This is a genomic window from Gynuella sp., from assembly GCF_050297175.1.
GTDB lineage: Bacteria > Pseudomonadota > Gammaproteobacteria > Pseudomonadales > Natronospirillaceae > Gynuella.
On sequence record NZ_JBNKSF010000046.1, the window covers coordinates 1 to 57,671 of the forward strand.

Below are 57,671 nucleotides of genomic sequence, written 5' to 3' on the forward strand. Positions count from 1 at the left end.
GGTTCTGGTTCTGGTTCTGGTTCTGGTTCTGGTTCTGGTTCTGGTTCTGGTTCTGGTTCTGGTTCTGGTTCTGGTTCTGGTTCTGGTTCTGGTTCTGGTTCTGGTTCTGGTTGAGATTGTGTTTTAGTAGCAACAACCGGCGCAACTGTTTCCACTTCCTCTTCAGATTCGACCTGTTTCGAAGTTGCATCAAACAACATACTGTCTAGATAAGCCGACAGTGCGATATTTGGACTGGCCTCAAGTACATCAACAGGTTTTGGCTTGGGCTCGGACTGCTTGGCACGCATGGCAACTCTTCCCACTTTTAACAGGTCCCCAGTAACACACCAGCCCGCTGCAGACAGAATTGCTGCAACCGACTTTCTGGTAAAACGCGCACCATTGATAGTAATTGCAGGGCTGCCACCAGACAATGCACGCCTGCCAGTTGTTGACTGACAATCACCAACTGCTGATCAATGGGAACGGCACTTAAAAACAATGACGGTGATTCGGATACCGCTTCACTCTGTACGGCAGAAGGCAACAACAAAGACAGATAATCACTCACTACTTGCTCTGTCATGGAAATCATCTTATCACCCTCCGTTTTTCAGCGTTTCCAACAAGCTGCGATATTTCTGTGCTGCTCTCGAATTCGGGTCGATGGCATTAATCGCCAAGCCTTCTTTACTTGCATCCCGAAGTTTAGTGTCTACCGGAATCATCGAATTCCATACCCTATCATCATAGTCCTGTTTCAGCATTCTGAGACATTTTAATGACGCCTGAGTACGTCGATCAAACATGGTAGGAATAATCAGATACTGAAAACTCTTCTGTCTGGACTTCATAACCATATCCAGAGTATGAACCATGCGCTCCAAACCTTTTAACGCCAAATATTCCGTCTGGACCGGAATCAAAAGTCGCGCACAGGCAGCCAAAGCATTGATCATAAGCACTCCCAACAACGGAGGACTATCGATCAACACATAATCAAAATCGTCCCACAATAACGCCAGAGTTTTGGATACCACCAACCCCATCCCATCTTGTTGACTGATGTTGCGCTCCAGCGTCGCTAATGCCGTACTGGCTGGCAACAACTGTAATCCCGCATGCGGAGTGTCCACGATTATCTGTTGTGGTAAATATTCCGGGATTTGTCCTTTATGACAGAACAAATCGTAACTACTGTGCTGTAACGCGTCCGGATTGTATTTGAAATATGCCGTCATAGACCCTTGGGGATCAAGATCAAACAGCAACACCCGTTTACCCTGTTCCGCGAGCAACGCACCCAGATTGACAGCTGTTGTCGTTTTACCGACACCACCTTTTTGATTTGCCACTGCCCAAACGTGCACAATTACTCTCCTTCCCCAGAGGTTACAGACTCAGTTCGCGTAAACAGGCTGGATGCTTGTACGACCACCCGCCGGTTTATCGTCCGCCCTTGGGGCTTGTCGTTATCCGCAATCGGTTGATACTCACCATAAGCCAGGACAGACAATCGTCTTGGGTCAATACCTGCCTGCTGAAGATATTCAACGACAGCAACAGCTCTTGCGGCAGACAATTCCCAATTTGACCGAAACTTTCCGTCGGTCACTTTCTGATTATCAGTATGTCCTTCCACTTGTATCGGCACATCCTGATTTTTCATGAGCTTTGCAAGCTCATAGAGTATAGCTTCGGAAGCTGGTGTCAGTACTGCAGTACCTGACTTAAAACTGAGATCCGAATCAAAGGTCCAGGATATCCAGTTTTCTGATCCGGAAACTGAAAACAAACGGTCCTGAATCTTCTGTTCAAACTGAGTCTCCATTGACTGTTTTATTTCCAACAAACTACTCGGCACTGGATATTGCTGATTGTCATTGCGCAACTCAATATCTGGCAATGGAGGTATGTTTTCAGGTGTCGTCAACAACGAATCCCCTTTGGGAACAAGCTCCATATCAATAGGTTGGCGACTGCTTGGTGAGACGTCAAAGATCTTCACCAGCGTATTGGTATAGTTTTCAAACTTAGCTTTGTCCACCTCAGAAATAGCAAACAAAAATGCAAAATAAGCAAACAGCAACGTCATAAAATCCGCATAAGACACCAACCACCGATTTACCCTCTGATTATTGGTGCGACTAAAATGACGGTAAGCCATTATAAAAAGCCCCGCAGACGCGTTTCGAGGTTACTGGGGTTTTCACCATCAGCAAGGCCCGAGCAGCCCTCCTGGACCATCGAGTAATAGCGATCCACATCACGACCATGATTTTTGAGTCTCTGGGCAATTGGTAGAAAAATAAGATTAGCGCTACCGACACCATAAACAGTAGCAACGAATGCGGTGGCAATTCCGTTCCCCAGTGACTCTGGAGACTCAATATTCGACATGACCTGAATGAGTCCGAGAACCGCTCCTATAATTCCAAAAGTTGGGGCATAACCACCAATGCTTTCAAAGAATTCAGATGCCTCATAGATTTTCTCCTGCTGGCGTTCCTGGAATATGGAAAGATGATTCCGGATTTCCAAAGCCGTGCGGCCATCTGTTGCCAGTTGAACCCCTTCCCGTACAATTGGGTCCGAAATGTCCACCAATTCCTTATCCAGTGCCAGAAAACCATGACTTCGGGAAAGCTGAGACCAGTGGTGAAATTGCTCTATAGTCGTGTTAAATGAGGGTTCACTCGACAATGCCCGGGAAAGGGCTTTTACTGAGTACCAGGCTCTTTCTGGATGAATCTGTGCCATTGCAGACAAAAGCGATCCACCCAAAACGATGGAAAATGCCTGTAAATTAAGTAGAGAGCTGACGTGCGTGGCATCCAGCATATAGATAAAAAAAACGGCGGCAATTGCCAGCACCATCGACAAAATAGAAGACATGTTGTATTCCTTGCCACAGCACAGTGGTTAATCTCTATCGGCAAAATGAAAGACAGTGCCAACAATACCCCTATTTTACAGTAGGTATCGCCTCAACCGCTTTTGGTCATTGCCACCATTTTACCGGCAATCTGGTCCAACGGAACAATATCGTCCGCAAGATCTGCCTTAACCACTGCAGATGGCATGCCATCTATGACACAGGTCTTTCCTTCCTGTGCCCAGATATGGGCGCCACGAGCTTTTAACAGGCGGGCACCTTCCTTACCATCACTGCCCATTCCTGTCATGACAATAGCCAACACGTTATTGGAATAATATTTCGCCGCACTGCCAAAGGTAACATCAATACAAGGCTTATAGTTTAAGCGATCATCACCTGCGAAAACTTTCACCCTATTTTTGGCTGAAAGCATCATTTGCTTGCCTCCAGGTGCCAGCAAAACAGTCCCTGGCGCAAAACTGTCACCATCTTCAGCTTCTTTCACTGACAACGGACAAATTCCGTTAAGTCGTTCTGCATAGGCGCCAGTAAATGCCGCTGGCATATGCTGTATTACCAATATGGGAGCACTAAAATTTGCTGGGATTTGAGTCAGTACTTTCTGAAGCGCAACCGGCCCTCCAGTACTGGTACCGATCATTACCAGCTCAGGAGCACGAATTTTGACTCCGGTTTTTGCTGCTGGCAACGGTCTCGCTGGGGCAGGCGCAGCCGATGTGGTTGTTTTACGCCTGTGGGATTTAACAATATGAAGCAGCTTTTCAATCAGCTGCTGACGCAACAAACTCTGCTCATGAGCAACATTTTCATAACCCTTGGGCAGGAAGTCCACTGCTCCGGCGTCCAAAGCATCTAATGTGATGCGGGCACCAGCATGCGTCATTGAGGAAAACATCAGGATGGGCGTTGGCTGCTTTGCCATAATCTCGCGGACAGCAGTAATACCGTCCATTAATGGCATTTCGTAGTCCATGGTGACAATATCAGGCTTAAGCTTGAGAGTTTTCTCTATCGCTTCTTTTCCATGGCTTGCCTCACCAACGACAGTGAGTTCTGGGTGAGCATCGATGATGCTTTTTATCTGGTGCCTGAAGAAGCTTGAATCATCAACAATCAATACCTTATAGGTCATTATGTATCCAAAAAAATATTGTTAATATTATTGGTTGCAACCTGCCGCCCGAACTCTCATCAAGCGTAATGTTTTAACATACTGGGAACATCCAGGATAAGTGCAATTCTGCCGTCACCGGTAATAGTGGCACCAGCCATCCCTGGAGTCCCATGCAGCATTTTGCCCAAAGGCTTAATAACCACTTCCTCTTGACCAACCAACTGATCAACAACAAATCCGACTTTTTGCGTTCCTACGGAGACCACCACCACATGCGCACTACCGGACTGACCATGCTGTGATCCGTTGATCAACCACGAACCCAAATGGTAAAGCGGCAAAGGTTTGCCACGCACCACAACCACTTCCTTGCCGTCAACCACATTTGTTTTGCTGATGTCCAAATGAAATATTTCATTCACATTCACTAACGGCAATGCAAAGGCCTGATCTTTTAACATCACCATTAACGTTGGCATGATCGCAAGCGTCAGAGGCACTTTGATCATGATTCGGGTACCGCGACCAATTTCACTATCAATATCAATAGTACCATTCAGCTGGGTAATTTTGGTTTTCACCACATCCATGCCTACACCCCGGCCAGACACATCAGATATCTGCTCTTTGGTGGAAAATCCAGGGGCAAAAATAAGGTTGTAACACTCTTTATCACTCAAACGATCAGCCGTATCCTGGTCCATCACACCTCTTTTCACTGCCAGGCTCTTGAGTATATTAGGATCCATTCCTGCACCATCATCTTCGATAGTCAACAGAATATGATCCCCTTCCTGCTGGGCTGCCAGCACAATACGTCCGGTTCTGGATTTATTTTTCTGTTCGCGTACATCCGGCGACTCAACACCATGATCAACAGAATTTCTAACCAAATGCACTAGTGGGTCAGCCAATGCTTCAACCAGGTTCTTATCGAGGTCAGTTTCTTCACCCACTAGTTCAAGATTAACCTCTTTCTTCAAATTACGGGCAAGATCACGGACTACTCTGGGGAAACGACCAAAAACTTTCTTGATCGGCTGCATGCGAGTCTTCATGACTGACGTTTGCAAATCAGCCGTCACAACATCGAGATTGGCAACAGCTTTCTGCAATCCCTCATCATTATGCTGATCACTCAGACGCATCAGGCGATTACGCACCAACACCAGCTCACCGACCATGTTCATAATGTCGTCCAGCCGTTTGGTATCTACCCGAACGGTCGTTTCCTGAGCAGCTGCATTTTTCTCTGGCATAGTCGCTATGGTTTTGACTGCAGCTTTGGTCGGTGCAGAAACAGATTTAGACTCCGCAGCTTTGACATCTTCAGGTTTTACGGCTGGTGTTTTAACTACCGGATTTTTTTCAGCGGGCTCGTCTATGGGTTTTGGCTCAGGTTTGGCCGTAGCTTTATGTTCTGGCGAAGCGGGCTTAGTATTGGTGGGGGCACTTTTCTGGGCAGGCTCTGAGGCTTCATCTATTGCCCCGGTAAATTTTCCTTTGCCATGCAACTGATCCAGCAGCGCTTCAAATTCTTCGTCACTGATCTCATCAGAATCAGATTCAACTTCCGCTTTGACAGGTTCTTCAGATTTTGACGCCGGTTCTGGCTCAGAAGTTTCCACAGCCATGAACTTACCCTGGCCATGGATTTGATCCAGCAATGCTTCAAACTCGTCATCGCTGATTTCGTCCCCATCTTCCGCACCAGCCTCAAGATTTGGCTCTTTGGGAGCTGAATCCGATGCCTCAGGGGGTTTCTGATCCGCAGACTCTTGTGGCTGTATAGCATCCAACAGGTCTTCAAACTCTTGATCTGTTATATCCTCTCCTGGCTCTCCTTTCGCTGTATCACCACTGCCTTCATCAACGACTACAGCCTCCGGAACCTCTGATTCTGATTGTGTTTCTTCAACCGCCACCGACTCATCGCGACCATTCGCCAGGTTATGTAATTCTTCCAACAATTCCGTATCTGCCGGCTCAGGCATGACACCACTGCTGACACACGAGAACATCTCATTGACAGAATCCAATGCGCGTAACACCGTATCCATCAACTCGGAAGTAACCCTGCGCTCTCCTCGACGAAGAACATCAAACACATTCTCAGCCGCATGACAACAATCAACCAAAGGCCCCAACTGCAGAAATCCAGCTCCGCCTTTAACTGTGTGAAAACCGCGAAAAATAGCGTTCAGCAGGTCTGAATCTTCCGGGCTACGCTCCAGCTCAACCAACTGCTCACCAAGAAGCTCTAGAATCTCCCCTGCTTCAACCAGGAAATCTTGTAAGATTTCTTCATCAGCTTCGAAACCCATCTTTAACTCCTAGAAACCCAAACTTGAAAGGAGGTCATCAACATCGTCTTGACTCGTAACTACATCATCGGCCGCATCCGCACTTATTTGAGGTCCGTGTCCTTTAAATTGATCGACCTCCTGCTTTTTGCTTTCCTCTGGTGAGTGAACGATGCCTGTGATGGTCTCCACCTGACTGGCCATAAAAATCAAGTCTACAAGACTGCCCTCCACTTCCTTGACCAAATTTGTGACCCGATGAATAACCTGCCCAGTCAGGTCCTGAAAATCCTGCGCCAGTAAAATACTCGACAGATTGCCATATAGATTTTCTGACTCATTGGCAGAACGCTCCAAAAAAGCGTCCATCTCCCAATACAGATCCCGAAATTGATCGCCCGACATTTCCCGATCAATCAACTTCTTCCAGTGCTCGCGCAGTCTTTTCGCATCCTTACCCAGCTTATCTGCTACAGGCATGGATTCTTCCACCAAATCCATCGTCTTATTTGCAGCCTTTTCAGTCATATCAACGACATATGACAATCGATCACGAGCATCGCTCATATCAGACATAGACTGCTTTTCAGATACGGTTTCGGCTTCGATATTGAAATTATTAATCGCATTATGCAATGCACGGGTGAGCCGCCCCACTTCCTGGTACAAACTCTGATCTCTAGCCTCTTGCAGAGACTTGATCACTGCCAGCGCTTCGGGCACCTGCCCTTCAGTCAAATACCGTTGTAGCTCCTGAGTTTTGGATTTCAGCAGCTCTTCGAACTCTTGTTTCAAGCCATCATTGTTTAGCTGTTCCATGGGGGCCTCTCGGATCAGCTGTTATCAACGCGATCAAATATTTTTTCTATCTTTTCTTTGAGTGCTGCAGCTGTAAATGGTTTGACCACGTACCCATTAACACCAGCCTGTGCAGCGGCCACAATCTGATCCCTTTTGGCCTCGGCAGTAACCATTAACACCGGCAATTTTTTTAACCGATCATCTGCCCTGACTTTTTGCAACAACTCTATACCGGTCATTCCCGGCATATTCCAATCTGTTACAAGAAAATCGAAGTCACCACTCTGCAGCATTGGCCAGGCAGTATTGCCATCATCAGCCTCATGCGTATTAGTGAACCCCAAATCCCGTAAAAGATTTTTAACAATCCTCCTCATGGTTGAAAAATCATCCACAACAAGGATTTTCATATTTTTGTCCAAGGCGACCTCCCACTTTTATCTGACGCCTGAAATACATTGGATTACATATATTCATAATAGACGGCCAATTTCGTTCAGCCAGTTTTGTATGAAGTTTTTTTACTTCGGAATAGATGTCACCAAAGGCGACTTTATTCCGAGGTCGGGATTTTAAGAGAAAGTATTGATATTTCGAGGTTTTTTTATTAAATCTTAATCAGAAAATGATTTATATCGACTCAATTGACGATAGCAAGACCATCAGCAAACAGGCCGAACCAATGACTATAAGCTACCCTTATCGCATTTGCCAAATTTGAAAAAGTTTACACGACCCGGATATGCCAGGGCTCAAAGCGCACGCCAAAATTATTATCGATAGTATAACGTATACGAATATAACCCAGAGATATGAGCTCTTTGAACACATCACTGTCAGCAAAATCTGAAGTAAAGTTCTTTAGCCCCCAATTGCGCTGCCCAACATCAAAATCACCAATGGCATGATAGGAATAACCTGGAGGAGCCAATGAACGTGAGGCTCTGGAAAGATTATAGTTTGCATTGACCACTTTGGACGTATAGAGATGATACTGCTTCGCCACACTACGGATTCCTGACGTCAGAATCAGGTCATCACCAACGATAGAACACAATTTATTGAAGAGTTTTTCCGAATCCCCCTTGTATAAGTAGTGTCCTGATCCAGGTACTTTTACAACATTGTCTGACTTGATAGACGCAGTTTGGCTGGCAGTAACCTTTTCGCCGAAAAAGCCCAAATCTTGAGCGTTGCGAAAGAACAGCTCATCAAGTAAGTTTTTCTCGGCTTTGGTAAATGACTCCACAGATACATAGCGGTCGCCAACTTTCAACATTTCATCAAAAGACAGGATATTGAAGTTACCATAACCAACTGTCTTCTGAACCCGGCCAATTCGGGTATGAAGGCTGTCAAAGATCTTTCGCTGATTTTCATCAAGCCAGACATCGTCATTCAGATCTTCGTTAAAATGCAACACCCGCTCACGCATTTTGGCTTCTTCTTCAGCCTCAGCGATGATATCTGACCCCCGAATTTCCGTTTCCGACACATGACTATCAACCGGTACGTTAGGGATACTAACAGTCTCTTCTAACGGCGCGGCTTCTGCATCAACCATGGCCACTGGCTCTTCTACCACCGCCATTGCAGCTTTAGTCTCGATGCTCGCCCTCCCTGCAGCCAATGGGTCCGGAAGCTTGACAACGGTCATGTTCGGGTACCGATTACGATGCAACAGGTGCCATCCTACTGCAGTGCCACCGGCACACATGCCTGCTGCGGTCAGCACCTGATATAGAAACTTACGTCTGGAAATATCTTGAGTCACTCGGTTACTTCAACCTTGTCGAAATGCTTAATTTATAGCGACCGAACTACTTGTCAGTAAAGTTTAGTCGAGTTTTTATCCATACTGACAAACATAGCATCAATTTTTTAACATGCCAAAAAAGCTACCTGCAAACAGCATCTTTATCCTTCTGATTCAACCACACTATGCTATATCCATCCAGCTCCACCTCATGCTTACCAACAGCAGAATGCCACGGAATAACACCCTGCAACAAGTCTTCATAAGTATCCGCGGGCATACCACTCAATATAACCCGTCTGGATCTCAAATCAATGGAAGAAACATGCAGTAGTTTTTCAGTAACGGGCGGTATCTGAAGCGCAACCAGATCTTTACTAAAATTAACAACCACGCTGTTTATATGGTTTTTATCGGGTGAACAGTGACTAAAGGCAAGCAAAAATTTTTCAGCATCTACCGATGCCGATAGCACCCTGGTCCCCATCAGTTGCTTCCACAGGAAACCTAACCAATAATCAGGGTTAGGCTGATATCCACCTTTGACTGGAGACAACAATGCGTAGTCTCCTCCAACCAGACTCTGCCGAACAATAACCTGTTGCCCAGCTTCGGCCATCAATCCCATATGTGCAACCCACCAAAGAGATGATACCCACCTGTCTGATAATTGTTTTTCACCGCCACATTGAGCAGGCCCAGTTTCCCCAAGCCAAACACGAAGAGGTTGTATACTATTTTCCGACCATCGCCGGATCATTTGTGCCTGAGCTTTTATCTCCTGGTAAAAAGCAGGACTGAGAAACTGCCGATCAGTTGCAGTTACCGACCGTAATGGACAGCGTGTGGACTGACTGGGATAAAAGTGCCAGGTAAAAATATCTAATCCACTAGGCCTTTCAAACAGTATACGAGAAGATCCGATGACACTACTGAATGGCTCTTTGAGCTTAGGCCAAAAAGCATTGGCCGGTCCAGCCAATTGAGTATTAGGAAAATAGCGGTGAATCAACTCTCGGGCTCGATAGGTATCCTGAACATACTGGCCATAAGTAATCTGTTGCTTCAAACCAAAAATCAGCCAAAATGCCCCAACTTCATTACCCAGCTCAAAAACAGCTGGAGTGACTTGAAAATCTCGCATCCATTTAAGCAGAGGCTCCACTGCCTCTGGCTGCCATAGCCCATTCACCCTCACTCCTGGCCCGGCACTCAGTGTAAACATTAGATCCAGACCCGTCTGATGCAGAAAGCTCGCCAGATCAGCAACTGTTGCCGAATCGATTTCGCTGGTATTGTAGTGATTCCTGTCCTGATCCCCATAAGCCACACGATCAGACTCAGTACCGCCGATCCGAATATAAGCAGGCGTCAACACTCGTGCCCATTTCTGCAGCTCGGGGTCTATCAGCGACACCCTGGGAGTTTGTTGCCCCCACCATTCCCCTCCAGACAATAACGCCATGTCGATTGCGAAAGACAGAAACCTTTGATCGACCTCTGCTACGGGCTGATAATGAACTTGCAATCTCGCTATCGAATGAGAATCCGACCGTAGAAACAACATTCCTGCCCATGACAGTAGAATAATCAGAGACAACCAACGCCGATGCTTTCGAGGAATACTTTTATAGTGAATCAAAACCGCAAAAGTGCCTATTCATAGTCAACCAGCCCGACATTATGGACGACCCAAAGCGGCATTGGCATGGCGTCACAAAAATTTAATCTGACTGGAATTAGGCCTGCCCACCCAATTTGGACAATCAAATACAAAACAGAAAAACCCGAGAACCCCGTCACCATACCAGTTAACAGGGTTATTTGCTCAAATAACCCTCGGTTTCATACTTTAGAATGATATTATTTTCATGAAATTTATGAATATTATCCCTGCCTGATTCCCGTTGAAGACACTCCTACGAGATCATCAGATATACGAAAAAGGCCCAGGCTCCTTAATGCCTTGGTGCAACAGCTATTGGTTGTTCCATTTTTCATCAGGCAGCAAAAAAGATGATCTGAAACGTGATCGATTCTCAATACTGATAGAACAGACTGGCATTAGTTAAGTTAGTGATATTTTCCAATTAGCAGAAAAGGCCTGCATTTCGGCAAGATAGTTACTATGATCAGCAGTTTTTTATGAGTGATATTCCGTTATTTCAGTACTGTAGAAAACCAAGCAAGACAGATATCTATGAACGGGGCTTAATTTCACTTAAATCAGCCTGAAACTCAAACCCAAGCATTGAGAATAGCGCCTATAAAACACGACATACAAAACATGAATTTGCGACACCACAAAAGCTCTTTGACCTTAAATGTCGTTTTTGTCCTGAAGGATTCATTTTTGTCAACGTGCTAAAATTATTCACGAGAAAGAAGTAAATTACGAATTACCGGTTAAAATAAAACTTGTTTGGTAACAACAAGACATTTTTGATACATTGAAAATAAAAGGGAAAAGTTCAAGAAAGGAGCAAAAAAAGCGACACAGTGGAAACTAATTTCCGTCTTTTAGCTTTTTATCTGTTTTATATGATTTTTTTCTGTCATGTTTTTCAAAAAAAATGACAATTAACCGGCTCTTTGTTCGAATTAGTTTATAGCAATTGCGGACGTTTATGACATCTATCACAATTTGGTTAGTCAACTTAGAAAATTACTAATGCGTCGATTAATAAACAGCAACATAGAAGCATACATTCAGGTAGTCTGCGCTCGCTACTCAAGCAGCTTCGACATCACACTGCGGAGCGAACATCTCTCGACTCAATTTAAGCAAAAGCTGGCCAGGATATTTAATTTGAAACATTGTTATCCGGACATCATCAGTGATGGCGTCAACCTGCTGGACAACCAATATCAATTGTTCTTGAGCCGTTTGATTGACGTTATGAATAAAGACAGATATCACCAGTCGTGGCTAACGTCTTCTGCAATTGAAACTTTGCATGGTGTGAAACTGAAGAAAATCTACTTTAGTAGCGAATACGTTAACTTTGCCATTAAGGATGCGTCAAAATTCCTTAATTCGGTATTACCTCCTACCGCTCAACGAGGCATGTGCGGGCTGGAGAAAGTACTCAGAGAAAGGACAAAACGGTAGCAGTTAACACTCTGACAAGCTCGACACCTGATGTATATTTTTTGATCGGCTGATATGGATCAGGCGAGCAAAGTGTTACTCTGCTATAGTTTTATTATTATTAAAGCAAGGAGGAGTTCACTATGTTGCCAAAAATCAAAACCATTCTATATGCATCAGACCTCGGCAATCATACCCGCCCGGCCATTCGCACAGCCGCAGCGATTGCTGTCAGCCATCAAGCCAAAATTATCTACCTGCATGTCCTGGAACCCATTACCAATACGGCTCGTTCTCTGGTCAGTTCTTATATTTCCGAAAAAGAAATCAACGAACGACTCCAGCAGAACAAGGAGGAGATGACAGAGTATATGCAAAAGAGAATTGCCAAATTCCATGATGAAGAACTGTCTGAAGAAGAAAACCAGCTAGAAACCATGGTCATGGTCAAGATTGGCACAATTGAAGAAGAAATCCTGAAGGTAGCCGAAGAACAAGGCGCAGACATGATTGTCATGGGTAGTCGGACCCACTCAGGGGTCGGACAATTTATGATGGGCTCAAGTGCCAACAAAATAGTACACACCAGCAGCATTCCAGTCCTGGTAGTGCCTATCAGAGATTGATTCCCCTCTGTGCGGAATGAGCGCCCTACCGATGGGTGCTCAACAAATCACTTACTTTCTTTACGGTTAACCCTGTCCAGTAAACCCATCATAAATGCTGAAATCACAAATGTAAGATGAATCAGAACATACCACATGATCTTGTCATTATCCTGCATGTGCTCCAACTCCATAAATACTTTCAATAGGTGGATAGAGGAAATAGCAACAATCGACGTGGCGACTTTATTTTTGAGAGTACCGACATCCAGCTTTCCCAACCAACCCAGTTTTTCCTTGTCCTCAGCAATATCGAGCTGAGACACAAAATTCTCATAACCGCTAAACATCACCATTACCAGCAGCCCCCCTACCAGGGCGAGATCAATCAGCGATAAAGCCTTCAGAATAATATCAACCTCACCAGCCGAAAATAACGCCGGCAAGATATGAAATAACTCCTGGAAAAACTTCACAGTGACAGCAGCCATCATCACACTCAGGCCAAGGTACACGGGAGCCAACAGCCAGCGCGCTGAATAAAGCAAGTTCTCAAAAAATTTTTCAAGCATGTTTTGGGGTCCTGGAGATTTTCATCGACATATTTTTAAGGTCCTTGAGACTTAGTTCAACTCTGATCGCAATGAACCAATGATTAACCATGATAGACTTCATGATTCTTTTTCTTTAACCAATTCAGTAGCTTAGGCGTTTGTATTAATGAGTCATCAGTGGCACATTGAAGCATCAAGCTGCTCAAGCAGCAACCGAAACCGGATAGGTAGAAGCTTGGAATAACCATACTGATCATACGTTTAACAGCCCTATCCAGCTGTAGCCACTGGACTTATTGCCAGACCACAGCTTTGATCAATGACAGCAATAATGACGTTTACAAATGCATATAAGTTGAAAATTCGATAGATGGGACTCTAAATGCTGTACAGATTGCTGAAAATTCTGATTTTGTTGGTTGTTGCGTGCAGCGCCCAGAGCAAGATCATTTTTCAGATTACTGGGGACAACAAAGCCGCCGAAGAGAATATTAGAGCGCTCCTGCCCCCAAGTTTTGGTGATGACAGAACCAGTCTTGAAAGATATTTTCGCAGTATCCGGGTACAGGCCCAACAGGCCCTCAATGCTCTGGGCTACTATCGTTACACTATTGACCATGAGGTTGTCGAAAACCAGGGGGGATTAAACCTTGTCATCGCGATTCAACTCGGTGATCCGATGCTGCTACACACCATCTCCGTATCGATCAAAGGCGACCTGAATAACGATAAAAACTTCGAGTTTCCGAAAAACCTGATCCCTGAACCAAACAGTCAATTGAATCATGCTGAATATGACAACCTGAAAAACCTATTACGCAGCCTGGCCATCAATAAAGGTTATTTGGATGCAAAGCTCAGTCGACATGAGCTACAGATCGATCTGGCCCGCAACGAAGCGAACATTTACCTGGTACTCAATAGCGGCAAACAATATTTCCTGGGTGAAACCCGTTTTGGCCCCACCAAATTGAGAGAATCCTTTCTGAAGCGATTCATCCGCTACAAGGAAGGGGCACCCTACTCTCCAGCCAAACTGCAAAAACTGAATCTGGATCTTCAGCAATCGGGCTACTTCCGTGCTGTCCGGGTAACTGCAGACCCGGCAGAAGCCGTAGACTATGTCATTCCCGTTGATGTCGAATTCGTGGATCGCAAACGTAACCGGATCGATCTGGGGGGTGGTTACTCAACAGACCTGGGTCTGAATGCCGAGATCAACTGGCAAAATATTCGTTTAGACGGAATGGGTAATCAGATTGGCGGCAGTTACGCAGTATCCGAGGTAAACCAGGCCGTTACTCTTAACCTGAAGCAACCGGGTAAACGCCCACAAACCGATTACTTCAGTATCAACCTTGGCTGGGAACAACAGTATATTGAAGACACAACCAGTTCGAGAGCCAATGTGGGGGGCGAGCTGGCCACTTATCTCGGGCGAGGCTGGTTGCAGACATTTTCCCTCGAACGCACTTATGAGGAATACACCGTCGGTTCAGAAGGTTTTCAACTGGCTGAGCTGACCATACCTGGCATCAAGTGGCAGCGTCGCGTCACTGACGGAAAGCTGGATCCGGCAGAGGGTTTTAATACCAGTCTTGAGGTGAAATATACTTCTAAATCCTTTCTCAGCACGACAGATCTAAGCCAGTTCCTGATCGAAAGCCGCGCCATCGTGACCCCCTTCCCAAAAAACCGGTTAACGGCCAGAGTTCAGCTGGGATCTTTGGTTGCAGAGTCATTTGAGAAGGTTCCTCCTTCTCTGCGTTTTTACGCCGGTGGAGACCAAAGTGTACGAGGCTATGACTATCGTTCAATCGCGCCTCAAAATGAAGACGGCGATATCCTGGGTGGTAGCCAGCTGTTTACGGGTAGTTTTGAGTATGCGTACGAATTTATTGATAAATGGCGTGCAGCTGCATTTGTGGATTACGGTTCGGCGTTTATGAAATGGGACGACATGAACTCAAAAGTCGGTGTTGGAGCAGGTATCCGCTGGAGCTCTCCAATTGGTCAGGTCAGGTTGGACTATGCCATGGGTATTTCTAATGATCCTTTCTCTTATCGTGTACACATTTCTATGGGGCCGGATCTATGAGTCGCTGGTTCAGAACGATCCTGACCATCGTTGGGTTGTTGGTCATACTCGTCTCCATTCCGGTCGCCATTATCGGTACTGAATCAGGCTGCCGATGGATAGTCTCAGTGACCAACAGATTGTTGCCCGCACTCACCATTGAAGGCTTTAAGGGCTCCCTGTTTAGCGGTATTCAGGCAGACAAGGTCACTTGGAAAGACAGCGCGGTTGAAGTCACCGTGACTGATTTTTCCACAGAATTGTATCTCCGCTGCTTTTGGCGCAATGAAATCTGTCTGGGCCAATCCCGCGTAAACCTTATCGATGTAGCCGTTATCAAAAAAGACACCAACAGCAACCATAAAACCAGCATGCCCGATGTCAGCCTTCCCATCAGATTACGGGTCGATGCCCTCAATGCCGCACATTTACGCTATCGCAGTATCGACGAGCAATACCAACCCCTTGAAGACTGGATCAATATTGGGGAGTCTATGGCCATCCTTCAGGGAATGTGGGATCACGATAAAATAGTCGCCGATCAGATCGACTGGCAGCTAGGTGGGGTTTTTGTCCAAGCATCTGGAGAGCTCGACACCATCAACTCATGGCCCGCAAAACTAACGGTCTCTGGTGGAATTACACCTTTAAGTAAGGAATTTGCGGTTCAGGGTTCTATCGACGGAGACTTTGATGAAGCCCATTATGACCTGACGTTCAATGGCTATGGCAGTGGCCATGCTGAAGGCAATATTCAGATATTGGGACACAACCTGCCAATCGATGCATTCCTGAATGTCACCAGCCCACCTGCTCAACTCAGTCCGTATACTGATATGTTTGATCAGTTACAAGCATCTCTCAGCGGAACCAGTGAGGGCTATCGGATATCGCTGAAGGGCTTGTATGGTCACTCGCAGAAAACAGTGTCCGGCTCAGCGGTACTGGATTTTTCCCGTTTACAACAAATAGAGCTCACCATCTCCCAGCTGGCCTCCCTCAGCGATGGCAGTATCGACTGGAGTGATGTAACAACCCTGTCTGGAAAACTTGAATTAATCGAGTTTGAAACCCCAGGCAACTGGCCCCTCCAGTTCACTGCTCAGGGCCAGGCTCAGGTCATCGCCAAGCTGGCCGACAACTATGACATATCGATGGCTGGAGATTTCAAATCTCTCCACTATGATCAATATACTGTCTCTGACAGCCACGCAGAACTGAACTGGTCGAACATATCCAATCACTACAGCCTGAAAGCCCAGGGTGATATAGAAGTCCCCGATCAACCCAAAACCTCTGTAAATGTTCAAGTAAACAGCCAGGACAAAACGCTCTGGAACATCGAACAACTGCAGCTGCGTTCGAAGGTCGGCCAGCAGAATGCCAAGGGGACGATTTCCTACTCCATCTCCGATCCGGCACCTGTAAACTGGAATATCGACGGAAATATTACCAATACAGATGTCAGCTTTTGGTTTCCTGACTGGCCCACCCTCTTAAGTGGGCATCTGATCAGTTCTGGATCATGGGTCGATGGCAAACTACTTGCGTTCTCTCTGGATACATCGATGACTGGCGAGCTATTGCATGACCCGGTTCAACTGGACATTCGTGCGCAAAAACAGACTGGCGCGCCTCTTGATATTGCAGATATAAAAGCCAGCTGGCGCAACAGTACACTGAATGCCCGGGGAAAAATCGACCATCATGGAGCCAAAGTCCAGTTTCAATCAGCTGACCTTTCGGGCCTTTATAGCGAATTGGGTAACAATGCAGTCAATATCAGTGGCATCCTTAATTTTGCCAGTCTGGAAGCTGCCCAAAACTTCGACATCACCCAGCTACAATCGAGCCTGCAGATCAATGCTGACCAGCCACGTCATTTTAATTTGCTGAATAAGATCAACATGCAGCAGATGTCAGCCAAAGCGAAAGTATCGTTAACGCCACCTTTTAACTATCAGGCCTCTTTGCACGCAAATAACTGGGATATTAACGATATTCCTCTGGGCGCCCTGAACATAACCAGCAGTGGCAATCAACATACACAAACGTTCCAGTCAACAGTTACTGATAACAAAGGTGTTGGCATGGAACTCGCCAGCCAACTATTCGACACTGGACATTGGCAAGGCATACTGAAAACACTTGATATCGTTAATGGCAAAAATCATTGGAAACTCAGTCAAACGACCCAAATCAACTATCAAAATAACCAGTTGAACGTCAGCCAGACATGTGTAACCAATAAACCCAGCAAACTGTGTCTGAATATTTCCACTACCGATACCCAGTTAGAGAGCTCTGGCACAATGGAGGCCCTGGACAGCAGTAAAGTACTGCAACTGTTGAATATCCGAAATATTCATCATGGTCTTGTAAGTGGTCGCTGGAATGTAGAATGGCCATTTGATGGTGTCAGTCCCAAAGTACAACTGGAAACCGACCAGGCTTCCGGATACCTCGATATCGATGGTAAAAACTATCAATACCAGAACGTAAGGCTGGACTTGAATCTGATCGATCAACAACTGGATGGCTCAATCAGTTATGACGATATTCAAGGCAATCATTTGGTTGGTCAAATCACTGGCAATGTGGAATCACTGGATCATGCTGAACTGCAAACCCACTTAAACGTCAACGATCAGACCTGGATGGATGCACCAAAACTAGTGATCACCCGGGACGATACAGGCATCGCAATCGCCGCTGATGTAAAACTGGCAAATGTCCCGCTAGAGTATTTTAATCTGATACCAGGCAATCTCAGTAATCAAATGCAATTTGATATTACTTACTTGAATAAAGTTGCCTGCCACAGAATTCCAGTAAATTGCCTGTCCGGAACCGTCAATATTCGTCAACAGCGTCTCAAACTATCAGACACAGACATTCCCACTACTGGAAAGATTTTATTTGATGGCAACCAAGCCGCATTGAATTTGACTGTTGGGCGCTTTTCCTACCAAGACTATCAACTTGATGGTAATGCAGACATCACTGTTGATAACGATCAGTGGACTTTGAATCAGTCACATGTGGGGGTGAACGGACAATCCAGTCATATCCAGGGGACTGGTCTACTTACAGACGATTTTCAAACTCATTTGAAAATTACCAGCGAAGAGCTACAGCCAGGTATTTATAACCAGCAACTGAGCGGAACCCTACAGACTCAGGCACAGCTTGAACTGAACTACAAGCAGGACCTGAACTGGCAAACAAGTGGTTCGGTAGAGGGAATGGTTCGCCAGCGTGAATTCAAAAGCCAATGGGACATTGCCGGCCACGGCAATCAGTTGACCAGCCTGACAGAAGCTTGGGTGAACTGGGGCAGAGCTCAGGTTGTTGCCAAACAAAATGACAATGGCTACAACATCAATATACAGGCTCCAAAACTGGAAGAATTTGCCTTCGGTATCACCGGTGACATCAAAGCCCAGACGACACTGAATTACCAGGATGGACTCTGGCAGCTCACTGCTGACTGGAACAGTGATTCACTCAGTTATGGGGACCTGCGCGTCAAGCAGCTCAATGGCACTGCCGGTCTAAACCAGCAAAAGAGCCAATTGCAACTCAATCTCGCTTATCAGAATCTGTCTCTGGCCAATGAACCATTTGGCGCACTCACTGCCGACTTAACAGGCAGTTTTGATTCCCACCGTCTCGTCATTAATCAGGAATCCGGCGATGGTCATGGCTTGATTATGGATGGTTCCTGGAACAGCATACAAAATCATTGGAATGGCAACATCCGCTGGGCCAAGTTCAAATTCTTTGAGCATGACTGGCAAACAACTAATGCGGTTCAGATTGACTATTCACCCGGAAAATTATCCGTCTCTCCCCATTGCTGGACTTACGCACAAGCCAATGCCTGTCTGAGTGAATTTCAACGCACCGCGACCGCAACAGATCTTCAGGCTACACTGGAAAATTTTGATGTGGGTAATATCACTGAAAAACTCGGCCAGGGATGGGTTATGAAAGGCCTGCTGGCCGGAGAAATTAGCGTCCACTCCAAACCGGATGATATCAGCGGCAAACTCGCCCTGAACCTTGAACAGGGTACCTTGATTTTGCAGAGTCGTGGCGAGGATCTGGTGTGGCCGATCAATAACCTAAGCGTCACATCCGGATTCAATCATGATTCCATTTCCAACAAGGTCAGCTTCGGTGTTCAGAATCAAGCGCTCATTGCTTCTGAAAGTGTGATTGATCTGAGCCAAAAGAACAAAACAGTCGATGGCACTTTAAACATCATGAATCTGCCCATGGAACTGGCAGTTCCTTTTTTACATCCACAAGACCAAATATCCGGGCAACTGAACCTTAATGCCCGCTTTAATGGTCCGGTAAAAGAACCGGAAGTCAAAGGCCAGTTCAAGCTAACAGATGGTGCTTTGCAAATGGTGGAATATCCGGTTCAGATAGAACATGTTGAACTGGAAGGGGAACTGAACGGTAAAACCGCCACCTGGACCGGTCACTTTAATCACCCCAAACAATCCAGTTCACAACCAGCCACGACTGAAGGCACGTTCACCTGGGATGGGCCATTGAAACTGGAAACCAAAATTAAGGCTCACCGGTGGCCATTAAAAATACAACCTTATGCAGACCTGTCTGTCAGCCCTGACATGGATGTGATCGTGACGGAAACAACCCTGGGCCTTTATGGTACGGTCAAAGTGGACAAAGGCGAGATTACCGTTAATAAATTACCAGACCAGGCCATTACCCCGTCAGATGATGTCGTGTATGTTGGGGAGGATAATAAACCCGCCACCAGCCAGGATCTCAAGGCCAACCTGCACATCCTGACAACCGACACAGTGAAATTCTCCGGCTATGGACTCAAGGGAGAGCTGACGGGCGACCTGGTATTACTGGATAACTATCAGGCCCGTGGCCAAATCGATATCGAAGAAGGTGAATTTGAATCCTTTGGCATTAAACTTGATCTGACCGAGGCTTCTTTAACCTTCACCAATACCATCTTCGAGCCCAACCTTCACGCGGTGGGTTCCAATACCGTGACTGATAAAGAAACCGGCGACAAATACAATATCGGCATTGAAGTTTCCGGAACATTGGAAAATCCATCAGCGGAGATTTTTTCCGACCCTTACCTGCCACAAGATACTGCACTCTCCTACCTGATTCTGGGTCGCCCTCTGAACTCAAGCAGCCAGGAAGAAAACCAGGTCAGCGAAGCTGCACTGGCATTAGGAATTTTTGGCACCCGAAGTTATGCCAAAGCACTGGCAGAAAATATTGGACTTGAGAGTTTTGAACTCGAAAGTGAAGGTACAGGAGAGGAAACACAAGTTGTTGCCACAGGGCAGATCAATGACCGCCTCAGTATTACCTATGGCTACAATCTATACGGCTCAGGTAGCCAGATCGGATTTCGCTATGAACTGGCCAAACGGCTATTTGTCGAAGCAGCACGGGGCTATGCGAGCGCTTTATCACTACTGTACAGCTTTGAATACGACTAATAGCCGGTTGTTCCGGCTCCTTCTGCCATCAATCCTGAATGAGCAAATCATCTGTTCTGTTTTAGTTTGCTGTTTTCGTCCAGGATTATTTTAGAAACAATGTTTCATTATTATTGAACATTTATTTTATTCTAATTAACATCACAGTAATTCATTCACTACAGATCATATGTCAGGATATCCGCTCGCTGCACAGACTCTCCGTAAAAGTGTGATACGCGGTTCATAGCTGATGGCAACAAATGACTGTTCACTAAGCCTGAGGAGGCTGACTTTATGGTGAAGAACCCATTTGACCTATCCGGTAAGGTGGCCATCGTCACCGGGAGCAATACAGGTCTTGGACAAAGTATGGCAGTAGGACTCGCCCGGGCAGGAGCAGATATTGTCGGCGTGGCCCGGCGTGAACAGCCAGAGACAGAACAACAGGTTATGGCTATCGGCAGGCATTTTCACAGTATTCTGGCGGATGTCAGCCAGATGACATCCATTGACACCATCATCAGAGGCTCAGTCGAGCGTTTCTCAAGAGTCGATATTCTGATCAACAATGCCGGAATTATTCGCCGTAATGACGCGCTTGATTTCAGCCAGCAAGACTGGGATGAAGTCATGGATATCAACATCAAGTCCTTGTTCTTCCTGAGCCAAGCCTTTGCCCGTCAGATTATCACCCAGGAAACTCAGGGAAATATTATTAACATTGCATCCATGCTGTCATTTCAAGGTGGAATCAGGGTGCCCTCTTATACTGCCTCCAAAAGCGCACTGATGGGCTTGACCAGGGCTATGGCCAACGAATGGGCTGCACATGGCATCAATGTCAATGGTATCGCTCCGGGGTATATGTCCACCAACAATACTGCCGCACTTCGCGAGGATGGCGAGCGTTATCAGGAAATTCTCAACCGCATACCCGCTGGCAGATGGGGTACGTCTGAAGATATTTCCGGACCAGCCGTTTTTCTGGCCTCTGAAGCCTCACGCTACATCAACGGTTTTATTCTTGCTGTTGATGGCGGCTGGCTGGCACGATAACCCTTTTTGGTTGTACCGGCGGCATCCACACCAGGATCAGCCGGTCTCCCTCCTCCTTTAAAATGATTCCCTCCAAATTCTGATTGATCAGAACTATCGTTCCGCTTCTTATTTTTTTATAATTTCAGAAATAATATTTTAAAAAAAATAAAACTATGACAAACGACGACACCTCTCCACAGCTCGAACCCGTATCCTCAGTCATGAAAGTTTTTGCTATTTTGACCGCTCTGTCAGAGTCAAAAAGCATAGGCGTCACGGAACTTTCGCAACAAATCATGACCTCAAAAAGCACAGTTTATCGTTTTTTACAAACGATGAAGATGCTGGGTTATGTCAGTCAGGAAGGAGAGAGCGACAAATATTCCCTCACTCTCAAATTGTTTGAACTCAGCTCTAAAACCCTGGAGCACGTTGATCTGATTGCCTGTGCCGAACCTTATATGCGACATATTGGTGAACAAACCAAAGAAGCGTTGCACCTTGGCGTTCGCGATGGAGAGAGTATCGTCTATGTGTTCAAAGTTGACTCAAAGTACAACCTGCGCATGCAGTCCCGCATCGGTGGTCGCAATCCACTTTACAGCACCGCAATTGGTAAAGTGTTACTAGCCAATCTGTCGGAACAGACCATTCGGGAAATCCTGACAACCACAGAGTTTGTGCCTTCGACTTCCCATACCCATCGTACAATCGACTCACTACTGGCTGAACTGGAACAAGTCAAACAACAGGGGTATGGTGAGGATAACGAAGAACAGGAAGAAGGGTTACGCTGCATAGCAGCTCCCGTTCATGACCGATTCGGCAATGTCATCGCAGGCATGAGTATTTCCTACCCGGTGCTGCGTCATACCGATGCGAACGAACAAAAATATATTGAGATGCTGAAAACCAGCTGTCGGGAAATATCTGAATATATGGGTTTCTATTCCTAAGCAGCCTAAAACACATAACCGTCAGATATTATTGGCGACGGTTATGGCAAGGCTTCAGTGACCGCTGGAAAAAATCAGACACTATAAGAATCTGGACTTCAGCCCGGCAATCAAAACTTCAATCACCTGATCTATAATTGCATCCCGCTTGATCGGATCATCAAGATTCACTTCAGCCGGCCATGTGTTGATATGGGCAGCGGCCCGTACTGCCCCTGCTTGAAATAGAGTGCACACACCGTGAGCAAGTGCCCAACTGACAAATGATCCTATGGCAGACTCATATTCGGACAACTCTCTGCCATTCTCCCGCAGTAACTGTTTTACCACTTCCTGAATCAATCGCTCACTTTCGACACCCGCTTCAGTCAGATGAGGCGGTATTTTTTCCGGATCCACATTCCAGGAGAACAACAACTCAAACAAATAAGGATATTCAATGGAAAAGTTCAAATAACTCTTACCCAGTCTTCGTAGTCGTGCTTCCGTGGCATCCGGCGGCATATCGCGACAATCATCAGAAAGTACCTGATGAAAAAACTCAAACGCTTTTAATTTGGTTTCCATCAACAGCGCGACCTTATCGCTGAAATGGTTGTATACAGCGGTTGGTGTCACTCCCACCGTTTTCGCCAACTGTCGCAATGACAGTTGCTCATGGGACTGCTGGTGTAAAGATTCAAAAGCAACATCCAGCAGTGTCTGCTTCAAATTTCCATGATGATACGAGTCTTTCTTTGGAGTATCCATCTTGTACAGCCTTCACTCTGTTGCTTGATTTCGATGAAATATTCTAGCAGGTTATTGATTTTCTACTGATATTACGAATACGGCCAGGATCTATCTCGACATCCACCCCCTAAACGTTTATTGCCCCGGTATCTGACCAGCTTGCCGAAATGCACGAAACCATTGTCTGGTTAAGACAAATCTGAAAAAAGTAACCTACTGCTCAAGAAAAATTTCCGCAACAGTATTAGCGGCTTTGGCTCTAGACTATACCTTTGCTTGCAGCATCATCGACAACAGCGTCAGCAGCAGACCGGATGTCACACAGATCCAGGATAGTCCAAGTATTCCCTCAATCGTGACCGGGTTCCCTACCAGAAAAAAAGATATGATAACAATATGAATCAATAAATTGGGTCCGTAATGGTGACACTTGGGATATCCACCCCTCTGCCACTTTAAATAGCTCGGACACGTTCATGAACTTCTCCTGTGTGTTAGGGAACCTCTGAAAAATGGCCTATTTTCGCGCAGGACGTTGTCAGCCCCCGTCTCACATCCTCATTGACACCCGTAAATTGCGGTGTTGCAAGTGGTGCTTCCTCGCCTGCACCAAAACTATTACTATTTTTCAGAGGCCCCTCCCTTAGCGTTTTAATATCATGGAAAATGAAAACGCATATCAAACATCAGGACATCTGAATTTCGATAATTATAAAAAGCCTGTCGCGTTGATTCTGCCAGATATGAAATAAACGAAAGACCGAAGGTCCAGTTGTTGGAATAGTTCCATTGGCCTTCCTGACGAAGCACCCAACCATTATCTCCAGTGCTCCATAGCGCCGAACTCTGGAGCTCGAACTGATCATGAAAACCGTTCCAGCGAAACCTCAACATACCACCATACTCCCACTGTCTCGCCACCAGCTCTTCCTGATAGTCAAAGATATGAGTGGCATTAAACTCAGTGATCACCGTGAGGTTTTTAATATTACGCTCCAATCGTATCCCACCAAGCCAACGATCCTTTTCAAGCCATTCTTGAGCCTCATAGGAAAGATCCGTTGCCAGTTTTCGATCAGTCTGGACCCCGGCCTCACCTTTCCATAACCACTTTCCAAATACAGCACTCCCATCCACTGACACCATAGAAAAACGATCCTGTTTGAAATGAACAGATGAGATGACCGGAAAGCCGCTTACCAAAGCATAGTCAATCCGATCAGGATAAGGCATATTGTCATAAACCTGGGCCACAGAAACTCGGGCATCTACGTTCGCCTGTTGGCGCTGATATTGAAATGCCCATTCAAAGCCTTTGTTTTCATCAATGTCTATCGTTGTCCCTGTTGAACGCAACTCGATCATTCGATCAAAATCTGCATAGGCTGCTGGCATACGATCACTACCCGCCGCCACAATCCCCACGAGAATCAAACGGTCTTCAGCCTGACTGAACTCGGCTTTGAGTGCCGGTACCGGGAGCCGGACATCCTCAAGTTCAGATTGACCCGGCCAACGTTGATCACGGGTACTTAAAACATCACTGATCTGAATACTGTCCAACTGCCCCCAGGCCAGAGTTTGATAGCCTCCTTTTATCCATACACTACCAAGTCTCGATTGCAAAAATGAATCCCGTAAACGCCAGTCCCACTCACGATCCCGGACTTCGCTGTTAGACATCTGATAAAACCAATCACCATGAGCATTATGCAGTTCAGGGCTCCAATCATGGGTCAGACGTCCACTGAGAACCACATTGGTTTCTGGATTGAAACGATAATCTGCCTGTAGTTGCAGCGAAGATTCCAAACGACTCCAACCCGCCTGCTGTCGGGAAAAATCGCTTTGCTGGTCCTCCAGACTATAGGCTGCTTTCTGTTGCCACCAGCCGGAGAGATCAAAAGGCTTCGAGACACTGTCACGTATAGGTTCAACATCTGTGGTATCGATGTCTGAAAAAAAATCATCCGCCCATAGATCAACAGAGAGGCATACACAGAGAATTATCGAGAGCGATAACCGCATGTTATAAGCCCCGCTCCATTGACTGAGTGGTAAACAATTCCTTGCTGACATTAATATTGTATTTAATGGAACCAACATTGATCACGCTGGCATGCTGTTTTTGTCCATTCCGAGTGGAAACCATCTGTAAGCGCTTTGCGGTCCAGATGCCATCAATCAACTCAAGCTCTTTGGCACTGAAATATTTGATTTTGCCCGGCTTTTCTTCCCAGAATTTACCCTGAACCTGAACATAATTGTCTTTGCGGATCCACAGCTGTGATTTCTGATAACCAGTCTGCATGGATACCTGTTTAGAGTATTCCGGTTTTGGTGTCGATAAGATGACCCAGCAGTCGGCGCCATCTACAATTTCAGAATCACTGAGAATGACATAGTCATACCACTCAATATGAGTGCCATTTATGTCCGAATAAGAAAAATCACTGCCCATGAATGCGCCAGACTGATCACTGGCAGCAATACGATTTACTTTTTTCAAAGCCGGCAGATATAACCAGCTGTCGTCTTCCCGGGACTCAGCTTCATAGTCATAATTCATATATGCGGTTCCTTTAACATCGCCAGGCTGTAAAAAGAAAATCAGTGTTTTTTCCACATCTGGTTGCTGCAACCGATACTGCTTCATATCACGAACACGCTGCCTGCCCTTGTTATCGATCAGAATCATCTGACTGATTCCTTCCGAACTCTGACCCACATCCCGTTCATCTGAAGCCTTCACAATCTCATAGGCATCCATCGCCCTGGCCGAGCTCAATAGCCCAGACAACAACAATACATAAGTACATCTCCACCAGAAACCGGTTCTTGTTTTTATAAAGTTCTTCGCTTTCTTCATCACAAGGTCCACCTATTTCGTCGGTGCCATCGGCGGTCAGAAACATTCAGGGATATTTACTGAATCAGTGTCATGCAGTCAGTTCACTATAACCAGATGGATTAATATAAACAGCGTCAATTTGTGAATCTGCAAACTATCACTTCACTCTTCACAGTCAAGTCTGGCCTTAGTTACCAGCTCAAAGAGATTGATCAGCCTATACCCCATCTTGTTGGAGCAGACCACCGATATATGATCACCACGGTACTGGAGCCCTGGGAGTTTGCTGCCAATTTTTACTTTTTCAGCGGATAAACACGACCCGCATATCCATAAAGATAACGGTATAATTACAGATCAGCTCATAAGGATCATACTGCCTGAGTCGAACAGCTGAGACGGTTAAAAAGCTGCCAGACTACTTGGCTTGTATCGCCAGCTCACTTAAAGTACCCCAACGATTCCATTAAATGTGTTGAGGGACTAAATGCCTTTCGATTTTGATAAACCCACTGACCGTAGCCAAACCAACACTGAAAAACACAATTGGTTTAAAGAACACGATGCTATCCCAATGTGGGTTGCCGACACAGAGTTTGAGTCTCCTTCACAGATAAAGCAGGCACTGATCAAACGAGCGGAGCACGGTATTTTTGGGTACACCGAAGCCAGCCCAAAGCTCATAAATGCCGTTCGGCAATGGCTGCAAGACCAGTACCAATGGTCTATAGAACCTGAGTGGCTGGTCTGGTTGCCAGGTATCGTACCGGGCCTGAATGTCGCCGTCAGAGCATTCGCCCGGAACGGAAAAGTGGCGGCACAAATCCCCAATTATCCTCCAATACTGGCCGCACCAGAGCTCGGTGGCAGTGTCAGATCGGATATCCTGAGCCGATGGGAAAACAATCGCTGGGTATTGGACATAGATAGTCTGACCAACGCTGTGAGTGCAGATGATTGTCATATGTTGATTTTGGCCAACCCTATGAATCCATGCGGCTCTGTCATGACGGAGGCTGAAATAAAGCAGTTAATTGAGATCTGCGAAACCCACAATGTATTAATTTGCTCCGATGAAATTCATTGCGATATTCTGATGGATGAGACTCTTCGTCATATACCCATCGGCAAATATGAGCCTAAATCCATTACCATGATGGCAGCCAGCAAAACCTTTAACATTGCCGGCTTAAGTTGCAGTTTTGCGATCATTCCGGATGCTGATATTCGAAAGTCTTTTAATCATGTTCGCAAAGGTATTGTGCCCGTTCCCAATTTAATGGGTTACCTTGCTACAGAAGTGGCATTTGAAACTGGTAAGCCGTGGTTGACGGAAATGAACAGATATCTGCGTGCTAACCGGGACTATGCCATAAACAGGATAAACCAATGGTCTGGCGTTTATTGCAATACCCCGGAAGCCACTTTTTTACTCTGGCTTGATTGCCGCGAAACCAGCATTACCGACCCTTTCAGTTTTTTTCTCAAGCATGGTGTGGCATTAAGTGATGGCAAGGCTTTTGGAGCCCCTGGATTTGTGCGTCTGAATTATGGTTGCCAGCGCGATATGCTGGTTGCCGCACTGGATAAAATGGAGCAGGCCTTGTGTTCGATCCGGAAAATTTAATAAAACTGGTCAGGGTTCAAATGCCATTTGGCAAGTACACAGGAAGGCTGATCGCAGACCTACCGGAAGAGTATCTTTTATGGTTTGAAAAAAAAGATTTTCCAAAAGGCCAACTGGGGGAACTTATGCGGCTATCGCTGCTGATACAGACAAGCGGACTAAAAAAAATACTTGAGCCTCTCAGAGCATCAACTGACCGTCCTCAGAAACCAAACGTACAGATTAAGTTTGATACATGACCAATCGAATTCTGGGATATCCACTGGTCGTATCAGCCAAACGCAAAACCATCGGCATTTATGTTCGTGAAGGCCACGTCACCATCCGTTCGCCAAAAGGAGTCAGTGCCCACGAAATCAGTACGTTTGTGGAAAGTAAATTGCCGTGGATAGAAAAGACGCTGCTTAAGCACCAGCACAAAGCATCTACGGTACCCACCTTGGAAGCAGGTAGCAACATTCGCATTCTTGGCCAAAACAGAACGATCGTACGCCACAACGCCAGTGAGTATGGGTTGCAGTTGTTACCGGATGAGGCTCGGTTTGCAATGCCGGAAAATGAATCTGAGTTTGAACTGACAGCCTATGCCATTCTGGAATATTGGCTCAAACAGCTGGCCAAGGAAATGGTACCCGTCAAAACTCAGCAGTTTGCCAAACAACTGGGAGTCAGAGATCGGCTGGTAGCGGTTAAATTTCGGAAAACCAAATCCAAATGGGGGCATTGCACCAACCAGGGGATCATTCAGATCAATTGGCTCATCATGATGGCTCCTGAAACCGTGATTGACTATCTGGTCTGCCACGAAGTCAGTCATCTTCTGCATGCCAATCATTCTGCTGCATTCTGGCGAACAGTCGAATCAATCTGCCCGGATTATCAGAGCCATAAGCAATGGCTTAACCAACATGCAGCCGAACTATGGTTGGAGAAACCAACACGGCGGTGCTGATGTGCTCCACCTTACACACCCAGCAACGCCGTAAGCCCTAATCCTTTGATGAAGTCTTCAACTCTCTGACGCATCAATTTCTCATCACTGAGTTTTAGTACATCGTCCAGTACGTTCTGACAATCATTGATATCGAGATGGCGAATCAGAGATTTAATGCGGGGAATCTTATAAGCGGACATACTCAGCTTCCGTAACCCCATCGCCAGCAGCAGCACTACACTAACGGGATCACCTGCCATTTCACCACACAGGGATACGGGTAACTTAAGCCGGTTCGCCTCCAGAATAATAAACTTCAGTGCCATCAATACAGACGGATGTAAGCTGTCATATAAAGAAGCCACCCGGGAATTATTACGATCTACAGCCAACAGATATTGAGTCAAATCGTTCGAGCCAATGGAAATAAAGTCCACCTGATCACGCACCCGTGAAATCAGCCATATAGCCGACGGCACCTCAATCATAACCCCAACCTGAGGGCGCTGAATATCCCGGCCTTCATCACGCAACTGGGTAATTGCCAACTCAAATATCTGCAGGAAACGATGCAGCTCGTCTTCCCGGCTGAACATAGGGATCATGATTTTAAGATTATCGTGTCCCCGACTTGCCAGCATCATAGCCCGAAGCTGTTCCAACATGATGTTGGTATAATCAAGGGTAAAGCGGATACCCCGCCAGCCCAGAAAGGGGTTTTCTTCGGTAATCGGGAAATATGGCAAAGGCTTATCCCCACCGATATCCAGAATACGCATGGTCACCGGCTTGGGTGCATAGGCCCCAAGCACCCCCCGATAAGTGATCTGCTGCTCCTCTTCCGTTGGGAAGTTATGATGCACCATGAATGGGATTTCAGAGCGATACAGACCAACCCCTTCAGCTCCACGTTCAAGTCCTGGCGATATATCCGCGAGCAATCCGGTATTCGTCAGCAAAGAAACTTTTTCGCCATCCAGCGTCTCTGCTGGCAGATTCTTCAAAGGCGCCAGATCTGCATCCAATGCTTTTGCCTGACGTAGTAAGCGCTGATATTCGAGTACAACGGGCTCAGGTGGATTGAGAATGACGATGCCACGATTACCATCGACAATCACATCCTGATTATCGATATTGTCAAAATTCAGATCCTCCAGTCCCATGACTGCCGGGATCCCCAATGCATTCGCCAACACGCCAGTATGGGATAAAGCTGACCCTTCTTTGGAAATAACCCCCGCCAGCTTATTGGAATCGATACGGCCAAAATGAGAAACACTGACAAGGCGTCCAGCCAGAATAACCGGTGTATCAGTCATAATTCTGCTGCTGGTATTATTGGTCAAACGACGATAAAGCTTGCCAGCCAGTACCCTCAAATCCTCTGCCTTTGAACGCAAATACGGGTCTTCCATCGCCTCAAACACGTCAACCTGACGCAGAAAACCATCGCGCAAAGCGGTTTCCGCGGCATAACCCTGCTCCAGCATCTCATCAAAAACCGTTTTTAACTCGGGGCTGGCAAGCAACATGCGATAAACTTCCAGCAGAGCATCAAGCGTTGCACCGGCGGAGGAATCCATATTGCCCATTTGTGCTTCAAGATCATCGAGAGTTTCTGCGACGGCTTGATCCAGGCGCTTTTTTTCCTCTGAATAATACTCGCCATACAAAGTGGGAATCTGATTGATGTCGACTTCATCCTTGACCACTTTGACCCTGCAGAAAGCTATTCCCGGAGCCCCTTTGATACCAATTAGCCGCTGTACTGCATGGTTACTCTCTTGTGCATTAATGTTGCTATTAATCACTCCACTGCCGAGAGTTCCGGCCAGGTGTGCAGCCATCGTCACCAGAAATGCTTCTTCTTCATCGGTAAATTTGCGCGGATCATAAACCTGTACAACAAGTACCCCGATAGTATCGCCATGATAGATCAGGGGCACCCCTAGAAAACCTTTGAACCTTTCTTCACCTGTTTGTTCAAAGAACAGGAATTTCGGATGCTGATCTCCTCGCTCCATATTCAGTGAGTGCTGGGTCAGGGCTACGGTGCCTACCAATCCCTGTCCAAATGGCATGCGAATCTTGCCTACGGAAGCGTTATCCAGTCCCTCTGTCGCCGAGAGTTTCAGATCTTTTTCCGGAGACAACAAATACAGACTGCAAACATCGACACTCATGGCCTTTTTGATCTGAGCAGCCATCAGTTTGACCATCTCATCCCGGTCAGCAGCCCGGGCTGATTCCTGCAATATGCGTTTAAGCGTAAGTAAAGGATTTAACATGTGATTTCCTTGGTCCAGGCAGCTATTGTGTCCGATTATCTCCGTTTTGGTAAAGGAGTTAGAAGAGTATTTGCATTGGTGAAACTATTTCATAAGTTACGGTGAATAAAATGAAGAAACAACACATAAAACACCAGTTACTTATAAATGCCTGGTCAGACGCCCAAACCCATCGCCCTAGCAAACAGTAAACAATTATCAGGAGGGTGGAGAGTGGTGATCGATCTGCTGCTGTAACTGAACCACCAGCTCATGCACCAATTGCTGCAGAATCAGAGTACCTTCATACAAAGGCTTAGCCACATGATCAACATGTTCTGCGCCAAGTCCGGTTAACGCTCCCGGTAATCCTGCCTTGGCGGATTCTACCAGCAGATTTGATGTGATCACCCTGACACTGGTGAGTTGATAACTCAAGGATTTGTTCTCTGCTTCGATATGATCAAGCACCTTTAACAGCTCCAATGCTTTTTGCTCCGGCAAATGAGAGTGATGCAATGACTCCTTGATTGCCTGTAGCTTCTTGAGTTGTGCAATCATATTCTCGGTCATAAAAACCTGCTTCAACTGTTGGCCGGGACTTCAAAATTCGCCGGATCTGAAAGCTTCAAAGGACAGAACCATTAGATTCTATCAGGATGACAGACCGAAGATAACCTAGACAGCACATAACAGTAGAGCGTGATAGGACAACGACCATACAATCCAAAAACATGCCTGTGACCATCATAACGCAGCGGATGAAAAATCAACATCTATTGAAAAGGATTCTCATTTTTAAATAGTCACATGCCTGCCACAACCCAGTGCGTTTTCTTCCCGTCATAACATTCGGTGGAAATAAACATATGATGACATGGCAATCATCCTGCCTTTTATTACCTGTTACTGGGTGAGAAAGTGGGAGTATTATTTAAAGCCGTGTGTCGGCTCAACGGGCTGACAATGGATCGAGCTCCAGAAATTTTCGAGCTGGAACACGATTTGGCCGCTATATTTATTTATCTTTGTTCAATCGCAAATAGGTACAATATCAACCTGGAACAGGCTTTCCGTAACAAAAAGAAGAAAAACAAACAGAGAAACTGGACGCTTAAGCCATAAAGTTATCCAATAAACCTTAATACAGCTTGAGTAATCACGATAACAATTACGATCCAGGCTGCAAAAATTCTCGTCACCTAAACTATAATGACAATAATGGTGTATGCGCATGAAGAGCTACAGGAATATAGCATTCCATGTTGTTGGACCTGAAGACGGCTGTGCTGAAGCGTTTGCCGGACAACGGTTTCAATGATGCTCCAGGTTCTGAGTTTTACATTGGGCAATTATGGCCTCATTTTGAACCAGCCAATGGTCGCCCGTTTTTTCATAAGCATCAGCAGTGGTTAAATAGCACCGAGCCCATGACCAAATTTAACAAGAACAGCACAGAATTATTTGCCAAAGGTTTACAGCAGTCGCCATTCTCCATTGCTATTTTTGATCAGAATGGTCAATTGATCGAATCCAATGCCAGTTTTCAGGAATTATTACCTGCTGATTCCCACCCCACTACCGGCACAAGCATGCAAGAGCTTATCTGCAGCCTGACGAACGAGCGTTTCAGTCTTCTAAAAAACAGGCTGATGACGGAAGACTTGATAGAGTCCAACGAGGTACTCGGGAAAACACTCAAGTGCGGACACCCCTGCTCTGTTCAGATAAAAATGATTCCCTGGCATGGGCAAAAAACCTATGCGTTTTACATCAAACAAGCCAGCGAACAGCAATATCAGCTCGAGTGTATACAGAAGTTACAACAGGAAACCCTTGAAGCCGTTGCACTTGGCTTACCATTATCTGCCATATTTGAACTGATCTGTTATCAGGTCGAATCATGCGCACCCGATGTAATCTGCAGTGTCGTACTGGTAGATAAAGAAGGTCGAATCCACCCTGCTGCCGGTCCAAGCCTCCCTGATTTTTACACTCAGGCCCTGGAAGGTCTTGCAATCGGCCCCACTGGGGGGTCCTGTGGAACATCAGCATGGCGTGGCGAATCGGTCGAGGTTGTCGACATCAATACAGACCCTTTATGGGCTGACTATAAGACCCTGGCCCAATCTGCCGGTCTTGCGGCTTGCTGGTCGAGTCCAATAAAAAGCTCAGATGGTTCAGTACTTGGCACCTTCGCCCTTTATTATCGGGAACCTCGAGGGGCAAGCGAGTTTCACCGCCACATGGTAAAAGCCTGTCTGCACCTTTGTCACCTGGCTATAGAGCATGAACTATCCAGCAAACACATCCATAAGCTTGCGTTTTATGATCCACTCACCAGTCTCGGAAATCGTTATTTATTAAAAGACAAAACAAAATTACTGATTGCAGACGCAAAACGCTCAGCCACTAAAGTCGCTTTTTTCTTTATTAATCTAGACCGTTTCAAGAATATTAATGACTCTCTAGGTCATAGCCTTGGTGATGCTCTCCTGAAAACAATTGCCCGGCGGCTTGCGACGAATCTTGCAACGAATGAAATCGCGGCTCACTTGGGGGCAGATGAATTTGTCGTTCTACAACCATATTCCCATCAAAAGACAGCGGAAAAAAAGGCCAAAGCACTGCTTGAACTGTTATCGATGCCAATCGAAATCAACGAACTGGAATTCAACATTACCGCATGTATCGGTATATCCCTGACAGACAATGAAACCGAGGATTTTGAAACATTACAGCGAAATGCCAGTGCTGCCTTATATCACGCCAAAAGTAACGGGCGAAACGTATTCTGTTTTTTTCAGCCCAACATGCATCACTCGAAACTGCAACGGTTAAAGCTGGAAGCAGATCTACAAAAAGCCATCGAAAATCAAGTACTGGAAGTCTATTTTCAACCACAAATTCATATCGAAAGCGGACGATTATATGGTGTTGAAGCACTGCTGCGCTGGCACCACCCTAGCCTCGGAATGATCCCGCCGTGGCAATTCATTCCTCTGGCAGAAGAATGCGGCATAATCTGTAAACTGGATCTCTGGGTGCTTGAATCGTCCTGCAAAATGTACTCCCAATGGCAATCGCAATGTCTTGAAATAGGGAAAATATCCGTCAATATATCTGCGGTAAATTTCCACACATCAAGATTTTCTGAGAGCGTCGAATCCGTCTTAAAGAAATTTGGAGTCACCCCCAAAATGCTGACACTTGAAATAACCGAAAGTGTATTGCTGACGGATATTCCAGGCATCAGTATGGAGCTGAAAAAGTTAAGGGACCTCGGAGTCAATTTATCGGTAGACGATTTTGGTACTGGATATTCAAGCTTGAGTTATCTCAAGAAATTACCGATCAATGAAATCAAGCTGGATAAAAATTTTATCAACGATGTTGACGCCAACCGAGAAGACCAGGCATTGGTCGGTTCAATCATCAATATTGGCCAAGTACTGAAACATACGGTTGTTGCCGAGGGTGTGGAAACCAAAGAACAACTACAGACCTTAAAAGCCTTAGGCTGCGATGTCGCACAAGGTTATCTACATGCCCGACCCATGCCTGAGCAGTCGCTGATAGATTGGTATCATCAATATATCAAACATCATGCCCCTGATTTTGACCGTATCAATCGCAAGCTTTGAGCCTATACTTCAATTCTCAGCACAACAGCTTTGAAAACAACAGTTAACGCTTCATCAGTTATCTCGAATATACGCTTGCCTTTGAAAATATATTCTCGTTACACTGATTCTGACCTCCGCCAATTAACAGGTAAAGCAACATGTCTATTGAAACCTGGCTAGCGTTTATCATTGCGGCATCCATCATTCTGGTGATCCCGGGTCCCACGATTTTACTCGTCATCAGTCACTCAATTCGCTATGGCCAAAATGCTGCGTTACCACTGATTGCCGGTGTAGCAGCTGGCGATCTGATTGCCATGACCGTGTCCTTAGCCGGCCTGGGGGTTATCATGGCAACCTCGGCCACCCTGTTTATGATCTTCAAAGTTGCCGGTGCCGTGTATCTGATTTACCTTGGCATCAAAATGTGGCGCAGTCACGACTCATATCAGTTAGACATCCAAAAACAAGGCACCGCGAAAAGCCGCAAGCAGTTATTCAGCAACGCATTCCTCGTGACTGTTCTCAACCCCAAAGCCAGTATTTTCTTCATAGCCTTCTTCCCACAGTTTATGAACCCTGCGGCATCCCATGCCATACAGTTGTTGGGCTATGGCGCGACATTTATGATATTGGCGATAGTGAACGCAGCCCTGTACGCCATGTTTGCCAATCGGATCCGTCGGTTTTTGCGCACCCCAGTTAGCGCAAAAGTTTTTCATCGGGGGGGCGCTGCTGCACTTATAGGGGCCGGACTTGTTACATTAAGTGCCCGACAAAGCTAAGTGGCCTCTGAAAAATAGGAATCGTTTTGATGCAGGCGAGAAAGCAACACTCGCAATACCGCAATTTACGGATGTCAATGAGGATGTGAGGGGCTCAACGTCCTGCGCAAAAATAGGCCATTTTTCAGAGGCTCCCTAACAATCTTCAGGCTTGATTCTTGCTCTGGTGTCAATTGTTTCATAAACCATGAGGACTACCATGAGAATCATTAATGCCCGTCTACGCCATCAGCCTGAGCTGTTTACCATCGATATTGAACAGGGAAAGTTCAGTTCTATCACTGCGCAAACGGCCGCCGTTGCCGCTGCGGACAGCTATGATGCTCAAGGCAATCTACTCTGTACACCATTCGTTGAACCACACATTCATCTCGATGCTGCCCTGACGGCAGGTCAGCCAGCATGGAATCAGAGCGGTACCTTATTTGAGGGCATTGAACGCTGGGCTGAACGAAAACCCAAGCTTAATGAACAGGATGTCCGGGAGCGGGTTGGAAAAACCCTTAACCTGCTGGTCAGTCAGGGAATACAACACATTCGCACCCATATTGACACCACAGACCCACAGCTGACCGCCCTTAAGACTCTCTGCCAGATACGTGAACAGGTCAAAGACAAAATTGATCTGCAAATTGTTGCATTCCCTCAGGAGGGCATCCTTTCGTTCCCGAATGGTCAGGCGCTGATGGAACAGGCTCTGGAAATAGGCGCGGATGTGATAGGAGGTATTCCCCATTTCGAATACACCCGGGCTCTGGGTGAGGAGTCCATGAAGTGGGTCATCCAACTGGCCAAAAAGCACCAGAAACTTGTAGACGTTCACTGCGATGAAATTGACGATCCTGCATCGCGCTTTTTGGAAGTGCTGGCCAGCGAAGCTTTGTTTAATGATATGGGCGAATTTGTCACCGCCAGCCATACCACAGCGATGCACAGTTATGACAACGCATACTGTTCCAAGTTGTTTCGGCTACTAAAAAAATCCGGTATCCATTTCGTCTCCTGTCCAACCGAAAGTATTCACTTACAGGGTCGATTCGATACTTTTCCAAAACGCCGTGGAGTTACCCGGGTGAAAGAGTTGCATGCCGCCGGCATGAATGTCGCACTCGCAGAGGACTCTATTTTTGATCCCTGGTATTCCCTGGGGAACGGTAAAATGCTGAGAGTTCTGGACGCAGGCATGCATATTTGCCAGATGATGGGATATCAGGATTTTACAACGGCACTCGATTTTATCACCGAAAATGGCGCCAGACTGATGCACCTGAAAGATTATGGCATTACTGTTGGAAACCCGGCCAACTGCATCATAATTGAAGGGGAGGATGACTATTCAGCATTACGCAGACAGGGAGAAGTATTACTGTCTATCCGCCATGGAGATATCTTGATGCAAAGAACTCCCGCCAATATTACTCAGCAGGTGGATTTCACTTCTTTGTAAATTGTTCTGCTGAAAATTGCGGAACGGTTAAGGCAATTGTGCCACCCAAACTGAGCGGTGGCACAATATTCAGAAATATCAGGCAGATAGTGCAGAATCAATGGCGTCCTTCAAAGGAGCAGCGTTGACACTGACATCTGGTGCAAAGCGGCCAATCACTTTACCATCTTTACCAATCAGGAATTTCTCAAAATTCCACAGAATGTCGCTTTCATCCTCAGGCACCAGATTCATTTCACCCAGCTTGGCTTTCAATTGTCCGCCTTCGGCTTCCACCGCTTTTGGCTGAGCTGCGATCAACTGCTGATACAGGGAATGACGGTTCTCACCATTTACCTCAATTTTGGCGAACATTGGGAATGTCACACCATAATTAACCGAACAGAACTCTTGAATTTCCGCTTCAGAACCTGGTTCCTGACCAAGGAACTGATTGCACGGAAAGCCTAGAATTTCCAGACCTTTATCAGCCATTGACTTATAGAGTGCTTCCAATTCTTCATACTGCGGAGTCAACCCGCATTTTGAAGCCACGTTAACCAGCAACAGTACTTTGCCACTGTAGTCAGACAATGATACAGACTCACCCTTAATATTATTTACCTGAACATCATAAACACTCATATATCACCTATTGTGTTGTTACAGCCTGTCAATTTGAAAGATCCGCTGATTCCATAGTATCAATCAGCTGACCAAGATCCTGTTTTATACGTCTTAACCATTCGGTGTCTCCTCCCATCCGACACAACATCGTCGTAGGAACGGATACTGCCTGACTCTTGAGCGCTCTACCCTTATCAGTCAGATCAATCAAGACCCGTCTTTGGTCCTCTTCACTGCGATTACGAGTAACCAGACCAGCATCAGCCATTCGTTTCAGCAATGGCGTCAAAGTTCCGGAATCCAGGTACAACTTTTGCCCCAACTCGCCCACCGACAATTGTCGATGCTGCCACAGTAACAACATTATCAAATACTGCGGATACGTAAGACCCAATGGCTTTAACAACGGCCCATAGGCTCTTAAAACGAGATTGGAAGCGGCATAAAGTGGAAAACAAAGCTGATGCTCAAATACCAGCCATTCTTCCCCTGCAACCACCGGCACTTCATCGGTCTGCTTTGATGATTTCATCAATAACTCCCAAGCTACTGGCAGATTGATTTTGAATGCACCTGCCTGATTTCGGACAGCAGGCAGTATCATTCATATTTAAGTTGTGCGCAATATAATTTTACGCAATGAATACAAACAAATCGCCTACAATCCACCAGTAAGGTCAATGAAGCTACCAGTCATATATGAAGTTTGATCGGATGCCAACCAGTAAATAGCCTGAGCTATTTCTTCCGGCCGACCACCACGTTTTAAAGGAATACGTTCTTTCAAGCGATCCACCCTTCCTGGCTCTCCACCAGATGCATGCATCTCGGTATATATTAATCCAGGTCGCACGGCATTCACCCGAATACCGGCCCCTGCAACCTCCAGTGCCAAGCCGCGAGTCATGGTATCAACGGCTCCCTTGGAGGCAGCATAGTCGACATACTCATTAGGCGATCCGGATCTCGCGGCTCCGGAAGATACGTTGACAATGACACCACCCTGTCCGCCAAGATCAGTTGACATCCGCCTTACCGCTTCTCTGCAACACAGAAATGACCCAATAACATTGGTGTCTAATACGGCACGGAGACGATCCACAGTCATGTCCACGAGACGGCACTGCTGTTGCAAAATCGCCGCATTGTTGACCAGTACTGATAAAGCGCCTAACTGCTCATCGACCGTCTGAAACAATCGAACAATATCAGCTTCCTGCGCCACATTTGCCTGCACAGCAATACATTGCCCGCCTTGAGAATTAATCTCAGCGACCACCGCATCTGCTGCAGCCTGATTACTCAGATAACTGATACACACTTTGTACCCCTGTTCAGCAAATACCCTTGCAGTCTCTGCACCGATGCCACGACTACCGCCCGTGATCAATACCGTTTTAGTATGTTTCATACTTCCCCTCCGCTCACTTATACATCAACGCTATAGCCTCGAATACCAAGCCAGGAGTAGATATTTGTGCTCCAGGATGAATTCAGCAACAAACAGCAGAGTCCAGGATACCGTTGCGATCAACAAAACGTAAGCAATTACATGGGAATAGATCGAGCCTGAAATACTTGCTAACACTCAAAATCATGAATAGCAAAACTGATGACATGGATGACTGTATGTATCGTTCTTGCCGCCCTGGGCAAAACAGGGAGTCAGAAATGACTTAAGGCTGTCAGATCAGCAATAGCTTCACAAAACAGCCCTAACCAGATATACCTTTGTATAAGAAAAGAAATGAAATAAATCGACAGTTGGGCGTACCGACAGTTCGAGTGAATCGTCAGACATTACCCTGCTGGCCAATAATATCCTTAAATGAATCCAGGCTCCATAAAGGCTCCAATGCTTCATCGGCGAGAATATCTTCGCGATAATTACTGGTTCGCTCGGTTACTTCAGACAAATATCGAATGGCTTCATCATAATTCCCCCGGGCAGTATGGGCGCAGGCCAGCTGATAAAACGCATGGCAATTGTCGGGATCAATAATCAAAGCCTGACGACATAAGTTGATAGCCCATTGTGGCTCCCCTAACTCCAAAACAGCATCGGCTTTGTATGTCAGAGCTTCACAATCACTGGGACGCAAGCTCAGAATCTGATCGTATACAAGAATCTTATTTGCCGGGATACTATCCTGCTGGGCTCGCATCCACAAAGACTGAATATCTTTAGTCAGTTCAATTTCCTCGCGGTTCTGCTTGGTCAGCATCGCCTCTTCGTTTAATTGACTTTCCACCATGTGCAAGCGGGCTTCATACTGACCAATCAACTCAGAAATTTTTTCATCTGCCAGAGCCTGAACCTTCTCCTTCATGTCCCGTACAGATGTCCACCCCACCAGAACCAGGATCGAGCTCGCAGCAGCAATCAGATAGAAGAAATAAGTCACCGTATCCGTTGCATATGTTAATGCCCTATCCGCAGCCCGGTTTTCACGGTCAGTGACCTGCTGAATCAGATCAACCCGCTGTGCCGCCATATCGGTCCGCAATTGTTTTAATTCATCGAGGACATAACGCTCGACAAACGGCGTATAGAGTGGTTCCTGCAATTGATCAACAGTTTTGTCAAGCTGTTCAGAGTTGACGGGCGACTGATCCTCCGCCCGGGCAACCTGAGAACAAACAATAATAATCAGCAGAATTAAGATGCGAGACATATAGCGCTACCATGGTTATGCACTTCAACTAAGCAATTATGCAGGCTTTTTATGGCCTTGGCATAATCATCTTCGTTGATTATAAACTGCATATCCACTTGACGCATGGATTGATGTAAAGCCAGCACACTGATTTGATTCTCAGCCAGTGCTGCGACTGCCTTCGATAAAATACCGGAAACCTGCATATCGCTGCCAATGGCTGACACAATTGCAACCTTCCGCTGATTGACTTCAGCTTCTGGATAATTCTGTTTCAATACCTGAATAATGCGTTTTATCGTCTTCAAGTTGGTAGACAAATAATGCGTAATGGTATTTGCATTCGAATCCTTGGTAACGACACGGGCCTTGAAACGACGAATGACTTCAAGAATCTCAGTATCGTATTTTGCCTGCAAGTCAGTCATATCCTGATCAAACACTTCAATCGCATAGACATCTCTACATCCGGCAATGATCTCCGCTCTGGCTTTATCACTGACATAGTCGCCGGTAATCAGCGTTCCTGCGTGTTCCGGTTCAAAGGTATTTTTTACCCGCAGAGGTATATTATGCTGTCGCAAACCTTTGGCAGCCCGCGGATGAATAGCCTCCATCCCAAGATTGGCAAGGTGATCCGCCACTTCATAGTTGGTACGGCCGATCGGCACGACATTGTCCTCGCCCACCAGTCTGGGGTCTGCACTGCTTAAGTGAAATTCTTTGTGAATAATAGCTTCACATGCCTGGGTAATGACTGCAATCCGACTGAAAGTCATTTCACTGTAACCACGGTCAAAAGTAGACATCAGCCCTTTTTCCGTATGTGCATAACCGGTGACAATAGGCAACTCTCTGGCCAGATCAATATCGGCAAACGCCTGCGCGATCTGATCATCCAGGCCGCTTTGCTTGCTACCTTCCCATGCCGTCAAATCAACAAAACGGGCGTTGATACCTTCCTGACACAATAATTGAGTCATGTTCCAGGCACTATGCGCCTCACCAATACTGGCCAACATCTCACGTACCGTGGCGAGATGCGCTCCAAGGGAAAAATGACCGTGCTGACACAACCGATGTAAATCAGTGAGGCAGTGTTCTGCTTCGTCCAGGCGCAAACCGATAAACTGGTTAGCCTGCTTCAATAATGCCCCATCACCAAACAGCTTCTCATTGATAGAGAACATTTCCTGTTTAAGCACCTGTAATGAAGCTTTCCAGCTGTCATCTTTGACACCATTGGCAAATAAAGCGTAGACACCGGCCTGACCGGTTTTTTTGTGCTCAAGTAGCAGATTGGTTAAGCCACCGTAAGCCGAGACCACAAATATTCTCTGATAAGGCTGTTCTTTATGATGTGGAGATAAAACGATGTTATTTCGAACAGCGGCATAATCGCTCATAGAGGTGCCGCCTATTTTTTCAACAGTATGGGAATTCATGAGTGTAAAATGCCTTTTTGTTTAAAGGGTCCTGATGTTTTTCCAGCTACAGATGTACTCCGGCCTGGGATTTTGTGAGCAAAATGGCTCCGTCACCCGATTACTGATAGCGTTGTATACCATAAACACATTTGAACGGGGAAACGGCGTAATGTTGCCATTAGACCCATGCATGATATTACAATCAAAAATGATCAGGCTATCTGGTTTACCAATCGCACTGACAATACCACCTTCATCAACCAGCTTCTCAAGACTCTGATCATCAGGGACACCATATTCCTGCCGTTTTAATGACCACCGATAATGCTCTGCCGGGGTTTCACCAACGCAACTGACAAATGTGCGATGGGATCCGGGAATCAACATCAATGGTCCGTTGTGATAAAAATTCTCTGTCAGCGTGATGGACATGCTCAAAGCCCTCATCCTGGGCATTCCATCTTCTACATGCCAGGTTTCAAAATCTGAATGCCAGTAGAATTCACGTCCACGATAACCTGGTTTGTAATTCAATCTGGACTGATGAATATACACCTGATCGCCCAACAAAAACCTGGCCAGTCCCATTGTATGAGAATCTCTTGCCAGCTGCCTGAAGACCGGGCTCAATTCATGAATCCGAAACACTGAACGAACATCGCCGCTGTTTTTTTCAGTAATCACTTCATCACATTGTTTGAGCCCCTCATCTTGACTCAAACGTTTTAGTTCCTGCTGGTATATCAGTACTTCATCTTCGCTGAACACATTTTCCAGAACCAGAAAACCCTGCTGTTCATATTGCTCAATCAACTCCCTGTGAATAGGAGCATTGGAGAAATCGCGGCTATATACCACTGGATCTGCGCGGGGAAGCATATGGGGACTATTGGAAAAACGGGATGGATAGAGATCTTGTGTTTGCTCAGATAAAAAAGCCTGTTCATCAATCATCTAGCTATTTACTCCTTAATCCTGTTACTCATTGACGGGTTCGGCTTCCAATTCATAAGCTCCTTGTGCATTGTGCACTTCAGTCCCATTCAGAGGGGGGTTAAACACACAGGCTAATTTCAATTCTGATGTCGCCCGCAAGATATGTTTGTCATGCTTATCAAGAATATAAATCGTGCCACAGGTAATGGGATACTTTTTACCATCGGACAGAGTTTCGACCTCGCCCTCACCGGATATACAAAATACCGACTCCAGATGATTCTGATAATGCATCTGAAAATCAGCACCCTGATATATTGTGGTAATGTGAAAAGAAAATCCCATGCCATCTTCTTTCAATAGCAGCCGGGTACTTTCCCAATTTCCATCAGGAGAAACAATACGGCGTCCGGTCTTTTCTGCTGCTTGAAGTTGTCTGACTATCATCTGATATTCCTTAATTAAATACTGTAATTTGGGACCCTCGGCAACGTATTGCCGAAGGGATAAGAAAGGTATGTCTACTACTCTAGGGAACCTCTGAAAAATGGCCTATTTTCGCGCAGGACGTTGTCAGCCCCCATCTCACATCCTCATTTACACCCGTAAATTTCAGTGTTGCGAGTAGTGCTTCCTCGTCTGCATTAAAACGATTCCTATTTTTCAGAGCCCCCCTAGTTATCAACCGTGCAACATGGCTTTAGCCAATTGCATACATGGGATCAAAATAATCCAGTTCTTCCGGAATTTTTTCCTCGCCGGCACACACTTCCCTGACTGCTTGCTCAACAATATCCAGACCTTTTTTCAGATTCACATCACTGATAATAAGAGGACATAAGAATTTAACGACCTGATCATCTGCACCGCTGGTCTCAATAATCAGACCTCTTTGAAAAGATTTGCGTGTAATTTTGCTGGCTATATCACCATTTACACAGTTTATGCCCTGCATCATGCCACGTCCGCGAGTAGTAAAATTTCCTTCTCCATACTTAGTCACAATATCATTGAGGCGACGGGCAATGTATTCGCCCTTACGTTTGATTTCCAAGGAAAACTTATCATCACTCCAATATTCATCAATCGCAGCTCTGGCGGTTACAAAGGCAAAATTATTGCCCCGAAAAGTGCCGTTGTGCTCACCTGGCTTCCATTGATCCAGCTCTGGGCGAAACAACACCACTGCAAATGGTAGCCCGTAACCACCCAGAGATTTCGACAACGTAACGATGTCAGGATAAATGCCTGCCTCTTCAAAACTGAAAAAAGTACCAGTGCGTCCACAGCCAGCCTGAATATCATCAACGATCAATAAAACGTCATGTTTTTTGCAGACTTTATCCAGATTACGTAGCCAATCGAAACTGGCAGCATTGATACCACCTTCACCCTGAACCGTTTCAACAATGACCGCTGCAGGTTTATCGATACCACTACTGGAATCCGATAGCACCTTGTCCAGATAAAACGTCGTATCAATATCATCACCCAGATAAGCATCATAAGGCATACGGCTGGAGCCGTTCAGACTGACCCCTGATGCGCAGCGATGGTGGGAATTCCCCGTCGTTGCCAGAGCACCAAGACTGACACCATGAAAACCATTGGTAAAAGAGATCACATTCTCCCGACCAGTCACATTACGGGCCAGCTTCAACGCAGCTTCAACCGCATTGGTTCCGGTTGGCCCGGTAAACTGCACAACATAATCCAGCCCTCGGGGCTTCAATATTTTTTCATTAAACGTTTCAAGAAACTCACCCTTGGCTTTGGTATGCAGATCCAGACCATGAGTGATGCCATCGGCATCAATGTATTCCAAAAGCTTCTGCTTAAACAAAGGGTTGTTGTGACCATAATTCAGCGTACCGGCGCCAGCCAGAAAGTCCAAGTACCGGTTACCATCCTCATCAAAAAGAAACTCTCCCTGTGCTTTGTTGAACACTCGTGGAAATGAACGTGCATAGCTTTGTACTTCCGATTCAATCTCTTCAAAAATCTTCATTTATTTCACCTGTTTTGGGTTATTCAGTCAGAACTTAGCTGGATTCAATTGCACCAAACGGTTAATTGAAGGGTCCTATTCGAACCAGAAATTCCGAATCATGTTGGCCATTAAAATGTTTTTTTTCGTCGAAGATGACAGAACGATGCATATCTGCATTTAATTGGTCTGCCAGTCTCTCAAATAATGACCAGGAGGCCTGATTGGCTGCCGTAATAGTTGTTTCGATAAAAGAAAAGTCGGGAGAACCAGGGCGATTGAGAATGCTTTTCATCATACCCGATGCCACACCCATACCGCGGGCCTGCTCAGACACCGCGACTTGCCAGACAAACAAGGTATTTTCACGATTGGGCAACTGGTAGCCCGAAATAAAGCCAACCAGCGAACTCTCAAGCCAGGCCGTTACAGAGGTATCCGAAAAGTGGCAGCATTGCAGCAGATTGCAGTAAAGAGAATTGGTATCCAACGGCGGGCATTGATCTATCAAGTCATAGACTTGAGCGCCGTCTTCTGATTTTGGGGGGCGAAATTCAATTTCAATATCCATCACATTATGCGCTTTTATTTGAATTCTAATGTTTATAACTCAAACTTATACACTACTTCTATAATTATTACTGATGACGAAAAACCTCAAAAAACCTATCAACAACCACTAAAACAGCCGTTATTTTGTGATTTTCAGCATTTTTTCGAGCAAATCAGCACCAGAAATTAACAATCCTTATGTGGGAATGCCCTGGTATTGTTCAATAGACCGAGTGATATTCTTATTAAAAGCTGACTAAACCTCTCTATTTATTTAGAACTCTAACTATATTAACGTAGATCCAAGTAATAGCCAACCGCAATTCCGGTACTAGTCACTCAAAACGAGAAGCAGTGCTTAACAGAGAAAGAAGAATCCAGAATGGTTGAAATCGAGGTGATGCGAGGAGAAAGAGAAAAGAACGATCAACAGGTTAGCGAGCAGAATTTCGACGCAGAAAAAACGGACTAAAGCATCAGCGGTATTTTCAGGCACACCAATATTTCGCTGCCTGTTCCATCTGGCAACGCACTGAATGGAGACTTATTACACGGCATTTCCTTTTCGGGATCGTTTATCCTGGTACATACGCTGGTCGGCGATATTCAGCCATTCATCAAGACTGGCAACCGAATCCGTCAGAGAGTGAATACCTATGGACAGGCTCAGCTCATATTCCAGTTCATCCTGAATACAGAGTTGTATTCCATTTCCCAGAAAACGTTGACTAAAATCCGTCGCCTGCTCCAATGTGGTATCTCTCAACAACAGAATAAACTCATCACCACCGTAACGCCCCAGCACATCGGTGGCGCGAATATTAGCCTTAATTTGCCGGGTCAGAGCAACGAGCATCTGATCACCCGTCAGATGACCATGCTCATCATTAATATATTTGAAATCATCAACATCAATAAAAACCAGACAGACGGGTGTTTTATAACGACGATAGCGGTTAAATTCCTTGCTAATCTCCAGATAAATCGCTTTGCGATTAAGCACTCCTGTCAAACCATCCACTTTTGAGGACGCTGATAACTCCCTGTACGCTTCTTTTAATTTTTGCAAAGAATCATCCAGTTGAGCCTGCCGTAATACCTCATCTGTCTTATCAATCACCGTAGACACGATATACAGCAATTTACCATCTTCACCATATACGCTGAAACCGGACTCATGGACATAGCGACAATCATCTTTATTTCGCAAAATGCGATAATCAATCTCCCAGCGGCCATTACCTTGCAACTGTTTATGACGTTTCACCCGGTCATAATCGACAGGATGTATCTTCTCTTCAAAAACATCAGCGCATTCATACAACTCATCCCGGGTCTGCCCCCAGATTTTTTCGTAACCATAGTTTACGTACAAGATCTGATGTTTGTCAGGACTCAACATCCATATCGCTACAGTATCGGATAAAGAATCCACAATCGTTCGGAATTTTTGTTCTGATTGTCGCAACAAACATTCAGATTCTTTTTGTTTGCTGATATCTTCAATTACCACAACAAAATAATCGGGTCGCCCTTCGTCCTGATATATCACAGCAACGGCCAGACTGATCCAGACATAACCGCCACCCTTCAGCAGCACTCTTTTTTCATGGGTATAGCGGTATGCGTTTCCTGACAGCATCTGCTGAAACTTTTCCCGACTCTCAACCACATCTTCAGGATGAGTAATCTCGAAAAAATCCATTCCCAGTAACTGCTTGCGCTCATAGCCGAGAAACCTGAGCAACCAGTAATTTACCAGTAAAAAACGACCGTCCAGACTGAGGTGTGCGAGACCAACCGCGGCTTCGCTGAACGTGTCAACAAACTGTTTGCGCGACAGTTTCAGTAAATGCTGCTGACGATGACTCTCGGTTGAATCATGAATGACAACTAATGCATAGTGGCTGTCATTGATATGAACATAATTCAGATACACATTGGCATCAAAATGCTTACCTGAAAAAGTACGCGCGCGTACTGGATGCTGCTTACGGATATCGCCCTTAGAAGTGAAGAAATGTTGCAAATACATGCGATGATTTTTAACAAAAGGCTCAGCAATCAGGCTTTCAATATTATGCCCTTGAAGCCTCTCATCACTGGCATCAAACAAACAATCGGCCGCAGGAGTACTGGCAATAATATCACCACTATCAGAAATCAGCAGCACTGGATCTGGCAACGAAGCAAACAGGACTTCACTGTTCAAGTCTGAGATTTTTTTTTGAGAGCGCGCTAACATATGTTGAAAAAGGAATGTCGCCGCCATCCACAGACTAATAGCTGAAAGCAGAAATGGTGACCAGGAAAGCCATGCTCCTACAAGCAACAAGAACCATGTCCCCCACATTGCAGGCTTTCTTAATATCCAATGACCGACTTTCCACAAGCCCATAAACCTCCCGAACAGATATGCATCTGTATTGCTTTTTATTTTTTTAGTGTGTTTTCCAGGATCCATATGGAAAGATCAACCAGTGCTAGAACTCAACCAGCAATCGATTCCAATTCCGCCTGAGGCATACCTGAAGACAAGCAATACTTCCAAACAATCCAACAGGACATCTACTACCCCAGATCACTTAACTCCCCAATCAAAAAAACTTTTGGAACCCAAACCACTCTGGGGGCCATTTGATGTATGGCAGTTCGAATATAAGCAATACTAAAAATACCTTAACAAATTTACCAACATTATTGATTCAAATAAGGAAATACTTATATCCACGTTGTTTTAGGTCAACGCGGAAGCTGCGATAAACTCAGTTTTGAAAGGAAATGTGTTTTTATGTAAAAAAGGAGGGAAAGTGCTAGAAAAGGACTCGATCATTCCCTGATCACACAAAGTGATCAGGGAATGATCGGAACCAGTCAGTAGAGTTATCCTGCTACTGTAACGGCTCCTTCGGTCGTACGTTTTAATAACAGATAGCCCACTGCAGTAATCACCGAGCCGATGGCAATTGCACCAACATACATCCCCACATGAGTGATCGCACTGGGAATAAACAAGACAAAAATACCACCATGTGGAGCAAGCAGCTCAGCGTGTATCAACATAGACAAAGCTCCAGTAATTGAACCACCGACCATACAGGCAGGAATCACGCGCAGAGGGTCTTTGGCGGCAAATGGAATCGCCCCTTCAGAGATAAAGCACAACCCCAGAACAAATGAGGCCTTACCGGCTTCCTGCTCTTGAGCTGAGAACCGGTTTTTGCTGAGAAATGTGGCGATTCCCATACCAATGGCAGGTACCATACCAGCAGCCATAATTGCAGCCATTGGTTCATAAGTTTTGCTGGCCAGTAATCCAACACCGAATGTATATGCCGCTTTATTCACCGGTCCACCCAGGTCAAAGCACATCATGGCGCCCAGAATCACACCCAATAACACAGCATTGGCAGAGCTCATACTCTTAAGGAATTCTGTCATCGCATTCATTATGCCGGATACCGGACCACCGACGATATAAATCATAACCAGACCCGTAAGCAACGTGGCAATCAACGGTACAATCAGAATCGGTTTCAACGCTTCCAGTGTTTTGGGCAGATCAATTTTGTCCACCAGGAACTTGGCACTGTAACCCGCAACAAATCCAGCCAGGATGCCTCCAAGAAAACCTGAGCCAACACTGCTTGCCAACATACCACCAACCAGACCTGGAGCCAGCCCCGGACGGTCAGCAATTGAATAAGCGATATAACCCGCCAATACCGGAATCATCAAAGCAAATGCAGAACCTTGACCGATCTTCATAAGAGCAGCAGCCAGAGTACCTTCCTGTTCGAAAGCCTTGTAACCAAAGAAGAAAGACAGAGCAATGATCAAACCACCGGCTACCACCACGGGTAACATAAAGGAAACACCGGTCATCAGATGTTTGTAAGCGCCGGTTTTCTCCTTTTTAAAGACTTTAACATCTTTATCTTCTGCAGACTTAGGCTGCAAAGTAACGGCCGCGGACTCTGTAATCGCACGTTCAATCACTTCTTTCGGTTTTTTCAATGCATTACTGGTACTGGTTCGATATACCCGTTTGCCAACAAAAGGCGCCGTATCAACTTCGATATCCACTGCCAGAATCACCAGATCGGCCGCTTCGATATCCGCATCCGTCAGGGTGTTTTTCGCCCCCACCGAGCCACGGGTCTCCACTTTCATAATATGACCCATCGCGGTGCCGGCTTCCTGCAATGCTTCTGCCGACATAAACGTATGTGCCACACCGGTCGGACATGCGGTAACCGCAATAATATTTAACGCCCCACTGGAAGTTTGCTGAGTTGGTGCAGCTGCAGCAGTGCTGCCAGCGGCTGATCCAGATAAAGATGCCTGACGCTGAGCCTGCTGCAACCAGTCTTTGGGATTCTCAAGACAGTCGGCAACAGCACCGCGATACACATATTTTCCGGTAAATCGGCCCATTTCGACTGCGCCGTCCGCTGCAATGACAACCAGATCTGCTGCTTGGATCTGACTGTCGGTCAGCATTTCAGTAGGCTGGACAGAGGAATGAATTTCCACAGTCACATCCCAATTCAATTCAGCAGCGGCTTTTTTCAAGGCGGTAGCTGCCATAAAACTGGTGGTGGTACCACCTGGACATTGAGTCACTATTACTACGTTCATGAGCACTCCTTAACAGGAAAAAGAAAGAGGTTTAATAGACACCTGTTGTTTTAATTGGTCGAGTCTAAGGGGGGAGGTAATACCAACCCCAACCTGATTCACTGCCATTGCAGCGACCGCCGTTGCCAGTATTAAGGTGTCGGCAACAGAAAAATTATTCATCAGCCCGTAACTGATACCGGCGACAAGACTGTCTCCGGCACCCACGGTACTAACAACTTCTACTTTAGGGGGTAGCGCCTGCCAGGCCCCCTCACGGCTGTACCAGCGCAAACCATTCTCACCATCCGATAACACCACATGGCGAATTTGCCGGTTCAACAATGATCTTACTGCTTCTTCCTGAAGCGCCTGAGTCGGCAGCGGTTTGCCGGCCCATTGTTCAAGTTCCTGAACATTCGGTTTAATGACTTCGGGAGCAGCATCCACAGCCGCATGCAAGGCTTTACCACTGGTGTCGATCACCACTTTCTTTCCTCGCTCACGAAGCAAATTACAAATATGTCCATAAGCATCTGTCGCCAGACCTTTTGGCAAGCTGCCACTGAGCACAAACCAGTCGGCTTTTTCACAAAGTTGCAGTAATGTCCTCTGCAATTGTTGCCAACTCGTTTCAGACACCACCAGACCAGGGAGATTGACATCGGTTACGCGTCCACTGGTCTCAGATAACTTCACATTGATTCGGGTAGCACCCTGCTCGTATTGATAGTAGTTGACCATTTGATGTTCGACGAACAGGGCATCAAACTTTTCGCGGTTATCCTGCCCCAGAACACCTGTCACACAGACCTGTTCTCCCAAATCCCTCAATACCATAGCGACATTGATCCCCTTACCGGCAGCGCGGAGACTGCCACAGTCTGCAAGGTTCACTTCACCAGCCACCAGCTCAGCTAACTGAACAGTCAGATCCAGTGCAGGATTCAAAGTCAGGGTGACCACAGGAGCATTAGCCATGATCCACCCCCTTGCTAACGGATAACGCTCTAACGGCAGCACTGTTTTCAGCTGCCAGAGCCCGCTGGGCCAGCTCTTTGGTCTGTTTCAGTGAGAGTCCACGAATATGGGCTTTCACTCTCGCCATCGCGCGCGTCGACATACTCAATTCACGTACACCAAGACCCGTCAGAATTGCGGCTCCCAATGGATCGGATGCCAGCTCACCACACACACCTACCCAGATACCGTGTTCTTCAGCAGCACGAACAGTCGTATCGATCAGACGCAATACCGCCGGATGGATAGAATCTGCCTGACGGGACAATTCAGGATGGCCACGGTCAATTGCCAGCGCGTACTGAGTCAGGTCATTGGTACCGACTGAGAAGAAGTCCACTTCGCGGGCAAAGACATCCGCCATCATTGCTGCCGATGGCACCTCAATCATAATTCCCAACTCAACTTGGGCATCCGGATAGTCTGCAGCTACCTGATCAAACAATGCCTTGATATCGCGCCATTCCTGAATATCCGTCACCATCGGAAACATAATCCTCAGGGGGCGGCCGGCAGCAGCTCTCAATAAGGCGTGTAACTGATGAATCAGAGTACGGGGATAACGCAGTGACAAGCGTATGCCACGTAAACCAAGAAACGGATTTTCCTCTTCGTCCATTGGCATGTATGGCAACGGTTTGTCACCACCAATATCAAGAGTACGGACAATTAACGGCTTGCCTTCGCCGAGCCCATCAAGCACTCGGGCATACTCAGCCTGTTGTTGTTCGATGGTCGGTTCTTGCGGATGGTCCATGTAAATGAACTCAGAACGAAACAACCCCACCCCTTCACAACCAAGCTCAACGGCTTTTTCAACACCTTTGGCGGCAGTCAGATTGGCCATCACTTCAACGTGATGGCCATCTGTGGTGATCGCCGGTTCGAAACGTGTTTTGTAAGCTTCTTCATTCAACTGTTGTTCGCGTGCCATGGTAGCTTTGGCGGCGGCAATAGTATCCGCATCGGGCGCAACTGTGAGCACTTTAGCCTCACAATCAACAATTACATCGGTACCATCTGTCATCGTCAGCACTCTGGCACCACACCCAACCAGCAAAGGTATTCCCAGAGAGCGGGCAAGAATGGCCGCATGAGAGGTCACACCGCCCGCGGCAGTTACAACGGCTTTAACATTGGCATCTAACTCACTGATTTCAGATGGGGCAATTTCCTGACACACCAATACATGATCAGTTTCAATAGAACCGGCGCCTTCTTGTCCGGTCAGTTTGCCAAGTACACGGTTACCAACATCACGAATATCAATCGCACGTTCAGCCAGTAAGACTTCCTGACTTTGTTCCTGCAAACTGGCCAACGCCTCAAAACTTTGATTCCAACCCCATTCGGCACTGTCACCCTGAGCAATAAACTTCTCAGTCTCCTGCTTCATTTCCGGATCCAGCAACAGCTCCAGGTGCATGGAAATAATTTGTGCCAACTCAGTGTTAACAGTTTTCTCAAGTTTATTCTTAAGGTCTACAGAAACCGCAGATAAGGCTTTGTGAAAACGAACCAGTTCCGCTTCTGGCGACACCGCATGATGCTCAAACTGGTAATCCGGCTCACTAACGACATAGGCCGGGGCAATGGCAACCCCCGGGGCGCCAGTCAGACCATATACCTGATCTCCGGGCTTAAGCACTTCGACCACAGTTTCGGTTTTGGCCGGCTGTTGGGTCTCATGACTGATCCGTACAACCGGATCTCCCAGTCCACCTGTAATCGCTTTGGAAATAACGTCCAAAATACTGTCGGCCTCAGCATCATCCACCGTGACTTGCAGGCGATGACCCAATTGTGCTCCGAGACTGATCAGCTTGGTGACACTACGGGCGGATACAGCAGGGCTGTCGCTGTCGAGATTTTCAATCCAGATTTCCGCATCATATTGTTTGGCGATACGCGCCAGCGCAGCCGCCGGACGGGCGTGCAGGCCATGAGCAATCGGTAACGGACATACCACCTGTTGGCCCGCCAGAGACTGGGATATCAACAACCGAATAACATCCACTGACCGTTTGCAGCTGGCCAGTTTTTTTAGACCACCCTCGAGCTTTAATTCGGTGAGTTTTTCCAGTAACGGTAAATGCTGATTATCATGAGTACTGATGGCAATCAGAGTATTCAGACTTTCACCGTAAAGGCTGAGGGTCTGTTCTGGTTGAACCACAGCCGCAGCACCGTTCTCTGCCTGAGAGGACACAGACAACACCCAAATGCCATCTCCAAGATAAAAAGGATTACGCGTATAAACAGATGCCAGCTCCTGCTGCGTCAGGGCTTTGGCATTCCATAAAACAGCCCCGGCCAGCGCAACCAGCTCCGTATAACTGTCAGCACCAGACTTCAGTCGTACCTGATTGGCAGTCAATACAAACGATCCTGCCAAAGCCTCTCCACTCAATATACGACGGACTTCATCGGCATTTTCCGTCGTATGCAAACGGCGCGACAGTGTTTCGTCAGCGATTACATGAGTGAGCTGACGCAAAATAGTCAGATGTTCGTCAGACTTTGCTGCGATACCAACTGCGGTATAAACCACCTGACCATCTTCGCCCCATTGCACGCCATTAGGAAAGCGAAGCACCCGCAGGCCTGTTTGCCTGACCAGATCTCTGGTCTCGATGGTTCCGTGAGGAATGGCAATACCATTGCCCAGATAAGTAGAGGTCTGCTGCTCTCTGTCCAACATGCCTTGTTGATATGCAGGCTCAACGAGGCCATCACCCACCATCCGCTCAGCAATTAGTGCGATAGCTTCCTGTTTATTTTCGGCGATAGCGGTTAATGTGATGTCCTGCGGAGTGAGTTTTAACATTGTTATACCCCTGGGGTTCTAGAGTTACTGCTTAACAGCCATCTGATGCTTTCAGCGCTGTTTTGATCTATTTTATATTTTATTGCTAAATCGATTTTGCTAAATACTGAAAGGATTCAGCACAATAATCAAGCACCAGTGCACAAAAAAGTATCAGAAACATTTTCTTTTATTGCCCTGGAGCAATATTTTTCTGCTTTTCATAAACTTCAGGGCTGGGACAGCTAGGTCAGGTGATTTAGCATTATAGATTACAGTCAACGTTTTATCGTTTTTTGGGAGAAAGCTTTGAAGCTAGAAGAAATCGCCAAACTGGCTGGCGTATCAAAAGCAACGGTCAGCAGCGTACTCAATGGCAAAGCTACGAAATATCGCATTAGCGCCGATACACAGGCCAGGGTTCTCGCCATTGTTGAACAATACGGTTACCAACCAAACTACTCTGCTGCTGCACTAAGGCGGGGCAGCAGCAATTCCATCGGATTTATCGTTCCTGATTTCGAAAACCGCAGCTATCTACGAATTGCCAAACGCCTTGAAGCATTGGCCCGAAGTGCTGGATACCAACTGATCATCAGCAGCTCCGATGATAATCCCCAAACCGAGTTACAGGCGGCTAAAGTACTTGTGGCCCGTGGGGTTGATGCTTTGCTGGTATCATCCAGTCTGGACAACGAAGCATCCGTTTATCTCGACATTCTGCAGCGAGGCACTCCAGTCATTGCACTTGACCGCCCACTACCGGAGAATTTTTGCAATATTATCAGCGATGATCGTCAGGGCGCTTTTGAGTTAACTCGCTCATTGGCACTGGATGACATCAGACATATTGCGTTGTTCGGAGCCATGAAGGATCTTCAGGTCAGTCGTTTGCGGGAGCAGGGGTTTATGGAGGCTGCCAGACAGTCACCCCATGTTCGGGCGCACTGCTTTTACGGCCCGCACTTTGACGCCGAAACCGGGGCGACATTACTGCAACAGACCCAACAGCAATTGGGGCATCTGCCTGATGCCATCATTACAACATCGTTCAGTCTGCTTGAAGGGGTCATTGAAGGTCTGCAAACCCATCCGGATGGTAATCAAGTCTATACAGACAGCCCGATTCAACTTGCGACGTTCGGTAACAGCCGGTTGCTTGACTTCCTGCCGCTGACCGTCAATTCCCTGCCCCAGCAATATGAACTGATTGCCGAGTCAGCATGGAAACTGGCCAAACAATCCATTGATCACCAATATCAGCCACAGCAAGTTGTCGTAAACAGAGTGTTAAGAAAACGCAACATTTTGTCCAACATCGAATATTGATAATGACAGCAAGGGCATTTATGATCGTGAACTCGATCACAGAGCGATTCCAATGGATGCTCTTTTTTCCAAAACGGGGCTGTCCACACACATAAAACAGTTCCGAATCACCCTCCCAACAAGGAATTGTATATGCCCTTTCGCTATGCCATTTTTGCGCTTCTGTTAGCGTTACTTGCAGGTTGTAACAGTGTCCCCAAGCAGGCTGATATTGAGACTGGTCGTCTCATGATTGCCGGTAAACTGATTCATACGGAATACAGTAGCGGACCATGGTGGAACTATCGGTTTCGGGTACGAAACCTTGAATCCGGTCAAACATACGCACTGCGTTATATTGTCAAACGCAATATGACACACATGCTCTCTCAGCCACTGGAACCAGGAAGCTATGAGCTTTATGACTGGGACGCATCAGCCAAGAAATACACAATCATTCATGACTATGACATCAGCGGTCACTTTGAAATCATGCCGGGTGCCATTACGCTTTACCCTGGCAAGGTGACAACCACTGTAGACAGCGATACCCAGTCATTTAATATGACAGCCATCGAAGATAGTGAACTCCAGCCCACCCTGGATGAAATTACTGCCAATTATCCAGAGTTAAACCTATGGAAGGTCTATTTGCTGGATCACCGCTGGCCAATCATGAATGTAGAGTAAAAAACATACTCTGACTTTCCGGCAACCTGATTTCAGGTTGCCATTCCCTCCCCCTTGCTTTCTGTCTCATAATACTTTTTCTCCAAGTATCGCCCGAAACAAAAATGCGCAGTACCATTGCCCTGTCATTTTTTTAGCCCAATAATACGGCCGGTTGATTACCCTACTCACTATCTACGCAAGGAATGTTTTACTAAGGAGGTTTTTCATGACCATATCCCATTTATATCCGTCCAGCCCTAAAGATATACCCGATGACCTGACCCGTCCCAGCAGCTCTTATCGACGCCAGGCATGGCTTGCAGTGCTGGGCCTGACAGTCTTTATGGCAGTTTATATCGGCCTTGCCCTATGCTTTGGCACCATTGCCTTTACCACGTTAATATACTTGGGGAACAGAGGTTTCGAACTGTTTCACTGTGTCATTCTGGGATGTTCGGGCCTACTGACACTGTTCATGGTGAAATCATTATTCAGCGTTCATAAAACTGCTGACCCCCAGGGTATAGAAATCACCGCCGAGCAACAGCCAGACTTATTTGCATTTATTCATTGCCTGGCTGACGAAATAGGCGCTCCCAGGCCACACCGGGTCTTTCTGACTCCCGAAGTCAATGCAGCCGTTTTTTATGATCTTTCCTTCAAAAACCTGCTGTTTCCATCCCGCAAGAACCTCATTATCGGCATGGGTCTGATCAATGTTCTGTCTTTAGGCGAACTCAAGGCAGTACTGGCCCATGAATTTGGTCACTTCGCACAACGTTCCATGCTGGTAGGTCGCTGGGTCTATATCGCCCAACAGATCATAGGGCATATGATCAACACCCGTGACTGGCTCGATAATCTGGTACGCTTTGTCAGCCGGATAGACATTCGAATTGCCTGGGTTGGCTGGTTATTGTCACTACTGCTCTGGTCAATCCGATCTCTGGCAGACAGCCTTTTTCGTCTCGTGGTCATCGCCGAACGGGCACTGAGCCGGGAAATGGAATTCAATGCAGATCTTGTCGCGGTTTCTGTCACTGGCAGTGATGCACTGATTCACGCCCTGCATAAACTTCAGGCAGCTGATCATGCCTGGAGTAGTGCGCTCAACATCATGCACTCCGAAGCGGGTAATGGAAAACGTCTTGACGATATCTTCGTCACCCAGCACAACATTATGGCCGCCATGCGCAATGTGCTGGATGATCCCGACTACGGAATCCCCTCTGCCCCGGATCAGCAAAATGAACCGGCCCGACATCGAATTTTCAGTCAGGAAATGGCCAGACCACCACAAATGTGGGCAACCCACCCTGCCAACCGAGATCGCGAAGACAACGCCAAAAACCGTTATATCTCCAGTACTATCGACCTTCGCTCCGCCTGGGAATTATTTCAACATCCCGAAACATTAAGAACAGACATTACAACGGGGTTTTATCAAGCGGACGCACTCAATGAACTGGAACCTCTCGCCGGGCAGGAAGCTGTCACCAAACGCTTCGAGCGCCAGTCATTAAACCCTCAATATCATGGTAACTATCTCAACCGGGAGGTCATGCGCAACTTCGCCTCGATTGAAGAACTGCTCCAGGCGGGTACTGTATCGGATGACGTAGTAGATTCATTACGCCAGTTGTTCCCCGCCTCTCTCAAACAACAACTGGCCGCCGCCCGTAATCTCGATACGGAAATTGAAACCTTTCAAGCCCTGGAGCGCGGTGACCTGAAGCCCTCTGGCGGTGTCATTCGATACCGGAATAAAGAAATAAACAAAGCGGAAATTCCACAGGTTCTGGAACAGCTCGCCCGGGAACGCGAACAGATTATCCAGGGACTGAAGCATCATGATGCCAGTTGCCACCGGACATATCTGAAACTGGCCCAGCAAAAAGGAACAGAGTGGCAGGATTACCTCCAGGGGCTACTGGAGCTATGGCACTGTTGCGAGCATCTGGCCGCCGTGGTGCGCAACGAACAAAATCTACTGGCCAATACCTGGGCAGTCATTACCGCTGATGGCCAGATCGGTCATTTCGAAAAGAAACGGATGTTAAAAGTTGCCACTGCTGTTCAAACCCGTATACGCGAAGTCTCTGACGTGATGTTGTTACTGCAGCTTACTGATCATGCACTGGAA

The 57,671-nt window shown here is 46.4% G+C and carries 44 protein-coding genes (1 of these 44 running past the window's edge); 15 read left to right on the forward strand and 29 right to left on the reverse strand.

Annotation, left to right across the window (positions count from 1 at the left end; translation table 11 throughout):
* Positions 1 to 307: 307 nt before the first annotated feature.
* The 10 genes from ACQY6I_RS19260 to ACQY6I_RS19305 form a co-directional block, all read right to left on the reverse strand.
* Complete coding sequence (locus ACQY6I_RS19260) at positions 308 to 568, reverse strand: hypothetical protein (RefSeq protein ID WP_428243138.1); 261 nt, start codon at positions 566 to 568, stop codon at positions 308 to 310.
* 13 nt (positions 569 to 581) lie between these two features.
* Complete coding sequence (locus tag ACQY6I_RS19265) at positions 582 to 1,352, reverse strand: ParA family protein (RefSeq protein WP_428243139.1); 771 nt, start codon at positions 1,350 to 1,352, stop codon at positions 582 to 584.
* Positions 1,353 to 1,354: 2 nt separating this feature from the next.
* Positions 1,355 to 2,149 (reverse strand): OmpA family protein, encoded by a 795-nt coding sequence (locus tag ACQY6I_RS19270; RefSeq protein WP_428243140.1) that lies wholly within the window; start codon positions 2,147 to 2,149, stop codon positions 1,355 to 1,357.
* Entirely contained in the window at positions 2,149 to 2,877 is a 729-nt protein-coding gene (locus ACQY6I_RS19275) for a motility protein A (protein WP_428243141.1), read from the reverse strand. Before ACQY6I_RS19275 ends, ACQY6I_RS19270 begins: the two co-directional genes overlap by 1 nt.
* Positions 2,878 to 2,969: 92 nt before the next feature.
* Entirely contained in the window at positions 2,970 to 4,013 is a 1,044-nt protein-coding gene (locus ACQY6I_RS19280; protein WP_428243142.1) for a protein-glutamate methylesterase/protein-glutamine glutaminase, read from the reverse strand.
* 59 nt (positions 4,014 to 4,072) lie between these two features.
* Positions 4,073 to 6,319, reverse strand: a complete 2,247-nt coding sequence (locus tag ACQY6I_RS19285) for a chemotaxis protein CheW (RefSeq protein WP_428243143.1) — start codon at positions 6,317 to 6,319, stop codon at positions 4,073 to 4,075.
* Positions 6,320 to 6,328: 9 nt separating this feature from the next.
* Entirely contained in the window at positions 6,329 to 7,117 is a 789-nt protein-coding gene (locus ACQY6I_RS19290; protein WP_428243144.1) for a protein phosphatase CheZ, read from the reverse strand.
* Between the two features lie 14 nt (positions 7,118 to 7,131).
* The gene (locus ACQY6I_RS19295; RefSeq protein ID WP_425402634.1) at positions 7,132 to 7,509 is read right to left on the reverse strand and encodes a chemotaxis response regulator CheY; all 378 of its coding nucleotides are present in this window, start codon (positions 7,507 to 7,509) and stop codon (positions 7,132 to 7,134) included.
* A 317-nt stretch (positions 7,510 to 7,826) separates the two neighbouring features.
* Entirely contained in the window at positions 7,827 to 8,873 is a 1,047-nt protein-coding gene (locus ACQY6I_RS19300) for a M15 family metallopeptidase (protein ID WP_428243145.1), read from the reverse strand.
* A gap of 124 nt (positions 8,874 to 8,997) precedes the next feature.
* Positions 8,998 to 10,320, reverse strand: a complete 1,323-nt coding sequence (locus tag ACQY6I_RS19305) for a hypothetical protein (RefSeq protein ID WP_428243146.1) — start codon at positions 10,318 to 10,320, stop codon at positions 8,998 to 9,000.
* A 1,206-nt stretch (positions 10,321 to 11,526) separates the two neighbouring features.
* Here ACQY6I_RS19305 and ACQY6I_RS19310 point away from each other — a divergent pair.
* Positions 11,527 to 11,967, forward strand: a complete 441-nt coding sequence (locus ACQY6I_RS19310; RefSeq protein WP_428243147.1) for a hypothetical protein — start codon at positions 11,527 to 11,529, stop codon at positions 11,965 to 11,967.
* 122 nt (positions 11,968 to 12,089) lie between these two features.
* Positions 12,090 to 12,572, forward strand: a complete 483-nt coding sequence (locus tag ACQY6I_RS19315; protein WP_428243148.1) for a universal stress protein — start codon at positions 12,090 to 12,092, stop codon at positions 12,570 to 12,572.
* A 47-nt stretch (positions 12,573 to 12,619) separates the two neighbouring features.
* Here the strand turns inward: ACQY6I_RS19315 and ACQY6I_RS19320 are convergent, their stop codons facing one another.
* Entirely contained in the window at positions 12,620 to 13,123 is a 504-nt protein-coding gene (locus tag ACQY6I_RS19320) for a TIGR00645 family protein (RefSeq protein ID WP_428243149.1), read from the reverse strand.
* 364 nt (positions 13,124 to 13,487) lie between these two features.
* Between ACQY6I_RS19320 and ACQY6I_RS19325 the strand changes: the two genes are divergently transcribed.
* From ACQY6I_RS19325 to kdgR, 4 genes are all read left to right on the forward strand, one after another.
* Entirely contained in the window at positions 13,488 to 15,203 is a 1,716-nt protein-coding gene (locus ACQY6I_RS19325; RefSeq protein WP_428243150.1) for an autotransporter assembly complex protein TamA, read from the forward strand.
* A complete protein-coding gene (locus tag ACQY6I_RS19330) occupies positions 15,200 to 20,692 on the forward strand; it encodes a translocation/assembly module TamB domain-containing protein (RefSeq protein ID WP_428243151.1) in 5,493 nt (1,830 codons plus the stop codon). The genes ACQY6I_RS19325 and ACQY6I_RS19330 overlap by 4 nt, the downstream gene beginning before the upstream one ends.
* Positions 20,693 to 20,968: 276 nt before the next feature.
* On the forward strand, positions 20,969 to 21,730 hold the full coding sequence (gene kduD, locus ACQY6I_RS19335; protein ID WP_428243152.1) for a 2-dehydro-3-deoxy-D-gluconate 5-dehydrogenase KduD: 762 nt from the start codon (positions 20,969 to 20,971) through the stop codon (positions 21,728 to 21,730).
* Between the two features lie 203 nt (positions 21,731 to 21,933).
* Positions 21,934 to 22,668 (forward strand): DNA-binding transcriptional regulator KdgR, encoded by a 735-nt coding sequence (gene kdgR / locus ACQY6I_RS19340; protein WP_428243193.1) that lies wholly within the window; start codon positions 21,934 to 21,936, stop codon positions 22,666 to 22,668.
* A gap of 81 nt (positions 22,669 to 22,749) precedes the next feature.
* Here kdgR and ACQY6I_RS19345 read toward each other — a convergent pair whose 3' ends face one another.
* From ACQY6I_RS19345 to ACQY6I_RS19355, 3 genes are all read right to left on the reverse strand, one after another.
* A complete protein-coding gene (locus tag ACQY6I_RS19345) occupies positions 22,750 to 23,418 on the reverse strand; it encodes a TetR/AcrR family transcriptional regulator (RefSeq protein WP_428243153.1) in 669 nt (222 codons plus the stop codon).
* Positions 23,419 to 24,057: 639 nt separating this feature from the next.
* Positions 24,058 to 25,428: a hypothetical protein gene (locus tag ACQY6I_RS19350; RefSeq protein WP_428243154.1), complete on the reverse strand. Its 1,371-nt coding sequence runs from the start codon at positions 25,426 to 25,428 to the stop codon at positions 24,058 to 24,060.
* Position 25,429: 1 nt separating this feature from the next.
* A complete protein-coding gene (locus ACQY6I_RS19355; RefSeq protein WP_428243155.1) occupies positions 25,430 to 26,269 on the reverse strand; it encodes an outer membrane lipoprotein-sorting protein in 840 nt (279 codons plus the stop codon).
* 469 nt (positions 26,270 to 26,738) lie between these two features.
* Here ACQY6I_RS19355 and ACQY6I_RS19360 point away from each other — a divergent pair, with 469 nt between their 5' ends.
* Genes ACQY6I_RS19360 through ACQY6I_RS19370 form a run of 3 tightly spaced genes read left to right on the forward strand, consistent with a single transcriptional unit; the run spans position 26,739 to position 28,830 of the window.
* The gene (locus ACQY6I_RS19360) at positions 26,739 to 27,878 is read left to right on the forward strand and encodes a MalY/PatB family protein (protein ID WP_428243156.1); all 1,140 of its coding nucleotides are present in this window, start codon (positions 26,739 to 26,741) and stop codon (positions 27,876 to 27,878) included.
* The gene (locus ACQY6I_RS19365) at positions 27,857 to 28,117 is read left to right on the forward strand and encodes a DUF3820 family protein (protein ID WP_428243157.1); all 261 of its coding nucleotides are present in this window, start codon (positions 27,857 to 27,859) and stop codon (positions 28,115 to 28,117) included. The genes ACQY6I_RS19360 and ACQY6I_RS19365 overlap by 22 nt, the downstream gene beginning before the upstream one ends.
* Entirely contained in the window at positions 28,114 to 28,830 is a 717-nt protein-coding gene (locus ACQY6I_RS19370; protein ID WP_428243158.1) for a M48 family metallopeptidase, read from the forward strand. The genes ACQY6I_RS19365 and ACQY6I_RS19370 overlap by 4 nt, the downstream gene beginning before the upstream one ends.
* An 11-nt stretch (positions 28,831 to 28,841) precedes the next feature.
* Here the strand turns inward: ACQY6I_RS19370 and ptsP (ACQY6I_RS19375) are convergent, their stop codons facing one another.
* The gene (gene ptsP, locus ACQY6I_RS19375) at positions 28,842 to 31,100 is read right to left on the reverse strand and encodes a phosphoenolpyruvate--protein phosphotransferase (protein WP_428243159.1); all 2,259 of its coding nucleotides are present in this window, start codon (positions 31,098 to 31,100) and stop codon (positions 28,842 to 28,844) included.
* A gap of 198 nt (positions 31,101 to 31,298) precedes the next feature.
* Positions 31,299 to 31,652, reverse strand: a complete 354-nt coding sequence (locus tag ACQY6I_RS19380; protein ID WP_428243160.1) for a hypothetical protein — start codon at positions 31,650 to 31,652, stop codon at positions 31,299 to 31,301.
* 689 nt (positions 31,653 to 32,341) lie between these two features.
* Between ACQY6I_RS19380 and ACQY6I_RS19385 the strand changes: the two genes are divergently transcribed.
* From ACQY6I_RS19385 to codA, 3 genes are all read left to right on the forward strand, one after another.
* On the forward strand, positions 32,342 to 34,723 hold the full coding sequence (locus ACQY6I_RS19385; protein WP_428243161.1) for an EAL domain-containing protein: 2,382 nt from the start codon (positions 32,342 to 32,344) through the stop codon (positions 34,721 to 34,723).
* A gap of 140 nt (positions 34,724 to 34,863) precedes the next feature.
* Positions 34,864 to 35,490, forward strand: coding sequence for a LysE family translocator (locus ACQY6I_RS19390; RefSeq protein ID WP_428243162.1), 627 nt, complete (start codon positions 34,864 to 34,866; stop codon positions 35,488 to 35,490).
* A gap of 199 nt (positions 35,491 to 35,689) precedes the next feature.
* Positions 35,690 to 36,937 (forward strand): cytosine deaminase, encoded by a 1,248-nt coding sequence (gene codA, locus ACQY6I_RS19395; protein ID WP_428243163.1) that lies wholly within the window; start codon positions 35,690 to 35,692, stop codon positions 36,935 to 36,937.
* Between the two features lie 78 nt (positions 36,938 to 37,015).
* Here the strand turns inward: codA and ACQY6I_RS19400 are convergent, their stop codons facing one another.
* The 13 genes from ACQY6I_RS19400 to ptsP (ACQY6I_RS19460) form a co-directional block, all read right to left on the reverse strand.
* A complete protein-coding gene (locus ACQY6I_RS19400) occupies positions 37,016 to 37,561 on the reverse strand; it encodes a glutathione peroxidase (RefSeq protein ID WP_428243164.1) in 546 nt (181 codons plus the stop codon).
* Positions 37,562 to 37,589: 28 nt separating this feature from the next.
* On the reverse strand, positions 37,590 to 38,075 hold the full coding sequence (locus ACQY6I_RS19405) for a MarR family winged helix-turn-helix transcriptional regulator (RefSeq protein ID WP_428243165.1): 486 nt from the start codon (positions 38,073 to 38,075) through the stop codon (positions 37,590 to 37,592).
* Between the two features lie 126 nt (positions 38,076 to 38,201).
* Positions 38,202 to 38,954 (reverse strand): SDR family oxidoreductase, encoded by a 753-nt coding sequence (locus ACQY6I_RS19410; RefSeq protein ID WP_428243166.1) that lies wholly within the window; start codon positions 38,952 to 38,954, stop codon positions 38,202 to 38,204.
* 382 nt (positions 38,955 to 39,336) lie between these two features.
* Complete coding sequence (locus ACQY6I_RS19415) at positions 39,337 to 40,218, reverse strand: tetratricopeptide repeat protein (RefSeq protein ID WP_428243167.1); 882 nt, start codon at positions 40,216 to 40,218, stop codon at positions 39,337 to 39,339.
* Positions 40,203 to 41,645, reverse strand: coding sequence for an aspartate kinase (locus ACQY6I_RS19420; protein ID WP_428243168.1), 1,443 nt, complete (start codon positions 41,643 to 41,645; stop codon positions 40,203 to 40,205). The genes ACQY6I_RS19415 and ACQY6I_RS19420 overlap by 16 nt, the downstream gene beginning before the upstream one ends.
* 21 nt (positions 41,646 to 41,666) lie before the next feature.
* Positions 41,667 to 42,581: an ectoine hydroxylase gene (gene thpD / locus ACQY6I_RS19425; protein WP_428243169.1), complete on the reverse strand. Its 915-nt coding sequence runs from the start codon at positions 42,579 to 42,581 to the stop codon at positions 41,667 to 41,669.
* 24 nt (positions 42,582 to 42,605) lie between these two features.
* Complete coding sequence (locus tag ACQY6I_RS19430; RefSeq protein ID WP_428243170.1) at positions 42,606 to 43,010, reverse strand: ectoine synthase; 405 nt, start codon at positions 43,008 to 43,010, stop codon at positions 42,606 to 42,608.
* A gap of 253 nt (positions 43,011 to 43,263) precedes the next feature.
* The gene (gene ectB / locus ACQY6I_RS19435) at positions 43,264 to 44,571 is read right to left on the reverse strand and encodes a diaminobutyrate--2-oxoglutarate transaminase (RefSeq protein WP_428243171.1); all 1,308 of its coding nucleotides are present in this window, start codon (positions 44,569 to 44,571) and stop codon (positions 43,264 to 43,266) included.
* Positions 44,572 to 44,632: 61 nt separating this feature from the next.
* Positions 44,633 to 45,121 (reverse strand): diaminobutyrate acetyltransferase, encoded by a 489-nt coding sequence (gene ectA, locus ACQY6I_RS19440; RefSeq protein WP_428243172.1) that lies wholly within the window; start codon positions 45,119 to 45,121, stop codon positions 44,633 to 44,635.
* A 528-nt stretch (positions 45,122 to 45,649) separates the two neighbouring features.
* A complete protein-coding gene (locus tag ACQY6I_RS19445) occupies positions 45,650 to 47,314 on the reverse strand; it encodes a diguanylate cyclase (RefSeq protein WP_428243173.1) in 1,665 nt (554 codons plus the stop codon).
* Positions 47,315 to 47,985: 671 nt separating this feature from the next.
* Entirely contained in the window at positions 47,986 to 49,743 is a 1,758-nt protein-coding gene (locus ACQY6I_RS19450; RefSeq protein WP_428243174.1) for a PTS fructose-like transporter subunit IIB, read from the reverse strand.
* Positions 49,744 to 49,752: 9 nt separating this feature from the next.
* The gene (gene pfkB / locus ACQY6I_RS19455; protein ID WP_428243175.1) at positions 49,753 to 50,703 is read right to left on the reverse strand and encodes a 1-phosphofructokinase; all 951 of its coding nucleotides are present in this window, start codon (positions 50,701 to 50,703) and stop codon (positions 49,753 to 49,755) included.
* Entirely contained in the window at positions 50,696 to 53,569 is a 2,874-nt protein-coding gene (ptsP, locus tag ACQY6I_RS19460) for a phosphoenolpyruvate--protein phosphotransferase (RefSeq protein WP_428243176.1), read from the reverse strand. Before ptsP (ACQY6I_RS19460) ends, pfkB begins: the two co-directional genes overlap by 8 nt.
* A 288-nt stretch (positions 53,570 to 53,857) precedes the next feature.
* On the opposite strand from ptsP (ACQY6I_RS19460), the gene cra reads away from it, so the two are divergent.
* The 3 genes from cra to ACQY6I_RS19475 form a co-directional block, all read left to right on the forward strand.
* Positions 53,858 to 54,877 carry a catabolite repressor/activator gene (gene cra / locus ACQY6I_RS19465; protein WP_428243177.1) on the forward strand — a complete coding sequence of 340 codons (1,020 nt, stop codon included), beginning with the start codon at positions 53,858 to 53,860 and terminating at the stop codon, positions 54,875 to 54,877.
* A 132-nt stretch (positions 54,878 to 55,009) separates the two neighbouring features.
* Positions 55,010 to 55,546, forward strand: coding sequence for a hypothetical protein (locus ACQY6I_RS19470; protein WP_428243178.1), 537 nt, complete (start codon positions 55,010 to 55,012; stop codon positions 55,544 to 55,546).
* A 208-nt stretch (positions 55,547 to 55,754) separates the two neighbouring features.
* Positions 55,755 to 57,671: the 5' portion of a M48 family metallopeptidase gene (locus ACQY6I_RS19475; RefSeq protein ID WP_428243179.1), read on the forward strand. Its footprint extends 408 nt past the window's final position; 1,917 of the gene's 2,325 nt are visible here — the first part of the coding sequence; the start codon lies at positions 55,755 to 55,757; the stop codon falls past the right edge of the window.

Coding starts and splice junctions, on each gene's coding strand:
- ACQY6I_RS19260 (WP_428243138.1), bottom strand. CDS start 568: ATGACAGAGCAAGTAGTGAGTGATTATCTGTCTTTGTTGTTGCCTTCT.
- ACQY6I_RS19270 (WP_428243140.1), bottom strand. CDS start 2,149: ATGGCTTACCGTCATTTTAGTCGCACCAATAATCAGAGGGTAAATCGG.
- ACQY6I_RS19275 (WP_428243141.1), bottom strand. CDS start 2,877: ATGTCTTCTATTTTGTCGATGGTGCTGGCAATTGCCGCCGTTTTTTTT.
- ACQY6I_RS19280 (WP_428243142.1), bottom strand. CDS start 4,013: ATGACCTATAAGGTATTGATTGTTGATGATTCAAGCTTCTTCAGGCAC.
- ACQY6I_RS19285 (WP_428243143.1), bottom strand. CDS start 6,319: ATGGGTTTCGAAGCTGATGAAGAAATCTTACAAGATTTCCTGGTTGAA.
- ACQY6I_RS19290 (WP_428243144.1), bottom strand. CDS start 7,117: ATGGAACAGCTAAACAATGATGGCTTGAAACAAGAGTTCGAAGAGCTG.
- ACQY6I_RS19295 (WP_425402634.1), bottom strand. CDS start 7,509: ATGAAAATCCTTGTTGTGGATGATTTTTCAACCATGAGGAGGATTGTT.
- ACQY6I_RS19305 (WP_428243146.1), bottom strand. CDS start 10,320: ATGGCGTTATTGTCTGGAGGGGAATGGTGGGGGCAACAAACTCCCAGG.
- ACQY6I_RS19310 (WP_428243147.1), top strand. CDS start 11,527: ATGCGTCGATTAATAAACAGCAACATAGAAGCATACATTCAGGTAGTC.
- ACQY6I_RS19315 (WP_428243148.1), top strand. CDS start 12,090: ATGTTGCCAAAAATCAAAACCATTCTATATGCATCAGACCTCGGCAAT.
- ACQY6I_RS19320 (WP_428243149.1), bottom strand. CDS start 13,123: ATGCTTGAAAAATTTTTTGAGAACTTGCTTTATTCAGCGCGCTGGCTG.
- ACQY6I_RS19325 (WP_428243150.1), top strand. CDS start 13,488: ATGCTGTACAGATTGCTGAAAATTCTGATTTTGTTGGTTGTTGCGTGC.
- ACQY6I_RS19330 (WP_428243151.1), top strand. CDS start 15,200: ATGAGTCGCTGGTTCAGAACGATCCTGACCATCGTTGGGTTGTTGGTC.
- kduD (WP_428243152.1), top strand. CDS start 20,969: ATGGTGAAGAACCCATTTGACCTATCCGGTAAGGTGGCCATCGTCACC.
- kdgR (WP_428243193.1), top strand. CDS start 21,934: ATGAAAGTTTTTGCTATTTTGACCGCTCTGTCAGAGTCAAAAAGCATA.
- ACQY6I_RS19345 (WP_428243153.1), bottom strand. CDS start 23,418: ATGGATACTCCAAAGAAAGACTCGTATCATCATGGAAATTTGAAGCAG.
- ACQY6I_RS19350 (WP_428243154.1), bottom strand. CDS start 25,428: ATGCGGTTATCGCTCTCGATAATTCTCTGTGTATGCCTCTCTGTTGAT.
- ACQY6I_RS19355 (WP_428243155.1), bottom strand. CDS start 26,269: ATGAAGAAAGCGAAGAACTTTATAAAAACAAGAACCGGTTTCTGGTGG.
- ACQY6I_RS19360 (WP_428243156.1), top strand. CDS start 26,739: ATGCCTTTCGATTTTGATAAACCCACTGACCGTAGCCAAACCAACACT.
- ACQY6I_RS19370 (WP_428243158.1), top strand. CDS start 28,114: ATGACCAATCGAATTCTGGGATATCCACTGGTCGTATCAGCCAAACGC.
- ptsP (WP_428243159.1), bottom strand. CDS start 31,100: ATGTTAAATCCTTTACTTACGCTTAAACGCATATTGCAGGAATCAGCC.
- ACQY6I_RS19380 (WP_428243160.1), bottom strand. CDS start 31,652: ATGACCGAGAATATGATTGCACAACTCAAGAAGCTACAGGCAATCAAG.
- ACQY6I_RS19385 (WP_428243161.1), top strand. CDS start 32,342: ATGTTGTTGGACCTGAAGACGGCTGTGCTGAAGCGTTTGCCGGACAAC.
- ACQY6I_RS19390 (WP_428243162.1), top strand. CDS start 34,864: ATGTCTATTGAAACCTGGCTAGCGTTTATCATTGCGGCATCCATCATT.
- codA (WP_428243163.1), top strand. CDS start 35,690: ATGAGAATCATTAATGCCCGTCTACGCCATCAGCCTGAGCTGTTTACC.
- ACQY6I_RS19400 (WP_428243164.1), bottom strand. CDS start 37,561: ATGAGTGTTTATGATGTTCAGGTAAATAATATTAAGGGTGAGTCTGTA.
- ACQY6I_RS19405 (WP_428243165.1), bottom strand. CDS start 38,075: ATGAAATCATCAAAGCAGACCGATGAAGTGCCGGTGGTTGCAGGGGAA.
- ACQY6I_RS19410 (WP_428243166.1), bottom strand. CDS start 38,954: ATGAAACATACTAAAACGGTATTGATCACGGGCGGTAGTCGTGGCATC.
- ACQY6I_RS19415 (WP_428243167.1), bottom strand. CDS start 40,218: ATGTCTCGCATCTTAATTCTGCTGATTATTATTGTTTGTTCTCAGGTT.
- ACQY6I_RS19420 (WP_428243168.1), bottom strand. CDS start 41,645: ATGAATTCCCATACTGTTGAAAAAATAGGCGGCACCTCTATGAGCGAT.
- thpD (WP_428243169.1), bottom strand. CDS start 42,581: ATGATTGATGAACAGGCTTTTTTATCTGAGCAAACACAAGATCTCTAT.
- ACQY6I_RS19430 (WP_428243170.1), bottom strand. CDS start 43,010: ATGATAGTCAGACAACTTCAAGCAGCAGAAAAGACCGGACGCCGTATT.
- ectB (WP_428243171.1), bottom strand. CDS start 44,571: ATGAAGATTTTTGAAGAGATTGAATCGGAAGTACAAAGCTATGCACGT.
- ectA (WP_428243172.1), bottom strand. CDS start 45,121: ATGGATATTGAAATTGAATTTCGCCCCCCAAAATCAGAAGACGGCGCT.
- ACQY6I_RS19450 (WP_428243174.1), bottom strand. CDS start 49,743: ATGAACGTAGTAATAGTGACTCAATGTCCAGGTGGTACCACCACCAGT.
- pfkB (WP_428243175.1), bottom strand. CDS start 50,703: ATGGCTAATGCTCCTGTGGTCACCCTGACTTTGAATCCTGCACTGGAT.
- ptsP (WP_428243176.1), bottom strand. CDS start 53,569: ATGTTAAAACTCACTCCGCAGGACATCACATTAACCGCTATCGCCGAA.
- ACQY6I_RS19470 (WP_428243178.1), top strand. CDS start 55,010: ATGCCCTTTCGCTATGCCATTTTTGCGCTTCTGTTAGCGTTACTTGCA.